Annotated in this window: 66 protein-coding genes, 1 pseudogene and 1 riboswitch (2 of these 68 cut by a window edge); of the genes and pseudogenes, 37 read left to right on the top strand and 30 right to left on the bottom strand. The window is 45.9% G+C overall.

The window, feature by feature from the left end:
* Nucleotides 1-551, bottom strand: partial view of a family 43 glycosylhydrolase gene (locus ACDZ28_RS16635; RefSeq protein WP_042125391.1) — the 5' portion only. The gene continues 415 nt to the left of window position 1, outside the view; 551 of the gene's 966 nt are visible here — the first part of the coding sequence; its start codon is at nucleotides 549-551; its stop codon lies off the left edge, out of view.
* A gap of 12 nt (nucleotides 552-563) precedes the next feature.
* Nucleotides 564-1829, bottom strand: coding sequence for a glycoside hydrolase family 27 protein (locus ACDZ28_RS16630; protein WP_375105368.1), 1266 nt, complete (start codon nucleotides 1827-1829; stop codon nucleotides 564-566).
* A gap of 418 nt (nucleotides 1830-2247) precedes the next feature.
* Here ACDZ28_RS16630 and ACDZ28_RS16625 point away from each other — a divergent pair, with 418 nt between their 5' ends.
* Nucleotides 2248-3204, top strand: coding sequence for an ArsR/SmtB family transcription factor (locus ACDZ28_RS16625; RefSeq protein ID WP_375105367.1), 957 nt, complete (start codon nucleotides 2248-2250; stop codon nucleotides 3202-3204).
* A gap of 130 nt (nucleotides 3205-3334) precedes the next feature.
* Nucleotides 3335-3493: a hypothetical protein gene (locus tag ACDZ28_RS16620; protein WP_036675694.1), complete on the top strand. Its 159-nt coding sequence runs from the start codon at nucleotides 3335-3337 to the stop codon at nucleotides 3491-3493.
* Nucleotides 3494-3668: 175 nt separating this feature from the next.
* On the opposite strand, the gene ACDZ28_RS16615 is transcribed toward ACDZ28_RS16620, so the two are convergent.
* The 15 genes from ACDZ28_RS16615 to spoVAC form a co-directional block, all read right to left on the bottom strand.
* Complete coding sequence (locus ACDZ28_RS16615; protein ID WP_042125386.1) at nucleotides 3669-4439, bottom strand: class I SAM-dependent methyltransferase; 771 nt, start codon at nucleotides 4437-4439, stop codon at nucleotides 3669-3671.
* 40 nt (nucleotides 4440-4479) lie between these two features.
* Nucleotides 4480-5400, bottom strand: coding sequence for a S1 RNA-binding domain-containing protein (locus ACDZ28_RS16610; RefSeq protein WP_076121874.1), 921 nt, complete (start codon nucleotides 5398-5400; stop codon nucleotides 4480-4482).
* The gene (rsfS, locus tag ACDZ28_RS16605; RefSeq protein ID WP_042125383.1) at nucleotides 5397-5744 is read right to left on the bottom strand and encodes a ribosome silencing factor; all 348 of its coding nucleotides are present in this window, start codon (nucleotides 5742-5744) and stop codon (nucleotides 5397-5399) included. Before rsfS ends, ACDZ28_RS16610 begins: the two co-directional genes overlap by 4 nt.
* Nucleotides 5741-6319 carry a bis(5'-nucleosyl)-tetraphosphatase (symmetrical) YqeK gene (gene yqeK, locus ACDZ28_RS16600; protein ID WP_042125381.1) on the bottom strand — a complete coding sequence of 193 codons (579 nt, stop codon included), beginning with the start codon at nucleotides 6317-6319 and terminating at the stop codon, nucleotides 5741-5743. The genes rsfS and yqeK overlap by 4 nt, the downstream gene beginning before the upstream one ends.
* Complete coding sequence (locus ACDZ28_RS16595; protein ID WP_042125379.1) at nucleotides 6291-6893, bottom strand: nicotinate-nucleotide adenylyltransferase; 603 nt, start codon at nucleotides 6891-6893, stop codon at nucleotides 6291-6293. Before ACDZ28_RS16595 ends, yqeK begins: the two co-directional genes overlap by 29 nt.
* 34 nt (nucleotides 6894-6927) lie before the next feature.
* Entirely contained in the window at nucleotides 6928-7221 is a 294-nt protein-coding gene (gene yhbY, locus ACDZ28_RS16590) for a ribosome assembly RNA-binding protein YhbY (RefSeq protein WP_042125377.1), read from the bottom strand.
* Nucleotides 7222-7278: 57 nt separating this feature from the next.
* The gene (gene aroE, locus ACDZ28_RS16585; protein ID WP_283936275.1) at nucleotides 7279-8154 is read right to left on the bottom strand and encodes a shikimate dehydrogenase; all 876 of its coding nucleotides are present in this window, start codon (nucleotides 8152-8154) and stop codon (nucleotides 7279-7281) included.
* A gap of 16 nt (nucleotides 8155-8170) precedes the next feature.
* Nucleotides 8171-9298: a ribosome biogenesis GTPase YqeH gene (gene yqeH, locus ACDZ28_RS16580; protein ID WP_076121872.1), complete on the bottom strand. Its 1128-nt coding sequence runs from the start codon at nucleotides 9296-9298 to the stop codon at nucleotides 8171-8173.
* Nucleotides 9299-9300: 2 nt separating this feature from the next.
* Entirely contained in the window at nucleotides 9301-9822 is a 522-nt protein-coding gene (locus ACDZ28_RS16575; RefSeq protein WP_076121875.1) for a YqeG family HAD IIIA-type phosphatase, read from the bottom strand.
* 88 nt (nucleotides 9823-9910) lie between these two features.
* Complete coding sequence (locus tag ACDZ28_RS16570) at nucleotides 9911-12151, bottom strand: DUF4129 domain-containing transglutaminase family protein (RefSeq protein WP_375105248.1); 2241 nt, start codon at nucleotides 12149-12151, stop codon at nucleotides 9911-9913.
* A 1-nt stretch (nucleotide 12152) separates the two neighbouring features.
* The gene (locus ACDZ28_RS16565) at nucleotides 12153-13397 is read right to left on the bottom strand and encodes a DUF58 domain-containing protein (RefSeq protein WP_375105247.1); all 1245 of its coding nucleotides are present in this window, start codon (nucleotides 13395-13397) and stop codon (nucleotides 12153-12155) included.
* A 1-nt stretch (nucleotide 13398) separates the two neighbouring features.
* Nucleotides 13399-14355, bottom strand: a complete 957-nt coding sequence (locus tag ACDZ28_RS16560) for a MoxR family ATPase (protein ID WP_042125369.1) — start codon at nucleotides 14353-14355, stop codon at nucleotides 13399-13401.
* 191 nt (nucleotides 14356-14546) lie between these two features.
* On the bottom strand, nucleotides 14547-14897 hold the full coding sequence (spoVAE, locus tag ACDZ28_RS16555; protein ID WP_036675923.1) for a stage V sporulation protein AE: 351 nt from the start codon (nucleotides 14895-14897) through the stop codon (nucleotides 14547-14549).
* 2 nt (nucleotides 14898-14899) lie between these two features.
* Nucleotides 14900-15931 carry a stage V sporulation protein AD gene (spoVAD, locus tag ACDZ28_RS16550; RefSeq protein WP_339289825.1) on the bottom strand — a complete coding sequence of 344 codons (1032 nt, stop codon included), beginning with the start codon at nucleotides 15929-15931 and terminating at the stop codon, nucleotides 14900-14902.
* Nucleotides 15928-16431, bottom strand: a complete 504-nt coding sequence (spoVAC, locus tag ACDZ28_RS16545) for a stage V sporulation protein AC (RefSeq protein WP_042125365.1) — start codon at nucleotides 16429-16431, stop codon at nucleotides 15928-15930. The genes spoVAD and spoVAC overlap by 4 nt, the downstream gene beginning before the upstream one ends.
* Nucleotides 16432-16948: 517 nt before the next feature.
* On the opposite strand from spoVAC, the gene ACDZ28_RS16540 reads away from it, so the two are divergent.
* On the top strand, nucleotides 16949-18022 hold the full coding sequence (locus ACDZ28_RS16540) for a M42 family metallopeptidase (RefSeq protein WP_042125363.1): 1074 nt from the start codon (nucleotides 16949-16951) through the stop codon (nucleotides 18020-18022).
* Between the two features lie 77 nt (nucleotides 18023-18099).
* Here ACDZ28_RS16540 and ACDZ28_RS16535 read toward each other — a convergent pair whose 3' ends face one another.
* The 3 genes from ACDZ28_RS16535 to ACDZ28_RS16525 form a co-directional block, all read right to left on the bottom strand.
* The gene (locus ACDZ28_RS16535) at nucleotides 18100-18999 is read right to left on the bottom strand and encodes an aldo/keto reductase (RefSeq protein WP_375105246.1); all 900 of its coding nucleotides are present in this window, start codon (nucleotides 18997-18999) and stop codon (nucleotides 18100-18102) included.
* A 133-nt stretch (nucleotides 19000-19132) separates the two neighbouring features.
* A complete protein-coding gene (locus ACDZ28_RS16530; protein ID WP_042125359.1) occupies nucleotides 19133-19447 on the bottom strand; it encodes a multidrug efflux SMR transporter in 315 nt (104 codons plus the stop codon).
* On the bottom strand, nucleotides 19448-19792 hold the full coding sequence (locus ACDZ28_RS16525; RefSeq protein WP_042125357.1) for a multidrug efflux SMR transporter: 345 nt from the start codon (nucleotides 19790-19792) through the stop codon (nucleotides 19448-19450).
* Nucleotides 19793-19878: 86 nt separating this feature from the next.
* Nucleotides 19879-19987: riboswitch (guanidine-I (ykkC/yxkD leader) on the bottom strand.
* Nucleotides 19988-20135: 148 nt separating this feature from the next.
* Between ACDZ28_RS16525 and ACDZ28_RS16520 the strand changes: the two genes are divergently transcribed.
* A complete protein-coding gene (locus ACDZ28_RS16520) occupies nucleotides 20136-21068 on the top strand; it encodes an MBL fold metallo-hydrolase (RefSeq protein ID WP_375105245.1) in 933 nt (310 codons plus the stop codon).
* An 88-nt stretch (nucleotides 21069-21156) separates the two neighbouring features.
* Nucleotides 21157-21528 carry a hypothetical protein gene (locus ACDZ28_RS16515; RefSeq protein WP_375105244.1) on the top strand — a complete coding sequence of 124 codons (372 nt, stop codon included), beginning with the start codon at nucleotides 21157-21159 and terminating at the stop codon, nucleotides 21526-21528.
* Nucleotides 21529-21586: 58 nt separating this feature from the next.
* Here ACDZ28_RS16515 and ACDZ28_RS16510 read toward each other — a convergent pair whose 3' ends face one another.
* From ACDZ28_RS16510 to ACDZ28_RS16485, 6 genes are all read right to left on the bottom strand, one after another.
* Nucleotides 21587-22003 (bottom strand): HIT family protein, encoded by a 417-nt coding sequence (locus ACDZ28_RS16510; RefSeq protein WP_375105243.1) that lies wholly within the window; start codon nucleotides 22001-22003, stop codon nucleotides 21587-21589.
* 318 nt (nucleotides 22004-22321) lie between these two features.
* Nucleotides 22322-22540, bottom strand: coding sequence for a hypothetical protein (locus ACDZ28_RS16505; protein ID WP_375105242.1), 219 nt, complete (start codon nucleotides 22538-22540; stop codon nucleotides 22322-22324).
* 262 nt (nucleotides 22541-22802) lie between these two features.
* Nucleotides 22803-23480, bottom strand: a complete 678-nt coding sequence (locus ACDZ28_RS16500) for a hypothetical protein (protein ID WP_375105241.1) — start codon at nucleotides 23478-23480, stop codon at nucleotides 22803-22805.
* Between the two features lie 178 nt (nucleotides 23481-23658).
* Nucleotides 23659-24021, bottom strand: a complete 363-nt coding sequence (locus tag ACDZ28_RS16495) for a rhodanese-like domain-containing protein (RefSeq protein WP_076119391.1) — start codon at nucleotides 24019-24021, stop codon at nucleotides 23659-23661.
* Nucleotides 24021-24434: a rhodanese-like domain-containing protein gene (locus ACDZ28_RS16490; RefSeq protein WP_375105240.1), complete on the bottom strand. Its 414-nt coding sequence runs from the start codon at nucleotides 24432-24434 to the stop codon at nucleotides 24021-24023. Before ACDZ28_RS16490 ends, ACDZ28_RS16495 begins: the two co-directional genes overlap by 1 nt.
* A gap of 5 nt (nucleotides 24435-24439) precedes the next feature.
* The gene (locus ACDZ28_RS16485; RefSeq protein WP_042125346.1) at nucleotides 24440-24760 is read right to left on the bottom strand and encodes a rhodanese-like domain-containing protein; all 321 of its coding nucleotides are present in this window, start codon (nucleotides 24758-24760) and stop codon (nucleotides 24440-24442) included.
* Between the two features lie 101 nt (nucleotides 24761-24861).
* On the opposite strand from ACDZ28_RS16485, the gene ACDZ28_RS16480 reads away from it, so the two are divergent.
* Together ACDZ28_RS16480 and ACDZ28_RS16475 are read left to right on the top strand one after the other, a co-directional pair.
* Nucleotides 24862-25146: a helix-turn-helix transcriptional regulator gene (locus tag ACDZ28_RS16480; protein WP_042125344.1), complete on the top strand. Its 285-nt coding sequence runs from the start codon at nucleotides 24862-24864 to the stop codon at nucleotides 25144-25146.
* 6 nt (nucleotides 25147-25152) lie between these two features.
* The gene (locus ACDZ28_RS16475) at nucleotides 25153-27708 is read left to right on the top strand and encodes an FAD-dependent oxidoreductase (protein ID WP_076119385.1); all 2556 of its coding nucleotides are present in this window, start codon (nucleotides 25153-25155) and stop codon (nucleotides 27706-27708) included.
* A gap of 162 nt (nucleotides 27709-27870) precedes the next feature.
* Here the strand turns inward: ACDZ28_RS16475 and ACDZ28_RS16470 are convergent, their stop codons facing one another.
* Nucleotides 27871-29682 carry a fibronectin type III domain-containing protein gene (locus ACDZ28_RS16470; RefSeq protein WP_375105239.1) on the bottom strand — a complete coding sequence of 604 codons (1812 nt, stop codon included), beginning with the start codon at nucleotides 29680-29682 and terminating at the stop codon, nucleotides 27871-27873.
* 71 nt (nucleotides 29683-29753) lie between these two features.
* Entirely contained in the window at nucleotides 29754-30866 is a 1113-nt protein-coding gene (locus tag ACDZ28_RS16465) for an exosporium glycoprotein BclB-related protein (protein WP_375105238.1), read from the bottom strand.
* Between the two features lie 162 nt (nucleotides 30867-31028).
* Between ACDZ28_RS16465 and ACDZ28_RS16460 the strand changes: the two genes are divergently transcribed.
* From ACDZ28_RS16460 to ACDZ28_RS16405, 12 genes are all read left to right on the top strand, one after another.
* The gene (locus ACDZ28_RS16460) at nucleotides 31029-32507 is read left to right on the top strand and encodes a ParB/RepB/Spo0J family partition protein (RefSeq protein WP_375105237.1); all 1479 of its coding nucleotides are present in this window, start codon (nucleotides 31029-31031) and stop codon (nucleotides 32505-32507) included.
* Between the two features lie 301 nt (nucleotides 32508-32808).
* Nucleotides 32809-33162, top strand: a complete 354-nt coding sequence (locus ACDZ28_RS16455; protein ID WP_375105236.1) for a hypothetical protein — start codon at nucleotides 32809-32811, stop codon at nucleotides 33160-33162.
* A complete protein-coding gene (locus tag ACDZ28_RS16450) occupies nucleotides 33155-33862 on the top strand; it encodes an antirestriction protein ArdA (RefSeq protein WP_375105235.1) in 708 nt (235 codons plus the stop codon). Before ACDZ28_RS16455 ends, ACDZ28_RS16450 begins: the two co-directional genes overlap by 8 nt.
* 29 nt (nucleotides 33863-33891) lie before the next feature.
* On the top strand, nucleotides 33892-34683 hold the full coding sequence (locus tag ACDZ28_RS16445; protein ID WP_375105234.1) for a DUF6674 family protein: 792 nt from the start codon (nucleotides 33892-33894) through the stop codon (nucleotides 34681-34683).
* A gap of 80 nt (nucleotides 34684-34763) precedes the next feature.
* Nucleotides 34764-35567 carry an abortive infection family protein gene (locus tag ACDZ28_RS16440; protein WP_375105233.1) on the top strand — a complete coding sequence of 268 codons (804 nt, stop codon included), beginning with the start codon at nucleotides 34764-34766 and terminating at the stop codon, nucleotides 35565-35567.
* A 65-nt stretch (nucleotides 35568-35632) separates the two neighbouring features.
* Nucleotides 35633-36106, top strand: a complete 474-nt coding sequence (locus ACDZ28_RS16435) for a PcfB family protein (protein WP_375105232.1) — start codon at nucleotides 35633-35635, stop codon at nucleotides 36104-36106.
* The gene (locus ACDZ28_RS16430) at nucleotides 36096-37928 is read left to right on the top strand and encodes a VirD4-like conjugal transfer protein, CD1115 family (protein ID WP_375105231.1); all 1833 of its coding nucleotides are present in this window, start codon (nucleotides 36096-36098) and stop codon (nucleotides 37926-37928) included. The genes ACDZ28_RS16435 and ACDZ28_RS16430 overlap by 11 nt, the downstream gene beginning before the upstream one ends.
* Before the next feature lie 88 nt (nucleotides 37929-38016).
* Nucleotides 38017-38229: a Maff2 family mobile element protein gene (locus ACDZ28_RS16425; RefSeq protein ID WP_375105230.1), complete on the top strand. Its 213-nt coding sequence runs from the start codon at nucleotides 38017-38019 to the stop codon at nucleotides 38227-38229.
* Between the two features lie 11 nt (nucleotides 38230-38240).
* Nucleotides 38241-39107 (top strand): VirB6/TrbL-like conjugal transfer protein, CD1112 family, encoded by an 867-nt coding sequence (locus tag ACDZ28_RS16420; protein ID WP_375105229.1) that lies wholly within the window; start codon nucleotides 38241-38243, stop codon nucleotides 39105-39107.
* A 46-nt stretch (nucleotides 39108-39153) separates the two neighbouring features.
* Nucleotides 39154-39621: a septation protein SpoVG family protein gene (locus tag ACDZ28_RS16415; protein WP_375105228.1), complete on the top strand. Its 468-nt coding sequence runs from the start codon at nucleotides 39154-39156 to the stop codon at nucleotides 39619-39621.
* Between the two features lie 50 nt (nucleotides 39622-39671).
* Nucleotides 39672-40067, top strand: coding sequence for a PrgI family protein (locus ACDZ28_RS16410; protein WP_375105227.1), 396 nt, complete (start codon nucleotides 39672-39674; stop codon nucleotides 40065-40067).
* Nucleotides 40015-42381 carry a VirB4-like conjugal transfer ATPase, CD1110 family gene (locus tag ACDZ28_RS16405; RefSeq protein ID WP_375105226.1) on the top strand — a complete coding sequence of 789 codons (2367 nt, stop codon included), beginning with the start codon at nucleotides 40015-40017 and terminating at the stop codon, nucleotides 42379-42381. Before ACDZ28_RS16410 ends, ACDZ28_RS16405 begins: the two co-directional genes overlap by 53 nt.
* Before the next feature lie 130 nt (nucleotides 42382-42511).
* Here ACDZ28_RS16405 and ACDZ28_RS16400 read toward each other — a convergent pair whose 3' ends face one another.
* Complete coding sequence (locus ACDZ28_RS16400; RefSeq protein ID WP_375105225.1) at nucleotides 42512-42847, bottom strand: hypothetical protein; 336 nt, start codon at nucleotides 42845-42847, stop codon at nucleotides 42512-42514.
* Between ACDZ28_RS16400 and ACDZ28_RS16395 the strand changes: the two are divergent.
* The 18 genes and pseudogenes from ACDZ28_RS16395 to ACDZ28_RS16310 form a co-directional block, all read left to right on the top strand.
* Nucleotides 42836-43456: pseudogene (locus tag ACDZ28_RS16395) on the top strand (CD1108 family mobile element protein); the annotation flags it as partial. The gene ACDZ28_RS16400 and the pseudogene ACDZ28_RS16395 overlap by 12 nt on opposite strands.
* 329 nt (nucleotides 43457-43785) lie before the next feature.
* A complete protein-coding gene (locus ACDZ28_RS16390) occupies nucleotides 43786-44172 on the top strand; it encodes a C40 family peptidase (protein ID WP_375105224.1) in 387 nt (128 codons plus the stop codon).
* Nucleotides 44173-44194: 22 nt separating this feature from the next.
* Entirely contained in the window at nucleotides 44195-44464 is a 270-nt protein-coding gene (locus ACDZ28_RS16385; protein ID WP_375105223.1) for a DUF4315 family protein, read from the top strand.
* A gap of 119 nt (nucleotides 44465-44583) precedes the next feature.
* Nucleotides 44584-45117 (top strand): DUF4366 domain-containing protein, encoded by a 534-nt coding sequence (locus ACDZ28_RS16380; protein ID WP_375105222.1) that lies wholly within the window; start codon nucleotides 44584-44586, stop codon nucleotides 45115-45117.
* Nucleotides 45118-45288: 171 nt separating this feature from the next.
* Entirely contained in the window at nucleotides 45289-45465 is a 177-nt protein-coding gene (locus ACDZ28_RS16375; RefSeq protein WP_375105221.1) for a DUF4316 domain-containing protein, read from the top strand.
* Nucleotides 45462-45812 carry a plasmid mobilization relaxosome protein MobC gene (locus tag ACDZ28_RS16370; protein WP_375105220.1) on the top strand — a complete coding sequence of 117 codons (351 nt, stop codon included), beginning with the start codon at nucleotides 45462-45464 and terminating at the stop codon, nucleotides 45810-45812. The genes ACDZ28_RS16375 and ACDZ28_RS16370 overlap by 4 nt, the downstream gene beginning before the upstream one ends.
* Nucleotides 45813-45953: 141 nt before the next feature.
* Complete coding sequence (locus tag ACDZ28_RS16365) at nucleotides 45954-46130, top strand: CopG family transcriptional regulator (protein ID WP_375105219.1); 177 nt, start codon at nucleotides 45954-45956, stop codon at nucleotides 46128-46130.
* 137 nt (nucleotides 46131-46267) lie between these two features.
* Nucleotides 46268-46552, top strand: coding sequence for a DUF6809 family protein (locus ACDZ28_RS16360; RefSeq protein WP_375105218.1), 285 nt, complete (start codon nucleotides 46268-46270; stop codon nucleotides 46550-46552).
* A gap of 203 nt (nucleotides 46553-46755) precedes the next feature.
* Nucleotides 46756-47055 (top strand): CD1845 family protein, encoded by a 300-nt coding sequence (locus ACDZ28_RS16355; RefSeq protein WP_375105217.1) that lies wholly within the window; start codon nucleotides 46756-46758, stop codon nucleotides 47053-47055.
* 71 nt (nucleotides 47056-47126) lie between these two features.
* Nucleotides 47127-48521: a relaxase/mobilization nuclease domain-containing protein gene (locus ACDZ28_RS16350; RefSeq protein WP_375105216.1), complete on the top strand. Its 1395-nt coding sequence runs from the start codon at nucleotides 47127-47129 to the stop codon at nucleotides 48519-48521.
* A gap of 275 nt (nucleotides 48522-48796) precedes the next feature.
* A complete protein-coding gene (locus ACDZ28_RS16345; protein ID WP_375105215.1) occupies nucleotides 48797-49723 on the top strand; it encodes an ABC transporter ATP-binding protein in 927 nt (308 codons plus the stop codon).
* Entirely contained in the window at nucleotides 49720-50655 is a 936-nt protein-coding gene (locus tag ACDZ28_RS16340) for an ABC transporter permease (protein WP_127603669.1), read from the top strand. Before ACDZ28_RS16345 ends, ACDZ28_RS16340 begins: the two co-directional genes overlap by 4 nt.
* Before the next feature lie 72 nt (nucleotides 50656-50727).
* Nucleotides 50728-51444, top strand: a complete 717-nt coding sequence (locus ACDZ28_RS16335) for a response regulator transcription factor (protein WP_127603671.1) — start codon at nucleotides 50728-50730, stop codon at nucleotides 51442-51444.
* On the top strand, nucleotides 51441-52535 hold the full coding sequence (locus tag ACDZ28_RS16330; RefSeq protein ID WP_127603673.1) for a sensor histidine kinase KdpD: 1095 nt from the start codon (nucleotides 51441-51443) through the stop codon (nucleotides 52533-52535). Before ACDZ28_RS16335 ends, ACDZ28_RS16330 begins: the two co-directional genes overlap by 4 nt.
* A gap of 565 nt (nucleotides 52536-53100) precedes the next feature.
* Complete coding sequence (locus tag ACDZ28_RS16325) at nucleotides 53101-53526, top strand: RNA polymerase sigma factor (protein ID WP_375105214.1); 426 nt, start codon at nucleotides 53101-53103, stop codon at nucleotides 53524-53526.
* A gap of 443 nt (nucleotides 53527-53969) precedes the next feature.
* Nucleotides 53970-54170 carry a hypothetical protein gene (locus tag ACDZ28_RS16320; protein ID WP_375105213.1) on the top strand — a complete coding sequence of 67 codons (201 nt, stop codon included), beginning with the start codon at nucleotides 53970-53972 and terminating at the stop codon, nucleotides 54168-54170.
* A gap of 142 nt (nucleotides 54171-54312) precedes the next feature.
* Nucleotides 54313-54576 (top strand): DUF6870 family protein, encoded by a 264-nt coding sequence (locus ACDZ28_RS16315; RefSeq protein WP_375105212.1) that lies wholly within the window; start codon nucleotides 54313-54315, stop codon nucleotides 54574-54576.
* Nucleotides 54577-54659: 83 nt separating this feature from the next.
* A complete protein-coding gene (locus ACDZ28_RS16310) occupies nucleotides 54660-56339 on the top strand; it encodes a recombinase family protein (protein ID WP_375105211.1) in 1680 nt (559 codons plus the stop codon).
* Here ACDZ28_RS16310 and ACDZ28_RS16305 read toward each other — a convergent pair.
* Nucleotides 56336-56759, bottom strand: partial view of an S-layer homology domain-containing protein gene (locus tag ACDZ28_RS16305; protein WP_375105210.1) — the 3' portion only. The gene runs 797 nt beyond the window's last position; the window shows 424 of its 1221 coding nt (coding positions 798-1221); its start codon lies off the right edge, out of view; it ends in the stop codon at nucleotides 56336-56338. The two genes, ACDZ28_RS16310 and ACDZ28_RS16305, sit on opposite strands and share 4 nt — an antisense overlap.

Here is a 56759-nt window from a genome sequence, read left to right as displayed (position 1 = left end):
GGAGTCGCAATCATAGTCTGAGGACCTGTTAGTGTCCACGGATTGCTCATTTCAGAAATATACAGATTAGAATTCCCCTCAATATTCAGGTCCTTCTGAGCCCATACATAGTACAGTTTTCCTTTATGCTGAAACGTAGTTGCGTCCAGCGCGAACGATTCCCAAGCGGTCTTCACTTGGCCTTTTTCTTCCCATGTTCCTTCTAAAGGATTTGCAGATGCATTCTCGAGCGCAAACATCCGGTGATCGAACAAACCATCTGTCGTCTCCGTCGTGCGGGCTGCGGCAAAGTAAATGTACCACTTTCCGTCAATGTAATGAATTTCCGGCGCCCAAATGTTAGCACTAAGCGGACCCGTCTCATACTTGCGCCATACTACAACTGGTTCTGCTGTAGTCAATCCTTCGATCGTTGTCGATCTTCTAACTTCGATCCGGTCATATTCTGGAACAGAAGCGGTGAAGTAGTAATAACCATCCGTATGTTTATATACCCATGGATCAGCACGTTGCTCCACCAATGGGTTGTTGTACTCTCTACTCGTATCCATACTCTCTCTCCTCTAGATAAGCTTTAGCAATACTGATCCATGCGGTGGAAGAACCTGCGTAATCCCTTCATTAATAACCTCCAGGTCGCGGCTTTGCCACAGATCACGGATCGTTCTTGGAATTGAAACATTAAGCTGTTGGAACGGTACCTGAAGCGTTGATTCTTCATCACTGAGATTAAACAATGCTACATAATGGTTTCCTTGTTCATCCTCAGAAGTCCAGATCGCATACTTCTCATTCAGATCCATCTGTCTGCCACCCTTACCAAAACGATGCAGATGAAGTACTTCCTTATTGGTTAACAAAGATAATGTCCACTCATCATTGTCTCTAAGCTCTCCCCCAAACATTAAAGGGGAACGGAAAATCGTCCAGAGCGTCATCATGGTAACCTGTTCCTCAGGAGTAAACCGTGTAAACCGGTCTCCCCCGCCATCAACGGAACGAATCCCAAGATGACCTAGCGGCAGCATATCACAATCCGGCCAATGGCCTGGCTGAACGTAGGGAGCCCACTTCTCACACCGCTCGAACATTCCACGCAGCAAATGCCAATGATCCCAATAATCGTCGGTCATTCTCCACAGGTTAGCATGTTCAGCTAAGTGTTCAGCCTCTTCTACTGGAGCAGGTCCAGGGGAAAGACTAAGCACCATCTCGCGACCGCTGCGGTCGATAGCCTTACGGATCATAGCAACTTCGTCTTTGTGATACCCATAAATACGTGAAGCAGCAATATCATCCACTTTCACATAATCTACACCCCAACTTGCATACAGCTGGAACAGAGAATCATAGTAAGCCTGACTGCCTTCTTTAGAAGCATCTACTCCATACATATCTGTATTCCACGGACAAATAGAATTGGGATGAGCGATATCACGTGCAGTTTGCTTAGATCCTAGTATGGCACTGGCCGAATGAACAGCCTGACGTGGGATTCCGCGCATAATATGTATGCCAAATTTCAACCCTAGACCATGTACAAATTCAGCCAGTGGAGCAAAACCTTTGCCACCCTTTGCAGAAGGAAAACGATTCTCTGCCGGTTGAAGTCTGGAATACTCATCCATGACCAGCGGTACAAAATTGCGATATTGTGAGGAGTTCGCTCCAGGCTCATACCACTGAATATCCACAACTACATATTCCCAGCCAAAATCCTTCAAATGAGTGGCCATATATTCGGCGTTGCCTCTTACCTCTTCTTCATTAACACTAGCTCCGTAACAATCCCAACTATTCCAGCCCATCGGTGGCGTTGCAGCTAACATAATGATTTCCACGTCCTTTTCTAAGTCTCACTCCTAGCTCCTACTCTTATCTCTAATCACAAACCATAAATTCAGCATCGGCCATTTTGCCTTCTTAAGGATTAATAAGCATTCAATTTCAGTTTAAAAATAGCATAGACAAAAAGACTTGTAAATATATTTAATTAAACCTTTTTATATTATTATAAAATTAATAACAAAAGTGACGAAATTTCCGTTAAAAATCAACCTAAATCGTGAATTTAGTTTACAATTATTTAAATTTAACTGCATTAAATGCAAAAACAGGAAATAAAACACCCGTATTTTTTGTTTTTCTACAAAATAAGGAAGGATGCTTTATTTATATGCTATATTAGTTTATAATTTCATAAAACAGTATTCATTTATGATCCATTTGGAAGAAGGTATTGATAAAATGATCTATATTAAAGATTTAATGAGTGGTCTTGAAATTTTCAAAGCGCTAAGCTCTGAAATCAGAATCCTCATCCTCGAACTTTTAGCTACCAATCAAGCACTAAACCTGAATGAAATAGCCAAAAAACTGAACCTTAGCAATGGCGCAATTACGATGCATATTAAAAAGTTAGAAGAAAGCGGTCTCATCGAAATAAACACATCCGTAGGCAAACATGGTATTCAGAAGGTCTGCTATTTGAATAAAGATAAGCTTATTGTTGATCTTCGCAGCAAGGATGTTGATAATCTCTATGAAGTAGAAATCCAAGTAGGACATTACAGCAACTATCAGGCCGTTCCGACCTGCGGACTCGCTACTAAAGACAGTATTATCGGTGACTTCGACGAGCCCCGTTATTTCGCAGATCCTCAGCGGATTAAATCCGAGATCATTTGGATGGCAGAGGGCTTTCTCGAATATAGAATTCCGAACTATCTTAAAGCTAATCAAACGTTCCGCGAAATCCAATTCTCGATGGAGATCGGCTCTGAAGCCCCTGGATCTAACGATAACTATCCCTCCGACCTTTATTTCTACTTAAATGGAATAGAAATCGGATACTGGACTAGTCCGGGAGATTTCGGAGACACCCGAGGAACGTTTAATCCAGACTGGTGGCCGCCACATTTAAATCAATACGGTATGCTCAAGCTGATCCGTATTAATAATGAAGGTAGCTTCATTGACGGCTGCCGAATTTCTGACGTAACTCTGGATGACATTCAGTTGGATTATAAGAGCGAGCTTACTTTCCGGATAGCTGTAACGGACAAGCCTGTAAACAAACGCGGGCTCACCATTTACGGTAAACACTTCGGCAACTACAGCCAGGACTTACTCGCGCGTGTCCTATATGATGTACATGAAGTAGAAATTGGCGCTTCTCGTACTGCCGTTACCTTATCAGAGTAAAATTACTGCTAAACAAAAAGACCTTAGAACCAGTAATAACTGGTCTAAGGTCTTTTTAAGCTTTGTATATTTTTTTGAGTTTGATCCATAATAACCTTGTCTCCCAAACCACCGAGAAGGAGTGTTTCGAATGCGTGAAGGTCTAATTCCCGCTGTTCTTGGAACCGTCGTAACCGCTTCTAGCGCCGCTTTTCTTGGAAGCAAGTATAAGATGGCAGCAACAGGCGTACTTGGATTTGGTCTGGCTCATGTCGTATTGGGTGCCATTGATCTGTTTGAGCATCGGTAAGGATTGGAAGATGCCGGGTGGCATAAACACTGCCCGGTTTTTTTGATGTTCACATATTGGCGAGAACATTCAATGGAGCATACGGACGAACCACACCGAACCCATAAAAAGAAGGGCCCTCCCATCAGCTATTTTCATAGCTTTTGGGACAGCCCTTCTTAGTATTTCTGAATATTCATTTTATAGCAATATAAAATAAACGTTCCGCATCATCATCCGCCTCTATCCACTCGAAATCGGCGTAAGTCTTCACTTCACTAAATCCAGCCTTAAGCAGCTCATCCTTCATCCACTGAGGATCATAGGCACGCTGAATATGTGTTTCTTCGAAACGGCGATATACATCACTCCGTCCCTCTTCCCGCGCGAAAATGGACAGATGATGTTCTATCTCACGGCGTGGAACATCCATTTCACAAGTCCAAATATAAGACACCGACGGTTCGTCCAGAACAAAGGGCTGCTCTTCTTCATAACGGATTAGTGTGTTTGGATGATGAACATCGAACAGAAAGGTACCGCCTTGCTTCAGTCCTGCAAAGGTACTAGCAAAGACAGCTCTGATATCGTCTTCTTCCAGCACATAATTCAGACAGTCACAGAAAGAAATCACAGAATCCACAGGCTCTGGAAGCTCCCATTCCTTCATGTTTTGTCTAATCCATCGAACACTACCTTCGCGCAAAAAGCGCCGTCCATGGGGATGCTCCTCCATTTTGCGCTGTGCCACTGAGAGCATATCTGAAGATAGATCGATTCCGGTCATATGATACCCTGATCCTGCCAAAGGAATGGTGATACTCCCTGTGCCGCAGCCAAGCTCAGCCACGGTTACAGGCTTACCGTATTTGCTCCATGCGGTTTCAGCAAAGGAGATCCAGTCAGGATACGGCATATCTGCCATGAGCTCATCGTATACATAAGCAAATTTCCCATAGGAAGACACTAGTACACCGCTTTCTATTACATCATTTAATATGATTCTGTTATTCAGAGGTTTCTTTATTTCCCTCGGTTGAACCTTCCTCTTCCTTAGGAGCAAGATACGTCCAATTCTCTTTTTGGGTAATATGGCCTTCCTTCATCAGCTTTCCAAGCGCACGCTTAAACGCTGATTTGCTAATTCCGAAACGCTGCTTGATAATGTCGGGTGGTGTTGCATCCGAATAAGGCATCGCTCCACCCGGACGGGCATGTAAGAACTCCAAAATCTTGGCAGAGTCTACATCCATGCCTACCTCTTTACGGAGACCCATAGAAAGGTTAACACGACCATCTTCGCGAATATGGGAGACACGTGCTTCGAACTGTTCTCCAAGACGCAGTAGACGACTCCGTTCAGAGGAATGGACCATTCCGATAATACCAAAGCCTAAAACCCCAGCATCTACAAGAACAAAAGTCCCCATCTGCAGCGGTTTGTACACCCGGGCTGTTACAGTCTGTCCCATCCAGGATTCAGGTGCAGGAAGTGCTAGCGGAGCTAGTTCCTGCTCTCCGGCTAATTTAGCACGAAGACGCCCCTGTTTATCATGTTCCATAATCGCATACACATAGTCACCGATCTGAGGGCGCAGCTCTGGAAGCTCTGGAAGCTCACGAATGGGCAGCAGAAGCTGCCGTCCAAGGCCCATTTCCAAGAAGCAACCTAGACGCGGATGAATATCAGCTACTTCCAATAAAGCCATCTCACCCAACGTTAGAAACGGTTTCTTCATCGTTGCCGCAAGACGATCCTCGGTATCAAAGAAGATAAAGACTTCAACTTTATCGCCTGTCTTAACCTTCTCGGTAAGCTCTGTATAATGCAGCATAACATCCTGATCTCCTGCATTCAGGAAAAATCCGTATGGGGAAACTTCTCTTACTACATTAAGTGTAACTGTAGTTCCTGCAATCAGGCTCATACAGTCTCCACTACCTTCGCATCCGACCACAGACGCTCGATATTGTAATATTCACGTTCATCGCGGTGGAAAATATGAACGATAACATCCCCAAGATCCATCAGCACCCAGCGTGCTGAATCCATTCCTTCAATCCCCTTGATTACGCCGCCTGCTTCATGGACCACTTTGCGGACTTCGGTAGCAATGGACTGTACTTGGATATCCGAATTACCATGACACACGATGAAGTAATCACTAATCGGTGAAACAGTACGCAGATCTAATGCCACTACGTTCATTGCTTTTTTATCTTCCACAGCCTTAAGGGCCAGTTCTAACAGCTTGCTTGGTTGTACACTCATATTTTATCCTCCAATATTCTAACTAAATCATTACGTGCCAGTACCGTTAACGGAAAGATTACTCGGCGTTTTTCCAGTAACAAACTAATCGTAGAATCAAATCCCGCAACTAGTCCTTCTTCCAAACTTACTTTTGCCAGCTTACGTATCTTATCAACCCCTGGAAAATCGCGGCCAGGCTCGATATAGTCGGCGAGACAGACAATTTTCTCAAGTAAACTCATGTCTTCACGACCTGAGGTGTGAAAACGGATCGCATTCAGAATATCTGGATCTGTGATCCCATAATCATGCTCTGCTACAAAGGCACCTACTTCCGAATGCCACAACTGCTTGTCATGATTCAGAAGATTCAAGTTCAGATGATTCTGCTCGATAATCTCCTTCATTCTCTCCACAGGCCAATACTTGGCCACATCATGCAGAATTGCCGCTGTCTCCGCACGCTCAGGATCAGCGCCATATTGCTCCGCTAGTTGAATGGATGACTCCATGACGCCCAGTGTATGCTTCCAGCGTTTAGCAGGCATTTGTGTTGAAACCGCCTCAATTAGAGCTTCGCGACTGTATGCCATACAATCCACTCCTTTGAACAAAATCGAACACTGCCTCAGGTACCATATAACGAATGGATTTGCCCGCTGCAGCCCGTTCTCTTAACATCGTTGACGAAATATCAACCAGAGGCATATCTGCTAACAGCACTTTTTCTGCGATATATGTTGGCAATGCTTCTAGATCAAGAGGTGTTCCCGGACGACCTACGCCGATAAATGTAAGCCGCTGCACAAGCTCTTCAATCTCGTTCCATTTCGGTAAATACTGGACCATATCCGCTCCAATGATGAAATAAAGATCGAAATGCGGATACGCCTCTTGCAGCCGTCTTATGGTCTCGTACGTGTAGGAAACGCCACCTCTGACAACTTCCCAGTCTAATGTGCGAAAAGCTTCATGATTCTTTATCGCTTCCTGCACCATTGCCAGCCGATCAGCTCCAGATACTCCTGCCTCATGTTTATGAGGCGGAATATGAGAAGGCATAAACCATACTTCTTGAAGTCCATAAGTTTCTCTAGCTGCTTCCGCTGCCATCATATGACCGATATGAAGAGGATCAAAGGTACCTCCCATAATTCCAACTTTCAAGAGGACGACCTCCTCGGTAGTATGCTTTCAGGTATTAGCGTGGCAGCTCAATGGTTTTGTTATCACGTGATTCCTTGTACAGTACAATGGTCTTGCCGATCACTTGTACAAGCTCAGAACCCGATTGTTCGGCAAGTAGCGCGCCGATTTCCTTGGGATTCTCAATATTATTGCTCAGTATACTAATCTTCATTAGCTCACGCTTCTCAATAGCTTCTTCAATGTGACGTACGAGGTGATCGTTTACTCCACCCTTACCCACTTGAAAAATAGGATCGAGATGATGAGCCAATGAACGAAGATACCGTGTTTGTTTACCAGTTAACATAAATGAATAACTCCTTAATTAACATATATTATTACCCTAAATTGATGAATCCATTTCTTACTCTTTTCCACCCAGACAATGGAGTATAGTCTGTCGCATGATTTCCGTAGGAGCTGGTTGCCCTGTCCAATACTCCAATGCATAAGCTCCCTGATAGACAAACATCCCGAGGCCTCCATGAATCGTACAGCCCCGTTCAAGTCCTTCTAACAATAGCCGAGTATGCAACGGATTATAAATCAGATCACTTACGACCATGCCTGCACGAAGCAGTCCAGGGTCTATCGGTGTCTCATCCATATGAGGATACATTCCTACGGAGGTAGTATTGATCAGTACATCAACACCATCCAGCATTTCCGCCACTTCGTCCATGCTAATCCCGATGACATTCCCTTTGCCTTGGCAATCTGCAGCCAAGTCCCGTGCCTTATCAGCACTCCGATTAGCGATAAGGATAGAAGAAGGCTTCTCCTGAAGCAGCGCAGCAACAATTCCTCTTGCTGCTCCACCGGCTCCAATCACCATAATCTTCGTATCTGACAAATCAGAAATGGCTTCCGCTTTAAGCGAACGTACATAACCGATTCCATCCGTATTATATCCAGTGAGTATCCCGTTATTATTAACAATCGTATTGACTGCACCAACGGCTACCGCACTTTCATCTAATAGATCCATATGAGCCATCACCGCAACCTTATGCGGAATCGTCACATTTACCCCACGGAACCCAAGCGTGCGAATTGCCTGCACCGCATTCTCCAGATTCTCCGGAAGGATATGAAGCGGCACGTAAGCACCCGGAATTCCCAGTGCTTTCAGTGCTGCTTCATGCATAATAGGAGATTTTGATTGTATAATAGGATCTCCCATTACACCCAGCAGGATATTCCCGGTATTGTAGTCCTCGGTTGCAGTTATCAAAGACACTGTAATAGCCTCCCCGTTAGATCATCGAAGGGCGGGTAAGCACCTTCACGCCACGCGGAACGTGGATAGCCACGACTGCGCCTTCTGTCCCGTTGACCTTAATCCATCCCAAACCTGAAATATAGAGATCGCTCCGACTGCCTTTATTAATTCGGAACTCATGCCGTTGCCATGGTGGCAGCTTGTCCATCCGATCACTTCCTGGAGGGGACAACATTTCACCTCGATGGTCCGCATAAAGAGAATCTGCACGTTCCAGCTTCGTACGATGGATTTTTAAAGTACCGCTAATAAAGCAAGTGAACGATTGATGCTGACCTTGCACGAAATCAAAACGTCCCAGTCCGCCAAAGAATAGCGTCTGTCCTTCATTCAACTGATAGACAGCAGGCTTCAACGGATTGGCAGGCATAACTGCATCCAAATCCTGACGTTCAACTAGTTCACTATAACGCCATGGATACACAATCCCTGGCGTATCTATAATATAGTGGCCATCATCCAGTGGGATTTTGACCGTATCGAGTGTTGTGCCAGGGTAACGCGAGGTGGTTAACTCCTGCTCCAAATCACTATAGTCCGAAATCAAACGGTTGATAAGCGTGGATTTCCCTACATTCGTAGCACCCACTACATAAACATCACGTTGACCACGCAGTTCTGTTACAGCTTCCAGCAAACGGTCGAAGCCTTGGTTACGTTTCGCACTACAAAGTACGATTTCAGCTGTCCGCAATCCTTCTTCTTTACAGCGTTGCTGCATCCAGTTACGCAGTTTATTCCAATTCGTAACCTTAGGTAGCAGATCACATTTATTGACTGCAAGAATAACTGGGTTATTACCGACAAACCGCTGAAGGCCGGAAATCAAGCTGCCTTCAAAATCGAAAATGTCAACAATATGAATAACAAGTGCATTCTTCTCCCCTACCCCACTCAGCAAGCGAAGAAATTCATCCTGGTTCACAGAAACAGATGAAGCCTCGTTATAATTCTTAATCCGGAAACAACGTTGGCAAATCACAGGGTCCCGATCTAGTGCGACTTCCGGAAGGTATCCTGGTTGATCCTTATGCTCCGTCTGAAGCTTAATCCCACAACCGCTGCACTTCTCAGGACGCTGTGTTTCACTTTGTTCGTTCATTACTATTTATCCTCCTCGTGCCACAATCCTTTTTTACGAAGCCGTGTCAGAGCAACTCGCTCTACCCGGCGATTAAATCTTGTGCCGAACCCTTCATCCTTAACGGAGATTGGCAGCACCAATACGGTATACAGACCAAGCCGATTGCCGCCGTATACATCTGTAAGCATTTGGTCTCCCACCACAATCGTTTGCTCCGGTGGCAACTCCATCTGCTTCATCGCTTTGAGAAAAGGAGCATTACTCGGTTTACGAGCCTGATGCACAAATTCAATATTAAGCGGTGTAGCAAAGCGTGACACCCGATCCATGTTGTTATTGGATACGATGATGAGCTTAAAGCCCACTTCCTTCACCTTCTCAAACCATAACAACAGCTCCGGAGTAGCCACAGGCGCTTTGGCACCGACCAGTGTGTTATCCAGATCCGTAATGATTCCACGGTATCCCTGTCGATACAGCTCTTCTAGAGAAATATCGAATACCGTCTTCACCCGGAGTTTGGGAACTAACATTTCAAACAATACGTTCACCTCGATTTCATACAAAAAACTATAACATACTCCATGCGCTACGCAAATAAATCTATATCAATGATTTACTGCAATCGCGCTATTTCTTGGATCTAATCGTTCTCCGCAGCCGCAAAGCTTCAGTATACACGCTCTGCCAGTCTTTGTCTTCAATAACATCAGGGCTATACTTCGCTTGTTCAAACATCGTTAGCAGTGATGAAAGATGATTGGCCACAGCGGGGCGTTCCTGACTCCAGCGGACTACGGCTTCACGCAGTGTTTCATGTTCTTCTTTCATTATTCCCTTACGATGCAAATACCTTACCCAGCGCTCAGTTTCCGCCACAACTTTCTGATCAGGTGTTAATGGACGACCCATCCGCATCTGTTGAATGAAGAAGCGAAGCTTAAAGCGCATATGCCAAGTTTTAATAATTGTCCAGGAAAGCAGTACAACCACTGCCGCCAAAACTACCCATAAACCTACATGTAAGCCTTGATCTCCTTGTGTATTAGTTACAGGTGCTGGTGTAGGTTCTGCTGCATCTTCTTGATCTTCCGGATCTGTTTCAGGTATTTGCTCATTCTGAGTCAGAAGAGGCACATTAAATCCCGGAGTAGCTTCAACCGGAATCCAACCATACTCACCAAAATAGACCTCTGCCCAAGAATGGGCATCTGCATTGGTAATCGTATAGTTATTGTTCGCTGCACCCGCCTGCTGCTGCGCCGGATTCATAGGCATTTCTGGCTGTTCCCCAGGTGCATACCCCTTAACCCATCTTGCAGGAATGTTAAGGGACCGTGCCATAGTAACCAGTGCCGTAGAATAATAATCACAGTAGCCTTCCTTCAGCTCAAACAAAAATCCATCCACAAAATCCTTACTTGAAACGCGTGATATATCCGGCTTGTTGGTATATGGAAAGGTTTGTTGTAAGTATTGTTGCAAAAGCGCTGTTTTTTCATACGGTGTTGTTGCTTGTGCTGTAATTTCCTCGGCCAGTTCCTTAACCCTTTGAGGGAAATCGTCAGGTAGCTGAAGGAAGCTTTCCTCCAGATCATTACCTTTGTATAGCTCCTCATAGGTCTTCGCTGTCAATTCCTGAACAGGAATGACAGGAACTTCAGAAGTCACCTCAAAGCTCGAAGGATAATCGCGGTTCTTCCCATTAATATCCCATAAAAGCTCGCTATCACGATCTCTCCAAAAAAGACCTTTTCCAGCTTCCTCATCATTTAACGAATCCACCGATGTAACTGAATACGCACCGAACAACACAGGAAATTCATTATTGTTAAGCACTCTAACCGTTTGTTTCAATGTTCGGGTAGTGACCTTAGGGGCAGCATTTTGCTCCAAGAGTTTACCTGTCTCCACTTCTTCTAAAGGTCCCCGCTTCAATCGATCCTTATCCGTCCATCCGCTTCCGGAGTAGATCCTGCGTGTCTCTCCACGCATATAAATCCGCAAGTCCGAAACCACTGTCATCACCGGAGTATAATCGAAGTTAAAGCCCCCACCCAGATTATCATCATTCAGACTGTAGCCAGACGAAGTATTATTAATAGAGGAGCTTGAGCCCGTATTGGATTTCGATGTTCCAGTTGTGCTCTTACCAGAAGACTTTCCATTTCCATTCCATTCTTGCCATGCTGTATATGGATCCGTCAAAGTAGGCCTTACATCCGGCATATTCACACCGATTAGGATAACCAAAGAGAAGACGATTGCGATATTCATGACTATTTTCGAGGGATATTCCATCAAATGTACCCATCCACGCGGATAATGTAGCTGAAAACTTCTCAGGTGCTGGCTGACAAGCCATCCCATACCCGCAAATACCGTCCAAGCCACTTCTTGCCACAATACAATAGACGTAAAGGAATCAAGGGCCGCCAGCGCTACAATGTTCATTCCAATAAACCATAAGATACGCTTCTTCGAGGATACCCACCAAGACGAAAGCAACAGCAAAGCAGATGCACCAATTGCAAACCAGATATACGGCACCATATGAACACTAATATCCTGGAGCCTATCTGCAAGGGTTAATGCCCATGGGTCAGGAACATAAATCCCATAATTAGTAATGGTTCGATAAACGATATAGATAATAGCTACTGCTTCCATCAACAGTCTAAACTTAACTTTAACAGGGATAAGAATTTCAATGACTGTAATCGTTATTAAAGCAGCCCATACAGAAGCAGTGGTTTGATTTAACCAGATGGGTTCCGTATAAGAAATCCACTGCTGTGCAATAATCAATAGCCAAAATAGGCCAATGGAACGGTGCCAGGAGAATTTCATCTGATTCCACCAGGTTCTCATATCAGCCCTCCCCTCCTAACACGGAAGGAAGCTCTTGAAGTGAGCTAATACCATAACCGTTTATTCCACGTGATCTAAGGACATCAATCCAATCGTTACCTTTATTCATCTCTGCCGAATTTCGCACATGAATGTGAGAAGCTGTCATCCCTCTGCTGTCAGCCCAACGCAGTGCATCAAGTACAGGCTGTCCACGCTGCGGGCTGATCAACACGAAGTAAGAACCCTTAGGAAACATACGGTATCCTTTTTCCAATCGGGAGATAAGCGGACCCCGCCCTTCAGCGTTAAGATCGATTAAATACTGAATCATCTTCTGTCGTTCAGCAGCACCTTCAACGGGTGCAAATACCTTCGTGGTTTTATCCAAACAACATAGGCCAATTCCAATTCTCTCTCGAATTCCAAATCCGAGTAGTGATGCCGTCACAGAAACTGCTAATTCAAATTGATTCGTATTCATATAAGCTGATGCGCTTCCGTCAAGAACTAGAATGGTTTTGGGAATCGACTCATGCTCAAACTCTTTGGATTTCCAAGAACCGGTCTTAGCAGTGGCATTCCAGTGAATTCGCGTCAAGCGATCACCGTATACATAGTCACGGACGCCATTAATTTGTGTGGTTTCACGCCGAGATTGAACAACGGAGGTCTGCGGCCCTGATAGCCGAGACTTCCTCTCATATAACTGCCAGCGCGGAACGTAGATCGCACGAGGCAACACCTGAAACTGTCCTTCAGATAAAAATGTCCCTTTATGCTCGACTAGCCCAAATATATCTTGGCTGATAATATCCGTATTAGCGAACGTGTAGGTACCACGCTCTAAGGCTGGTGTCTGAAACTTCAGTTCCCCAATGCCTCTGAGGCTTGGGACCACACTCTCTTCAAACACCCACGATTCTCCATTATGCCGTTTAAGCACCTCTCTTACAACTACGTAAGGCAAGGGCAAAATGCCGGGGATTGTAACCTTAAGTTTTACACGAAGATGCCCTCCTGCAGAGAGCAAATCCCCTTTGTCCTGTTCAGAAAAAAGACTGCGAGTGCCCTTAGCTCGCCGAACGCCTCCTAAACCTCCAGCAATCAAATATGCAATAAGTACAGAGACCATGATAAACAACATAAATGCCGTTTTCCCGCCCTGAAAAAGTACATATAAGAGTGTAATGCTCCAAATTACAAGGATGCTTACGAGCTTAGATGGCTGAATGATGGCTGCTACCGACGACAAATAACGTCTCATATCATTGCCTCATCGTAACAGGCACATGAATGCTCTGCAGAAGCTTTTGAAGCAAAGATTCTACGCTAATATTATCAAGGCGCGACTCTGGACGCAGCAATATCCGATGACCCAAGGCAAATGGAGTAAGGATCTTCACATCATCAGGCAGAACATAGTCTCTTCCCTGCAAAAAGGCATAAGCTTTACAAGCCATCATAAAGGATAGTGACGCACGTGGACTTGCACCTAGCATTACTAGTGGATGCTCTCTTGTCTGCCGTACAATATCTAACAAGTAATTCAGTACAGGATCGCTCATAAAGATGTCGCGAATCTCTTCCTGAATCCCTGCGATTTGTTCCATGCTTGTTACTGGCGAAAGCCTGTCCACTGGTTGGCCTTCCTGATGACTCAACAATAGATTTTTCTCAGTCGCTGCATCAGGATATCCAAGGCTAATTCTTAGCATAAATCGATCCAATTGAGCTTCAGGAAGCGTGTAAGTTCCCTCAAAATCTATCGGATTCTGGGTAGCGCACAACATAAAAGGATGCGGAAGTGGATACGTCTCGCCATCCACAGTTACGTTTCGTTCCTCCATCACTTCGAGAAGTGCGGATTGTGTCTTCGTTGTAGCACGGTTAATTTCATCAGCTAGCAGAATATTCGTCATCACCGGACCTGGCCGGAAATGAAACATCTCATCCCTAGGATGATACACAGAAACACCTGTAATATCACTTGGAAGTATATCCGGATTACACTGAATCCGGCGGTATTCACCGGACATTGATCTTGAAAGTGCTCGTATTAGCTGAGTTTTTCCTGTTCCCGGTACATCCTCGATCAATACATGACCACCAGCAAGCAGTGCAGTTAACAGTAATTGTATTTCAAATGATTTTCCAAGTATGCAGGATTCCAGATTAGTGCGTACAGCATTCATGATGTGCATCGATTCTTGACGTACGGGCATATATGATCCTCCTAGCCAGAATTAGCAGTATTATTTATATTTTACATGATTAGGGGACCCAAAGTACATTGTTGAAGATCACGAAGTCAGTATACAAAAAAAACCATAAGATGAAACATCCTACAAGTTTTAAACAAAAAACGGTTGCCGTCTTTTCAGACGACAACCGTTTCAAATAGAATCATACTTGGCTAACCCTTAGGACGTACTACTAAAGCAGCCAAAAAGGAGAACACAATAGCTGACGAAATACCCGCACTAGTAATATCAAAAATCCCCGTAACTACGCCAATCCAGCCATCTCGTTCCAGCTCTGTTAATGCACCGTGGACCAAGGAATTCCCAAAGCTTGTGATTGGAATAGTTGCACCAGCACCTGCGAACTTCACTAGCGGATCGTATATTCCAAAAGCATCCGCAATCGCCCCGGCAACTACTAATGTACTCATGGTATGTGCAGGTGTCAGCTTCAATACATCGAACATCAGCTGCCCTATAACGCAAATGGCTCCTCCAATCAGAAAAGCCCATAAGTAGATCATCATTATGCTTCACCTCCACTTTCTATCGCAACAGCATGAGCCACACACGGAATACTCTCTCCTTGCTGATAAGACAGAGGGGATAAAAGTGCACCCGTTGCGACTATTAGCACCCGTTTAAGTTGACCCTTTTTTAAACGTTTAAGAATATGGCCATAGGTTACAACCGCTGAGCACCCGCAGCCACTTCCTCCAGCGATCACATATTTCTGTTTCTCCAGGTCGTAAATGAGCAGACCGCAATCATCAAAAGTAGTTTGCTCCATAGGAATTCCCTCTTTAGCTAACAGGGTTTTGGCTATAGGTAAGCCTACAGATGCCAGGTCTCCGGTAACAATTAAATCATAGTGCCCGGGCGATAGGCCTGTATCCCGAAAGTGCGCAGTAATTGTATCCGCCGCCGCGGGTGCCATAGCCGTACCCATATTAAAAGGATCTGTCAAACCAAGATCCATAATACGTCCAAGTGTGGCTGAAACCACGACTGGATGGTTACCAGAGCCGTCATTTTGACCTACTACAGCACAGCCCGAACCTGTAACTGTATATTGTGCTGTCGGGGGTTTCTGCGAACCATATTCCGTTGGATAACGAAACTGCTTCTCCACTGTACAGTTATGGCTGGATGTTCCCGCGAGCACATACTTACTGCCTCCAGAATCAACAATCATCGAGGCAATCGCAAGGCTTTCCATAGAGGTAGAGCAAGCGCCAAAGACTCCGAGATAAGGCACGCCCAATTTTCTCGCCGCGAAAGAGCTGCTGATAATCTGATTCATCAAATCTCCGCCGACAAAAAACTCAAGCTGTTCTTTATCGATCTTCGCATTAATCAACGCCAGCAGGGAAGCCTTCTCAAACAGAGCGCGCTCAGCCTTCTCCCATGTCTTCTCGTCCATTTCCAGCGTATCAAATATAAAATCAAAATCTGAAGCTAAAGGACCTTCTCCCTCCTCTGGCCCAACTACTGCGGAAGAACCTAAAATAACGGGACGGTTCGTGAACTCCCAAGTTTGACTACCAAGCTGTTTCATGTATGTGCACCTCCACCTGTGCCCAAGATGAGATAGACGATCCCAATGATGAAAGCAGCGACAGCACCAAATACAATGACTGAACCAGCTAGCTTAAACATATTGCCGCCTACACCAAGTACAAGGCCCTCAGCGCGGTGTTCTAAAGCTGCAGAGCACATACTGTTTGCGAACCCCGTAACTGGAACTGCAGTTCCAGCACCAGCCCACTGAGCCATCTTGTCGTACACACCAAAGCTGGTCAGGATTACAGAGAGTAGGATCATCACCGCTACTGTCGGACTGGCGGCTTCCTTGGAGGTCATATCGAATATGGCCATAAAAGCCTCCTGAATACCTTGTCCAATAACACAGATTATGCCGCCTGCAATAAACGCTCGTATGCAGTTCTTAAATACGGGCCTAGCAGGAACAAAGGGCTTGGACAATTTCTCATAATCTTGTGGAGTCAGGGTGTCAAGCTTCAGCTTGACACCAGATTTCTTAGTTTTCGCCGGCATTGAGGCACCTCCTGAAAGTTAGGCGAAGGGGGCTGACAAGCATCATTGTACTCACTTTAAAGCCCCTCAAGTTGTTCTTCGCTTAGAAGTTTTCCTTATTGTTTGCCATCCTCCGCTTCGTTATGTCCCTCCAGTTCAGGAAAAATACAGTAACACAACAATCAGCAATAAGAAGAGCACAAAAATAAGTACTGCTTCTCTTTCCCTTGGATTGTGGCGCCAGTATCTTCTGCGCATTCCGCTTACTTGAAGGCTTTTACTAGAGAATCCTCCCTGCACCCTTCTTTTGGGTACGCTACCCGCTACCCTCATTCGTCTTCGCATCCTTTCTAAGGCTCCTGCCACCAAAGCCTCTAATGCATAGTATTCGTGGAGCTCGTGCCCGGTGTTCAATGTCTCTAATCATGGACAAGTGAGCTCAGAATGTTCATACTAGGTTGAAGGAAGAAATAACGATGCCATCCATTATGGATAACATCCGTTTCTCGTAGAAATATAAGAATTGGAGTGAATTCATATGAATCAAGAAACATTGGACATGTTTAAAACACTTACCGAATTTCCCTCAGCCCCAGGATTTGAGCGTGAACTCCGCGCTTACGTCAAGGATGCTATGACTCCTTATACTGATGAGTTCGTACAGGATCGTCTCGGAAGTTTGTTCGGCGTACTGCGCGGCGAAGAGAACGGACCAAAGATTATGGTCGCCGGGCACTTTGACGAAGTAGGTTTCATGGTAACTGGAATTACTAACACCGGGATGATTCGTTTTCAACCCCTTGGCGGCTGGCTTGCCTCTGCTGTTGCATCCCAGCGCCTACATATCATTACACCTAAAGGAACGCTGACCGGTGTTGTTGGCAGCACGCCTATCCATTTGCTAAGCAACGAAGAACGCGGCAAGACTGGTGAGATAAGCAAAATGTATATCGATATCGGTGCAGACAGCCGTGAGGAAGCAGAAAGCTTTGGCGTTAGACCAGGCCAACAAGTTCTGCCTATTTGTCCGTTTACCCCTCTTGCTAATCCCAAAAAAATCTTGGCGAAAGCTTGGGACAACCGTTACGGCGTAGGTCTCGCCATTGAACTAGTTAAAGCATTGCACGGTAAAAAGCTGCCGAATACCGTTTTTGCTGGTGCCACTGTACAAGAGGAAGTAGGCTTGCGGGGCGCGCGTACTGCGGCTAATCTCCTGTCACCGGACATCTTCTTCGGTCTGGACGCGAGCGCTGCTGCCGATATGACAGGCGACAGCCAAGCATTTGGCCACCTGGGTAAAGGAGCTCTCCTGCGCATCTTTGATCCTACGATGGTTACACATCGCGGTCTGATTGAATATGTACAAGATACAGCGGATACCCACCGGATCAAATATCAGTACTTTGTTTCTCAAGGTGGAACAGATGCGGGGCAAGTTCATGTTAGTGGAATCGGCGTTCCTTCTGCTGTAATCGGAATATGCTCCCGCTACATACACACCGCTTCATCAGTGATTCACAGCGATGACTACGATGCTGCTAAAGAGCTTCTGATCAAGCTGGTAGAAGGTCTTGACCGGACTACGTTACAGACGATTATTGAAAACAGCTAATCGCATAAGAAATAAAAAAGAAGCCCTCAAACACTTTCGCAGTGAATGAGGGCTTCTTTTATGTGAAAAGCGCTTATTTAAATCATATCCAGCGGCACTTTCCAAGACGGTATTGGGAAAGCTTCATCCAGCTTCCAAATTTCATCCTTACTTAGGGTAATCAAGCCTGCGGCAGCATTCTCAATGACATGTTCACGGGAAGAAGCTTTTGGAATAGAAAAAATATCCTCTTCACGCATTGTCCAAGCTAGCATAATCTGAAGCGGAGTTGCATTATGCGCACTGGCGATTTCCTGAACGACTTCACTCTCGATCACTCCTTTTCGGAGTGAACCTGCTTGAGCAAGCGGTGAGTAAGCCATTACCGGGATCTTGTGGCTTCGTTGCCATGGCAGCAATTCAGTTTCAATTCCTCTGGACCCTAAATGATATAGAATCTGATTGGTAGCACAATGAGTTCCTCCAGCAATACCAAGCAGTTCTTTCATATCGTCGACATCGAAATTGGATACACCCCATCTTGCTATTTTTCCTTGAGAGACTAGTTTCTCCATACCTACAACAGTCTCTTCTAGTGGAATATCTCCCCGCCAATGCAGCAGATAAAGATCCAGATGATCTGTATTCAAACGTTTCAGGCTTTCTTCACAACTGCGGATAAGGCGCTCATTCCCGGCATTATGTGGATAGACTTTTGACACCAAGAAAACTTGATCCCGAATACCTTTGATAGCCTCACCCACTAAAAGCTCCGAGCGCCCGTCCCCATACATCTCAGCCGTATCTATTAAATTCATGCCTAGTTCCACGCCTAATCGCAGGGCAGCGATCTCTTCCTCCCTGCGGGAAGCGTCATCGCCCATATTCCAAGTTCCCTGCCCGATTCTGGAAAGTGACGTTCCATCTGGAAGCAGCATGCGGTTAGATTGGTTCATTCTTGCGATTTCAGCCAAATGTTCGATTGAATCCTTAGTCATATTAAAAATCCCCTTATTGAAGTATTGTATACTTACTTTATACGACCTATAAGAACCTTTCTAAACATCTGAATCGTGTCTAAATTTTAACTAATCTCTCTTTTGTAGAGAAAAATTACGAATGAATCCCAAACTAAGCTATCAGTTTTAGTCCCACAGCGGCCCCCAGAATCATAATAATACAGACGATCCGGCGCCAGTCTTTGGCCTCTCCATACAATATCATCCCCAGAATCGCTCCGCCGGATGCACCGATTCCTGTCCATACCGCATAAGCTGTTCCCATCGGCAGACTCTTCATAGCTAAAGACAGAAACAGAAAGCTTGCTCCGAAACCAAGAAAGAGCAGCGCGAACGACAGGAAATTCCGGTGTTTATTCAACCTATTAATCATAGCTACTCCAAACATTTCAAATAAACCAGCAACAACCAGAAATACCCATGCCATTTAAGACTCCCCCTTTACTTCGGCTTCTTTGGTCACCATTTTCAATCCTATAACGCCTGCCAGCAAAATAACCACTAGAACCAGCTTCATCAACTTGAACGGTTCTCCGAATAAAACCATGTCCGCAACTACTGTACCTGCAGTTCCTAGACCAACAAACACGGAATAAACCGTGCCGACCGGCAATTTAGTACTCGCTGAAATCATCACATAGAAGCTTATTATTATAGCTACCACAGTTATCAGCCACTCCCACATCGTGGAGGCATGCTTCAAGCCGATGACCCACATGACCTCGAAAACAGCTGCACCAACTACCTTTAACCACTCTGAATTGTTCTTCATTCCAAGCCCTCCTTCAATTCACTAACTTTATAATTGCCCACGAAACAAACAAATAAGCCCGGAAGGTCATCGTCATTTATAACGATACCTCCCGGGCTTTTATCCCTCCGTGTAGACACGAACGATGTTGTTCGTGCGTTTTCCCTCGGACCAGACCAGCTGTGCACCAGCTGCGGAACCCTAGAAAACAATAACTATTAAGTTACATCGTATGGTAGCAAATCGGGGTGATAAAATCAACCTTTTCTAAATAAAAAAAGAACAATCTCACAGCGATCCATTCCATAAAATTGTAAAATAGCAAAAGTATTGATGCTTGATTCCCTATGAAAAGAGGTTGATCATGTTTCACTCCAGACATTTTAACTGTGTACCGCTAGCCGAAGGAATTTACGTCCTTGAAGCCAAGGAGCAAGGCGGAGCCATGAGCAATGCAGGATTAATAGATATGGGCGACCACACATTGATTTTCGACACGTTCAATACTCCACAAGCAGGTAAAGATCTTAGAGAGGCTGCTTTATATTTTTTTAATCAACCCATAAAATACATCATCAACAGTCATTGGCATGGAGACCATGTTAGAGGAAACCAACACTTTTCGGAGGAACTAATAGTATCTTCTAGTACTACAAGAAAGCTCATGATGAAGACTCAACCTGAATGGCTCAATCGTATGAGGAACCTTCTCCCTAACCTAGAAGAAGACATTCTTAAACTAAACGCTTCTCTTGATCACGATACTTTGAAACAAAAAGAACTGTCCTCTGAGCTTTCCTATCTACTAGAAATCAAAGAGTCCATACTAACACTTAAAGTGACGCTGCCTCAGCTGACCTATGATCGAAAAATAACCCTACACGGATCAGCGAGAACTGTTGAACTCTTATCGGTGGGTGCAGCACATACTGATTGTGATACAATTCTATATTCACCTTCGGATTCCATCGCTTTTGTTGGAGATATTGTCGCCGTTCATAATCATCCACTCCTAGTAGATGGTGACCCTATATCATGGTTGGAGGCACTTACTTTCATAGAGAATTTAAAAGTAGACCTGTTAGTCCCTGGACATGGACCTGCTGCTTCTAGCCCTTATATCCAACAAATCAGACAATATATAAATGATCTAATTAGCATTAGTAAACAAATGGTTCTGGAGAATGCTCTGATCGACGTGAATGATATAGAAATTCCTGAGCCGTACCTTCACTGGAAGTTTGGCAGTATTTTTTATCGAAATCTTGAGTTTCTGATCAAAACAGCTAATCGCTGATTCCATTCCCTTAAATCCATCTATTCGATATTATGGTACAATTTTAAAAAGCACAGCTTATAATGAACAACTGGGAGGGCGATCAATAGTGGTGTTTGGAATCCTGTTTATTGGAGTTGTTGTATTTATTATCATACAGGCCGTAGTTCGCAATGGTTCAAGCAGCTCGAACAGCAACAGATTTGAGGGGAATAGACGTGATGATGCGGCCAGTATGTCTTTTATGGCAGCCAGCCATCCAGATCTATTAGATCCAAATAACCCGAATCACTCTAATCACTCTAATCACTCTAATCACTCTAATCACTCTAATCACCACCAACATCATCACCATCACGGTGGCGACTCCCATCATCATTCCGGACATGACAGCGGGCATAGCTGGAGTGGGGATAGCGGGCACAGTAGCGGGGGAGATTTCGGTGGAGGAGATTCTGGCGGCGGTGGCGGATGTGATTAGTGCGCTCTGTTTAAAGAAAAGGGCATCCTGATATTGCTTCAGGAATGCCTTTTTATGTTTATTGCTTTTTTAATACGTTAAGAATCTTTGCTTGCGTGTGACTTAATAACTTCTCAGCACCGTGCGGGTGTAGTGGTTCACTCCAAGCGAATCCATCGCCTTCGTATCTAGGAATGAGGTGCATATGGTAATGGGTCAAATCATTAAACTTTCCGCCATTTTGGCATATGCTTATGCCATCCGGTTTGAACAATGTTTTCAGAACGACTGATAACTTCTTCGACCCATCCATAATCGCATACGAAGTCTCTGAATCGATTTCTTCGAGATCCCAGTAATGCTTTTTAGGAAGGATCAGAATATGCCCTTCGTTAAACGGAGCGATATCTAGTACACAAGTAATAAATTCATTTTCATATACTACTTTTACGTTAGGCTCAATTCCATTAGCAATCCGACATCCCAAACATTCCATATTGCACACTCCATCCTATATCTAAGGTCATGTCATTAAAAGCGATCCAAGCTCCCTCTTTTACCGGATGTACGGAAGCTCCGCCTGCTTTGCATTCGTCCAAAAATACACACATTAGTGTTGTTATACAAATTACGGGAAGGAATGATATCCTCTTCGCGTGTTCTCCATTTTCGATGCAATATTGCTCTCGTGTAACATCCCAGAATGATTTTTGTACCTCTTTCACCCACTTCTCGCCCTTCAGGGGCGATATCTAGGGGATTTTTGTACCTCTTTCGCCCATTTCTCGCCTTTCAACCGATATCTAGGGGATTTTTACACCTCTTTCGCACATTTCTCGCCTTTTAGCCGATATCTGGGGGATTTTTGTACCTCTTTCGCCCATTTCACGCCTTTCAGCCGATATCTAGGGGATTTTTGCACCTCTTTCACCCATTTCTCGCCTTTTAGCCGATATCTAGGGGATTTTTGTACCTCTTTCGCCCATTTCTCGCCTTTCAGCCGATATCTAGGGGATTTTTGCACCTCTTTCACCCACTTCTCGCCCTTCAGAGGCGATATCTAGGGGATTTTTGTACCTCTTTCGCCCATTTCTCGCCTTTCAACCGATATCTAGGGGATTTTTACACCTCTTTCGCACATTTCTCGCCTTTCGGCCGATATCTAGGGGATTTTTGCACCTCTTTCACCCATTTCACGCCTTTCAGCTAATATCTAGGGGATTTTTGTACCTCTTTCGCCCATTTCACGCCTTTCGTCCGATATCTAGGGGATTTTTGTACCTCTTTATGAAAGCTTACCATAGCTGATCATCCTTAAAGGAATGCTTATATTCATATCGGCAAACTCTACCACTCTTCTCCAAAATTATAGGACTAAACTTTCCTTTATTACAGAGAAGACTCAAACCTTTTATAGCCGTACGCTTGTCTATCCCAAGCTCCTTCACCAAATCAACCGGCCGAATACAACCATTCGAACGCACAGCAATCCGCAAAATATCACGCTCCAGTCGGCTGAACTCCTCCTTCTCTTCCAGTTTCAATACGAGGTACGGCATCAGCAACGGCCGAAGCAAAGTAATCGTAAGTTCAGGACTTGCTTCCAGGTCATCATAAGGAATCGCCACCACCCGATAACCCGCGATTTGCAGATAAGTCTCTCGATTTAGCTCCTGCCGATAGCGCGTTCTGTCTGTATTTTGCACATGCGGGCCGTAGCCCTTTACTTCAAACGCAAATTTCACCTGCCCAGGTTTCCACACAAAATCAATAAAGTAGGGCCTGCTGCGCCAATCCAACACTTCATATTCAGGATGGAGGTCATTAAGATGACCCATCATAGGCCACCATACCTTCTCCAAAAACATCCGCTCACCATGGCCATGTCCCCGCTTCAATCTCCCCCTCCTTTCTCCCGTCCTTCGACTCATATGCTCCTCTACCCACTTACGATGTTCCTCCGCAAATCCCATACGTCACCCTCCTCCTCGACATAAAAAAATCCCGCACCCAATATGGGTACGGGACGTGCTTCGTCCTATTAATCAAAAGTATAGTATTCGCTTCCTGATACTGTCAATAACACTCTACATTCAACGTTAAAGCAACCTAAGTGAGCCTATCCTCAATATAAAATGAAATCCACTAAGCCTACCTCCGACCCAACTTCCCATCCCAGCTACTTACCCCGCCCTGCAAATGTGCAAGTCGAGTATATCCGTGCTTACTTAGAATCCGCGCTGCACTTTTGCTTCGCATACCACTGCGGCAGTAGAGTAGCACATCCCGATCTTTCGGGATTTCCCCTAGTCGCTGCTCCAGCTGGGATAATGGGATATTTTTCGCCCCCCGAATAAATCCACTCTTGTATTCATCCGGTTCGCGTACATCGATCACAAGCTTTGTTTTAGATTTATCCATTTCACTGCGGAATTCAGCCGGCTTCAATGTTCTAACACTTGCGCTTGTGCTTTTACCAAATCCGAGACGGGACATCCATGAGCTTAAATCCATTATCCTTCACAACAACCTTTCACAGAAATGTCGGAGAGCGTTCTTTTGTTCCCTAAAAAATCACCGTTTACCGCATATAACTTTCGAAAACCCTGCTTATTAAGAATTCTCGCAGCTTTGTTTCTTTTATAATAACTATCTGCAAGAATTAGGACCGAATCGCCTGGGGATAGACAATGCTGCCATACATAAGCTAGCCGCCCAAGCGATATATTTATCGAACCACGGATATTGTTCTTCTCATAATCTACGGCATCCCTCACATCGAGCATTTTCATGTCCAATGATTGATCTGCTAATTCGCGAACGTCGCGTGCTTCCACAAATGAGAGTGAACGGACAGGCCAAGCGTAACGTAGGACCCGCACAAGACTTATTACTAATAGAACAAATAGTATGATCCGAACCGTCATGGCTATTACCCCCGCACCAAAAAATCATCCGTCCAAGCACCTAATCCACCCGTCATGTTCACAACATTGTATCCCTTTTCGCTCAGCAGCTCACACGCCAGTCCACTTCGACCACCACTTAAGCACATCACAATTGTCTCTGCATTAGGATCTAGTTCATCTATACGCATTAACAGCTGTCCAAGCGGAATATGCTTAGCACCGATCACATGTCCCTCCACCCATTCGGCGGGTTCGCGTACATCCAGCAGCGTAGGAGCTTCTCCATTCTTCAGACGTTCCGCCACTTGCTGAGGAGTAATTTCCTTTGGAATTTTAAAAGCCATCGAGCATCTCTCCTTCTCTTTTGTAAAAATAACTTGATTTTCATATCACTATATCATAATATTACGATATAAGGATATTGTAAAGCGAGGAGTTCATAACCATGGACAAAAATTTTAAAGCCTATAACCAAACCGCCGAAACCTTAAAGGCTATCGCTCATCCCGTTCGCTTATGCATCATTAAAGGACTGCTTGAAAAAGGCAGCTGCAACGTTAGCTTCATGCAAGACTGTCTTGACCTTCCACAATCTACGGTATCACAGCATTTACAGAAGCTTAGATCCCTAGGCATTGTCGAAACCGAACGTAATGGACTGGAAATTAACTATTCTGTTAAAGACGAGAAGATCAAACATCTAATTCAGCTATTTTTAGGGGAGGACTAAATCATCATGAGTAAAAAAGTACTGATTGTCGGAGGAGTTGCAGGAGGCGCATCAGCCGCCGCCAGGCTTCGGAGATTAGATGAAGAGGCTCATATTGTAATGTTTGAGCGTGATCCGTACATTTCTTTTGCCAATTGCGGACTACCTTATTATATCGGAGGTTCCATTCAGGACCGTTCCAAGCTGCTGGTGCAGACACCGGAGGCGATGCATAAACGGTTTAACATCGATGTTCGGATTCAAAGCGAAGTGGTGTCTATCGACCCTGTGAACAAGAAAGTGCGAGTAGAAAGTAAAGAAAAAGGCTCCTATGAAGAGAGCTATGATGCGCTTATTTTATCACCCGGTGCTAAGCCAATTCGTCCGAATCTACCTGGTATCGAGAGTTCCAAAATTCACATGCTGCGCAACATTCCCGACACTGACAAAATCAAAACCAAAGTCGCAGCCGAAGGCACTCGTTCAGCCGTTGTGATTGGTGGTGGATTTATCGGTGTTGAGATGGCTGAGAACCTTAGAGAAGCTGGACTGGAAGTATCCTTGATCGAGGCGGGTCCGCAAATCTTAGCTCCGTTCGATCCTGAAATGTCTTCTATTTTGGCAAAAGAGCTTGATGAGCATGGCGTTAATCTTATTTTCTCGGATATGGTTCAAGGGTTTGCAGATGTTGGTGAACAAATAGAAGTTCAATTGGCAAGTGGCACGGTGCTGCAAAGTGATATGGTTCTGCTGGCTATCGGCGTTTCGCCGGATACCTCTTTCCTGAAGGATAGTGGCTTAGAGTTCGGTCCACGCGGGCATATCTTGGTCAACGAGCGTATGGAGACAAATTTGGATCAGGTTTACGCTGTCGGTGACGCGATCGAAGTGGTGGATTTCGTAAACGGAACTAAAACCGCCATTCCATTAGCAGGCCCTGCCAATAAACAAGGTCGGATTGCAGCAGACAACGTTAGCGGTCTAAACACTACTTATAAAGGTTCCCAAGGAACTTCCATTATCAAAGTATTTGGAATCACTGGTGCTTCTACCGGCAATAACGAAAAAACACTACAGCGTTTGGGCTTACCTTATCACGTGATTTACGTACATCCAAGCTCTCATGCAACTTATTACCCTGGGGCAACTCCGATTTCTATGAAGCTGATCTTTGATCCAAATGGTACGGTGCTAGGAGCACAAGCTGTCGGTTACAGTGGAGTAGATAAACGTATCGACGATATCGCCACAGTTATTCGGTTCAGAGGTACGGTCACTGATTTATCGGAATTGGAGCTTTCTTACGCCCCTCCTTATTCTTCCGCTAAAGATCCGGTGAACATGTCTGGCTTTGCCGCTGAAAATATTTTGCAAGGCATGACCACGGTATTCGTTCCAAAGGATTTAGAAGGACGCGACAAGAACAACACCATTTTAGTTGACGTGCGTTCGGAAATCGAACATGCCAACGGCCATATTGAAGGCTCGATTAACATCCCTGTAGATGATTTGCGTGGTCGTCTAAGTGAGCTTGACCCTAGTAAAGAAATTTGGGTGTATTGCCAAGTTGGACTTAGAGGCTATACGGCTTCCCGGATTTTGCAGCAAAAAGGTTTCCGTGTGAAGAATCTGACGGGCGGCTATAAGACGTACCAACTGAGCAAATTTACTCCTACGAAAAAAGATATCTCAGCGCCAACCACTACGATTTCAGCAGCCAGCAAAGAGATTGCAGCAGCGGGATCTGGGTCAGCTACGGCGTCTGGATCAGCAATGGCGACGGCCACGAGAAATGAAAATGGGATTCCCGTATCCGCACCAGCCAAACAAGAATTAGATTTAACACCTGATTCCGTGCTTGATGCTTGCGGACTATGCTGTCCCGGGCCGCTGATTCAAGTCAAGATGAGCATGGACCCGCTCATGGACGGACAAATCTTGAAGGTAACGGCTTCCGATCCGGGATTCTATGAAGATATCAAGGCATGGGCTCGTATGTCTAAGCACACGCTTTTGCAATTAACGAAGCTGCCTACGGGCATGATCGAAGCTTATCTGTGCAAAGGTTTGAGCGAAGAATCCGCACTAGCAGGAACACAACCCGTCCAAACTAGTAACGCAAGTACGATGGTTGTGTTCAGCGGGGATTTGGATAAAGCGATTGCTTCCTTCATCATTGCTAATGGAGCAGCCTCCAGCGGCAAAAAAGTAACGATGTTCTTTACCTTCTGGGGCTTAAACATTATCCGCAAGGATGAGAAAGTACCTGTGAACAAAAATTTCATCGGAAAAATGTTCGGAGCGATGATGCCACGCGGCAGCCGGAAGCTAACCCTTTCCAATATGAACATGATGGGCATGGGCTCCAAAATGATTCGTTCTGTAATGAAGAACAACAATGTCTCTTCTTTGGAAGAGTTGATTCAGATGGCTGTCGACCAAGGTGTCGAGATCGTTGCCTGCCAAATGTCTATGGACCTTATGGGCATCACCCGTGAAGAACTGATCGACGGCGTAAAAATCGGCGGTGTAGGGTATTACCTCGGTCAAGCCGATCAATCTAATCATAATCTATTTATCTAAATTGTTATCATTAAAGAGACTCCTCTATTTATATAGAAGAGTCTCTTTTTTTAGCCACAAAGACATTTGCTTTCAAATAACAAAGCAGAGAGTTTTCTCTTTCGACATACAAAAATAGGGAATTCCCTGCCACTTAGGCATGGAATTCCCTACTCTTCAAATTCAATTAGTTTCTTCTACAAGTGAAATTGTAACCGGATCAATGACATTAGTATAAGTGCCGTCACCAAGCTGGGCTAGTCCATTGTAACCCCAAGTCAGCAAGGCTCCCTCTTCGCTAACCGCTCCGCCGCTCATATAACCTGCACTAATAGTAACGATACGACTGCCAATATTGAGCATTGACGCGATAGAACGCTCTGACTCAGCTCCACCACCGAGTTGACCCTCGTTGTTCGCTCCCCATAGCCATACAGTTCCGTCCCTCTTCAGCGCTATGCTGTGCAAGGCGCCAGCGGATACGCTGATCACTGAGCCAAGATCCACCGCTTGAACGGGAGTATAATGATCTTCGGTTGTCCCATCACCCAAAATCCCCTTGGCGTTCGTTCCCCAGCTCCATACGGTTCCGTCCTTTTTCACTGCCATGCTGTGGTAGAAGCCGGCAGATACGGACGCAACGCCGTTTAATTCAGCAATCTGCACGGGAGTCGAGCGATCAATCTTTGTGTCATCGCCGAGTTGACCATACGCATTGAACCCCCATCCATAAACCTGACCCTCGCGGCTAACCGCTAGATTATGAAAGGCTCCGGCCGAGATTGATGCTATTGGCTCCAAACCTACAACCTGCACCGGTAATGTGCTATCCTCGTTGGTACCATTTCCAAGCTGCCCATAAGCATTAAGTCCCCACGCCCACACCGTTCCATCGGACAATAACGCTAACGAATGCTGCTCACCCGCTTGAACCGCTACGACATGCGCCAATCCAGGCACTTGCTGCGGCATAAGCTGGGACTCCACCGCACCATTACCCAGCTGGCCCACATTATTGCCTCCCCATGTCCAAACCGTTCCGTCCGTCGCAAGTGCGATGGAATGGTCTTGTCCAACGGATGCGGCACTTATCTCCGGCAAACCAACAATTCGCACAGGCTTATTACGAGTAATGGTCGTACTATCACCGAGCTGACCTTTCCTATTATTGCCCCAAGCCCATACGGTACCATCCGGCTGGATAGTCAATGTATGGAAGGAATTCCCGTTGCCCATGCTCATAACCGGACCAACCACACTTACATCATCAAGTGTACTAACCTTCAACTCGTTACTGAATGCTGATTTATTCCCCGCTTCGTCTATAGCTTGTACTAAAAAGGTGTACTCTTGTCCAGCCTTCAAGTTGACGGCCGAGTAGACTGTTGTGCTGACCGTTACTTCTGCCAACAGATTAGAGTCCTGATATAGAACATATTCCGCAACTCCCACATTATCATCGGATGAACTCCATGCCATGCTAATACTATCCGATGTGCGACCGATAAGACTTAACTTAGGGCTACTCGGCGGTTCTTGATCGGCTAGTGGGAGTTCCTCTTCTTTCGTTGTCGGAGATTGTGCTTCTGCTGGAAGCGTATTTGCGATTAAAGGGAGACTTGTTTTTGATACAGGTCCAGATAAATTTACCGCTTGGACCGTGAATGTATAGCTCCGCTCAGAAGCTAATCCCTTCACCGTATACTCCGTTAACCCATCTGAATTAAAGGTGTAGACCACATCGGTCACGCTAGAATTGGTCTGCTCCGCTAGGCTTACCTTATAACTCACATCGGAGTCAGAGCTTCCCACTACGGCATCCCAGGTAAGGCCGATGCTTGTGGAGGTTGTAGCGCTAACTGCCAGATTCGCCGGTGCAGCCAGCAGCTTTACCTGTTCAAAAGCACGTCCTTTTGCATACCCCGTAGACGGAAATTGAATGACGAATGGAAATATAAGAACTAACACCAACATTAAGCTCAATCTTTTTATCAAAACTAGCTTCCTTGCCATATTTTCTCACTTCCAATCAAACAAGATGGATGATTCCAACCCTAAATATTGAATTACTTAATTTCAATTCCGGCGCTGGCATAACCTGTTACTGAATTTATCAAGCTTAGACCGGCAGCTGTAGAAGTGAATACTAGCATTAAGCGATCACCAGCCTGAACAGCAGCATTTAATCCTGTTGCTGATCCGGTACTAATAGATCCGATAGATATTATTCCTGTAAAACTAGGCGCCAAGGATACTGCTGCACCACTAATAGGAGTAAAACTATTGCTGTTACTACCCGCTTTATACATTTGTGCTTGAATGTTTACGGTTGTGCCTACTAAAGACATTGCTGTAGTTGTACTGAAGAAAGCATAAATCGAAGTAATCGTACCATTACGCGGAACGACAAACGCCAGGTTAAGATTCGAACCATAATTTCCAGTCAAATCTATTGTATTACCTATTATGCTAGCTCCTGAGTACGAATTGCCAAATCCGAGCATTGCCCCTGTGCCGGTTAATCCCCCCGGGATTGTCGTTACGGTAATTGGTGCTCCGGAAGAGAATGGAATTATTGTTGATGCGCCTGATGCGCCAGCTGCCCCGGTTGCCCCGGTTGCTCCTTGAATGCCTTGGACTCCCTGTGGTCCAGTTGCTCCGATTGCTCCAGTCGGTCCAGTCGCTCCAACTGCTCCAGTTACACCGTTAGCTCCAGCCGCCCCGGTTGCTCCGGTTACTCCTTGAATGCCTTGCACTCCCTGTGCTCCGGTTGCTCCTTGAATACCTTGGACTCCCTGTGGTCCAGTTGCTCCGATTGCTCCAGTCGCGCCGACTGCTCCAGTTACACCGTTAGCTCCAGTCGCCCCGGTTGCTCCGGTTGCTCCGGTTGCTCCTTGAATACCTTGGACTCCCTGTGGTCCAGTTGCTCCGATTGCTCCAGTCGGTCCAGTCGCTCCAACTGCTCCAGTTACACCGTTAGCTCCAGCCGCCCCGGTTGCTCCGGTTACTCCTTGAATACCTTGGACTCCCTGTGGTCCGATCGCTCCGGTTGCTCCGGTTGCTCCAGTCGCTCCAACTGCTCCAGTTACACCGTTAGCTCCAGTCGCCCCGGTTGCTCCGGTTACTCCTTGAATGCCTTGGACTCCCTGCGGTCCGGTTGCTCCAGTGGGGACTGTCATAATAGGAAAACTGCAAAAAAGCCCGGTATACGGGCAATAAAATAAAATTCGAGCTATCACATTACACAAAATGCCGCCCCATTGGACAAGCTGGGCGGCATTTTTGTATCTGGATAGCGACACTTCGGGTCAAGTTGACCCGTGTTAAAGGAGGTAAAGCAAATGTCAAAAACGGAGCCGGAAAAGGCAGACACAGTAAAAGGTATTCCTGAGAACGAAACTCCTGCCAAGGAACAAGGAGCTACCGTTAAGGTGGCACAAGCAACTGAAAAATCCTCTATTCCTAAGATGAATGTAGAGACATCCGCTCCAACGAAAGATACCGTTTCAAAAGAGCAGCAAGAGGTAAAATCCCAGCCGCTTTCTTTTAACGGTCAAGGACATATCCCCACTTCTGGAGATATCGTTGTACCTTTTGAAAAAATTAAAGAAATGGCCGCTAAGAAGGAACCCGTAAAGGAATTAGAACAAAACGGTTCGCGTGATAAGAAAACAGCGGATAAAGCAGACCCAAAAATCCAAAGTGCCCAACAGGATAAGGAAAAACCGCTTGAAGAAGCCAAGCAGCAAAGTAAGCCCAAGACCAGTCCGAGAAAGGCTGCTAAGAAAGTGGATAAACAGCCCTCCCAGCCTACGAAACCAAAGGCAGCGTCAAAAACGGTAACACCGAAGGGAAAAACTGAACAAGAACAAACCATTGGAATTAACTCTGAATCCAGTAAATCCAATGCTTCTAAGCAAACCGTACCTTCCGCTTCCGTGGAAGCAAAGGAAGCACCACAGCCAGAAAAACAGGAGCAAATTGTATATGTGAAGCTTTCCGAGCTTCATCCGTTTAAGAATCATCCATTCCAAGTCCGCGTTGACGATGAAATGTCAGCCATGGTCGCCAGTGTGAAGGATAAAGGCGTTACCCAGCCCGCTATTGTGCGCCCCCGCGAAGAAGGCGGCTATGAAATCGTTTCAGGACACCGCCGCCAAAAGGCCAGTGAATTAGCTGGCATCGCGGACATTCCTTGTATCATCCGCAACTTGACGGACGAGCAAGCCATTACGCAAATGGTAGAGGACAATACCAACCAGCGCGAAAGTATTCTTCCGAGTGAACGTGCAAAAGCATTGGATATGCAATTGGAAGCTATTAAACGACAAGGTGCGCGAAATGGTAACGGGCAACGCTCCAATGAAGTTGTAGCTGAACGCAACAAAATGACCGTGAAGCAAGTACAGCGCTATATCAAGCTGAATTCGCTGGTGCCTGACCTAATGAAAATGGTAGATGAGAAGAAAATTGCCTTCACTCCTGCTGTAGAACTTGCGTTCATTACACCGAAAAATCAAAGTTATATTGCTATCGCCATTGAGGGGCAGCAATCGTCCCCCTCTCTCTCGCAAGCCCAACGAATGCGTGACCTTGACCAAATGAAGCTCTTAAAACCCGATGTGATTGATGGCATCATGCTAGAAGAAAAAAAGGAGGTTGACAAAGTGATTATTTCCAGTCAAGAACTGAGCCAATATTTCGGTAAAGAGAAAACCCCTCGTGAAATGAAAGATACCATTATTAAGCTGCTGAATGAATGGAAGGAAAAGCAACCAGAGCTTGCCAAACCGGAGAAGAAAACAGAAAAGGAAAAGTAAGGACTTCGGGCCAAAGTGACTCGAAGTTCTTTTTTTGCGGGGCTTTGCCCCACACCCCAAAGCTCTAAGGATAGTTGATTATCCCCGTCGCCAATTTAGAGATAGCATAGCAGGGAAAATCGGTCAAGAGCTTGCCGCCGGAGGCGGTGCTTCGCACTCTTGACCGATTTCTCCCGGCTATGCTTTAAGGGTGTCAAGCGACGGGGATAATCATCCTTTGAGCCGCTCCCTTTCCAAGATTGGAAAGGGCGGGGGGATAGGTTGATGTTGTATGTATTTTAAAACGGAGGTGCTTTTTCACATGAAACGACCTTTAGCATATATTACTGCCGCGTGGAGTGGCGATCACCATACAGATAACCAGCAGGCCGTGCAGTATTGCCGCGCCGTTTACGATGCCGGGTTTTCACCCATTTGTCCGATCTTGTATCTCCCGCTGTTCCTAAATGACGCGATCCCGGAAGAACATAAAAGCGGCATTGACATGGGTCGTGATCTTCTGCGCCGCGCCCATGTGCTTGTCGTGTGCGGTAGCGATATTGACGAGGATGTCAAAAACGATATTGCTGTTGCCGGACGCTTGAAGATTACAGCCACTACATTAGAAGGAATTTTGATTGTGAAGACACAAGGCCGAGTGAAAGACCATGATTGAAGCCTTTGTGACCAATCTTGGACGATACAACGAAGGGCATTTGATTGGGGAATATTTGAAGTTCCCCTCCACTACCCAAGATGTACAAGAACTCTTCAAGCGTATTGGTGTCGATGGAGTACGTTATGAGGAAATCTTCATCACGGATTATAAAACCGCTATTCCGGCTCTGCGTGACTATTTGGGAGAATCAGAGAGCCTTGATGAGCTGAACTATCTCGCTTCCCTACTGGAAGACTTGCCAGAATGGGAAACCGAAAAGTTTGCCGCCGCGCTAGAACTTGGCGAGTTCAACAGCGTCAAGGACCTTATTAATTTGTCAGAAAATCTGGACTGCTATGCCTTCATTGATGGGATTACAAGTGAAGAAGATTTAGGTCGCTATTACATCGAAGAATTGGGCGCGATGGAAATACCCGATCATTTACAAAGCTATATCGACTACGAAGCTTACGGCAGAGATGTGTGCATTAACGAAAATGGCCTCTTTGTCAATAACGGTTATGTACTGCGGACAGAGGATAGTTTCCGTGAATTTTATAGTGGCAGAAACGATCTACCCGAGCAACATCGAATTTTCGCTTATCCGAAATCTGAAAAGGCTTCTATTCGCGACACCCTCAAGCAATATCAAAAAAAGCTAGAGAATGAGCCAAGTCCAGGTAAAGACCGTCCCTCTTCGACCATAGAAGACCGATAGGCTATTCCAAATAGAAAGGAGAACTCACAGTGCCTAGACGTAAAGCACCGACAAGCGCACCTATTTTGAAGGATAACCAAGTAAAGGAACTGCTGACGATACTGCGGGATAATAACCTCCCATCAACCGCAGACTTTCTTACCGTTTTGAATCAGATGAGTGCCATGGAACGGCAGCTTGATGCAGCGGTTAAAGAGCTTGCCGCTGTGCGACAGGAGTTAAAAACCGTGCAAGAGCAGAATCATCCCGTAAAAGCAGTCTTATTGAAAACAAGCAACGCTATGCAGAGTCAGGTCTTTAACTTACGTGAACAGCTTTCCAATCTGAAACAGACGTTCATAGAGGGTTGCAAACAGGCTGTTGCCGATTTTAAAGAAAAGGGCGTATCTACTTTAGACAATACCATGCGCTTCTTTAAAATCAGACCTGCATTGGAAACCATGAAAGATAATCTCGACAAATGGATTCAACTTAGCGACAAAGCCATTGTCAAAATTGAAGCCATCAGCACCGAATATCATCAAGCCGGAAAGCATTTAAAAAACATGGGCCGAGCCGCCATGGGGAAAGAAGCGATTGAGGAAGTAAAACAGCCCGGCAGGCTGGCAAATGCTATTTCTGCTCCTTTTCGTATGGAGCGTTCTCATTTTACCAGTTTGAAAAAGCAGGTGGAGCAAGCGATTGGAGCCGTTACCCGATTGGAGGAACGGACTGCGGAGAAAAAACCTTCGATTCGTCAAGCTATCGAAAATCATCATGAGAAGAAGAATAAAGAAGCACCTGCTATGGAACGGCCCCGCTCTGCTCATGTGGAGCGATAACCAACATCGGGTCAAGTTAGCCTTTATTGAGAAGGGATGTGATATAATGTAGATTATTTGCATAGCACGGAGGGTTAGGGATGGCTCTGTTAAGCTATTTAGAAAAAGACTGCATAAATCAATTATTTAACCAGGGTGGTTATGTGTTGCATTTTTCCACACCAGAGTTTGACAGATTTACTTTTGCTAGTGTTGGAATACCGCTGTGCGAGCATTATCAACTGTCGAAAGGAAAATCATTAAATGCATTTATTGACGGTGGAGATAATATTTCAGTAGCAAAATTACTTGAAGATTTACTCAATTATTATGCTGCAAAGTATGAAGATAAAGTAAAAGATAACCAGCAGGCTGTTGATGTTTGTTGGGAAGCTGTGAGGAAACTTTATGATGGTAAGGCCTTTTCCCAAATAGCAAAGCAATCAGAAAGGTTAATTGATGTTTTTAATTCCGAATATATTGCGAAGCAAATACGACAAATGAATGAAGCTATTGAGAAACATCCAACTGATGCTATTGGCAAAGCAAAAGAGCTTTTAGAATCCTGTTGCCATACCATACTATCTGGAAAAAATGTTTCAATAAACAAAGATTGGACAGTTCAACAACTCGTAAAAAATACATGCAAGGAGTTGAAACTCACTCCCGAGGATATCCCCGAAACGGCTAAAGCTAGTGATATTATTAAACAGATTTTGGGGAATCTATCGGCTGTATCTGCTGGTATGGCTGAATTAAGAAACGCTTACGGCACTGGACATGGGAAAGTCTCAACTTATAAAGGATTATCACCTCGTCATGCCCGACTTGCTGTTGGGGCAGCAACTACTGCCGTGTTTTTTTTATGGGAAACATATGAAGAACAAAAACCACCTATTTTATGAGATGTGAGTAAACCCGCCTCCTACTGGCGGGCTTATTTATGTCTAAACTAAGGCGGTGATTTAAATTGCAGGAAGAAGTGGAACAGCGCACCATTGCCCTGTCCGTTAATACTTCAAAATTAACAGGTCGGACACTGGCAAGAGTTTTACAGAGTGCGCTTCAGCAGATTCAAAAAGAAATTCAAAAGAAGCAAACCCCACAAGGTAGGCAGAGTGTGAAAAAGCTGATGCACCACGGCGTTGCCACAAACAGTCTCGATCTGTCCGGCAATACTCGCTTGTTTGACCGCGTAGCTCGGAGATATCATGTGGATTATGCCTTCCACCAAACCGCGCCAAACAAGTATTTACTATTCTTTAAGTCGGGACAGGCAGATGCGATTACAGCTTGCTTTGCTGAATATACCAAGCGTGTGCTGAACCAGGACAAGAGCAAGCAGCCTTCTATTCTAAAGCAGCTTCAAGCTTTTGCCCAAAAGGAGCTTTCCAAACCGCATCAGAAAGAGCGCAAACGAGAGGCGGTGCGGAATGAACGCTAACACCCGTAAACAGCTTGTTTTGAGCATCCCCTACCTATTTATTCTGTGGATGGGTTTGAAGTTTGGAACAGCCTACCGCCTTGCAACAGGTTCCGTGTTTGGCGAAAAGCTCATGGGCATGATGAAAACGATAGGCCCGGCGTTTGAATCCTTCGCGCCGGACTTTGTGTTGTCCGATTGGCTTGTTGGGCTTGCCGCGGCTATCCTTATCCGTGTAACGGTGTGGCATAAAGAGAAGAAAGCAAAGAAATTCCGAAGAGACTTGGAATATGGCTCTGCCCGCTGGGGAACGCCAAAGGATATCAAGCCTTTTATTGATTCCAGATTCAGCAACAACGTTATTTTGACGGGAACCGAATTTCTGACCATGAACACTCGCCCGGCCAATCCCGCCAACGCGCGAAACCTGAACTGCTGTGTCATTGGTTCTTCCGGTTCCGGTAAAACCCGGTTCTGGCTGACCCCGCAGCTTTTACAGGCTCATTCTTCCTACGTGGTGGTTGACCCCAAAGGCAGTATCTTGGGGCAAGTCGGCGCATTTTTGCAAAAGCAGGGCTACAAAATCAAGGTTTTCAACAGTGTCGATTTTTCAAAGTCCATGCATTATAACCCGCTGGCTTACATTAAGACGGAAAATGACATTTTGAAATTCGTCCATGCCCTGATTGAAAACACCAAGGGCGACGGCAAGGAAGGTGATCCCTTTTGGACAAAAGCGGAAACCCTGCTCTACTGCGCTTTAATTGGCTACATCGTCTTTGAAGGCCCGGAGGAAGAACGGAATCTCAATACCTTGGTAGATATGCTGAACAGCATGGAAACACGCGAAGATGATGAGGAATTTAAGAATGCTGTGGATTATATGTTTTTGGGGCTGGAGAAGCGAAGCCCGCAGCACTTCGCGGTGCGGCAGTACAAGAAATATAAGCTGGCAAGTGGCAAAACCTCCAAAAGCATTCTCATTTCCTGTGGGGCCAGATTGGCCCCTTTTGATATTGAGCAGCTTCGGGAAATGATGAGCTATGACGAAATGGAGCTTGACCGTATGGGCGACAAAAAAACCGCTACTTTTTTTATCATCAGTGACACGAACACGACCTATAACTTTATCGTCGCCCTGGCCTTTTCACAGATGTTCAATCTTTTATGTGAGCGGGCCGACAACAAATACGGCGGCAGACTGCCCCATCATGTAAGGGTACTGTGGGACGAAGCGGCCAATACCGGGCAGGTGCCGCAACTGGAAAAGCTGGTGGCCGTCATTCGCTCCCGCGAAGTTTCCCTGTGCCTGTTTTTACAAGCGCAGAGCCAGCTAAAAGCGCTCTATAAAGATCACGCTGAAACCATTATGGGAAATATGGACAGCGTTATTTTTCTTGGGGGCCGCGAGCATAGCACCATTAAAGAGCTTTCAGAGATTTTGGGGAAAGAAACGATTTCCATGCAAACGGAAAGCCGGACACGGGGCCAGTCGGAGAGCTATGGACAGAACATGCAACGGTTGGGCAAAGAGCTTATGACCATGGATGAACTGACGACGATGCCGGGTGACAAGTGTATTTTACAGCTTCGCGGCTTGCGTCCCTTTCTATCCCCTAAATATGATTTGATGAAGCATCCCAATTACAAGTTTACGGCGGAAGCGAACAAGCGGAATACGTTTGACCCGGCAAGGCTTGTCAACCGCCGTATGAAAAAGCTCCATCCCCATGAGCCATATACCGTTTACGAAGTAGACACTGACGAGGATTTAGCCACTATCGACGAGAACGAGGACATTCTCAACTATGACGATGTGGACGACCCCGAAGCACTTGCTTGACCTCGGGCCAACTTGTCCCGACCTACCCAACGCCAGCAATGGCGCCTTTTTTATGCCAAAAAACTTAAATTGATGGAGGTTATGAAAGATGGGATTTTTTTCGAGTGCTGTTGATACGCTGCAAACCCTTGTTGTTGCGCTGGGCGCGGGTCTTGCCGTTTGGGGCGTAATCAACCTGTTAGAAGGTTACGGGTCTGACAATCCAGGTGCAAAATCGCAAGGCGTGAAGCAGCTTATGGCAGGCGGCGGTGTGATCCTCTTGGGAACCACTCTGGTTCCGATGCTGTCGAGCCTGTTTTAAGGTAAGACGATATGGACTTTCTGTCGGAATGGATTAACGATTGGCTAAAAGACCTGCTGGTAGATGGCATCATGGGCAATTTAAGCGATCTATTCGAGAGTGTGAACGGCCAGATTGGAGAGATTGCCACGCAGGTTGGTACCACGCCGGGGAACTGGAACCCCGGCGTGTTCTCCCTCATCCGGCAGCTTTCCGAAACGGTTGTGTTGCCCATTGCGGGTCTTGTCCTGACCTTTGTCATGTGCTATGAGCTGATTCAAATGCTGATTGACCGGAACAACCTGCACGACATTGACACATGGATTTTTTTCAAATGGATCTTCAAAACCTTTGTGGCGGTACTGCTGCTTTCCAACACCTTCAATATCGTAATGGCCGTTTTCGAGGTATCCCAAAGCGTCATAAACAGCGCTGGAGGACTCATTGCCGGAGAAACAGCCGTAAGCCCCGGTATGCTGGAGAGCTTGGAGGCGGAGCTTATCGAGATGGAAGTCGGTCCCCTGCTTGGTCTTTGGATGCAATCCTTCCTGATAAAAATTGTAGTCGTAGCCATCAACATTGTCGTTTTCGTCATTGTGTACGGACGTATGATTGAAATTTATTTACTGACCAGTTTGGCACCTGTACCCATGGCTACGATGGTCAATCGGGAAATCGGTAGCATGGGTCAGAACTATTTGAAAACCTTATGCGCCATTGCATTCCAAGGATTATTGATACTGGTATGCGTGGCGATTTACGCCAAGCTGATGCAAAGTATCGCCATCGGCGGCGACCCTATAGCGGCCATATGGACCGTCATTGGCTATTCGGTGCTACTGTGCTTCACCATGTTCAAAACAGGCACGCTTGCAAAATCCATCTTTGGCGCGCATTAAGCACTTCGGGCCAACTTGGCTCGAAGGTAGAAAGGAGCCGGTTAGGATGAGTAAACCAAAAACAACGGTTTCACCGGAATCGGAACAAGCACATTTACCGATGAAGCTGGATGTTACCGCCAGGGTGATTCCACCCACGGGAAACCTTGTCGGTTTTGCCAGTCTGAAAATTAATGACAGCTTTGTGATTGATGATTTTAAGATTTTGAAAAGCGATAAAGGGCTGTTTGTTGGGATGCCAAGCAAACCGGATAAGTCCAGCGCGACCGGATACCGGGATACCTCGCGTCCCATCACCAAGGCATTTCGTGAGGTACTGACCAAGGCGGTAATTACCGCCTATCATGCGGAACGGGAAAGATTGCAGAGCCGAGCCGCTTCCGTAGGTTCTGCTGAAAAGGAATCCATTCCCAAACAACTTGCAGAGGGTGCCAAACAGGCGGCAAAGGAAAAATCCATACGGTCCCGGTCTACTCCCGCAAAAGCCAGTAATGTGAAAAATGCAGAACGATAATGGACTTCGGGTCAAGTTGGCCCGCATGAAGTAAAGGAGGATGAACCCAGTTGGCCTATGTAAACGTGCCGAATGATTTATCTAAAATCAAAACGAAAATCGCATTCAACTTAACCAAACGCCAGCTTATCTGTTTCGGGATTGCGGCGATTATCGGGATTCCAAGCTATCTTTTTACCCGCGCTGCCATCGGCAATACCGGGTCTATGCTCTTGATGATTGCCTTGATGCTTCCTTGCTTTTTCTTTGCCATGTACGAACGTGACGGGCTACCCTTTGAAAAGGTCTTACGGAACATCATTCGTTCCAAGTTCCTGTGGCCCCGCACAAGACCCTATCGGACCCAAAACTTCTATGCGTACTTGAACCATGCGGGAAAGGAGGTTCAGCGACATGGAAAAACAAACCAAACACCTTCGCATTCCCGCAACAAGCAAAAAGCGTAAACGGCGCGGACCGCAATCCGCACAGCAAACCATTCCGTATCGGGAAATGTTCCGCGACGGCATTTGCAAGGTGCGCGAGGGGTACTATTCCAAGACACTTTCTTACGAGGACATTAATTATGCCGTGGCCTCTTCGGAAGCGCAAAACGCCATTTTTGATGGATACTGTGCGTTCCTCAATTACTTTGATAGCTCGCTTTCGTTGCAATTATCTTTTGTTAACCATCGCTCCCGCCCGGAAAACCGTTACCGTATAAACATACCGGCTCAGGAGGATCATTTTAACAGTATCCGCGGTGAGTTTACAACGATGCTGGAAGGCCAGATTGCCCGAAGCAATAACGGCATTGTGCGCTCCAAATACTTGACGTTTGGCATCCAAGCGAACGGGATCGGAGCCGCACGCCCTCGCTTGGAACGTATCGAAACCGATATTGTGGGCAATTTCAAAAAGCTAGGCGTGCAATCGGCTGGCTTGGATGGACGGGAACGTTTGGAGGTCATGCACGGTCAACTACATCCGGCAAGCCAAGAACCCTTTGGCTTTGGATGGGAGTTAATCCCGAAAACAGGCCTGGGAACGAAAGACTTTATCGCGCCGACTTCCTTTGATTTTCGGCAAAGCCGCGCTTTTCGAGTGGGCACCACATGGGGCGCGGCGATGTATATGCAGATTATGGCTTCCGAGCTTTCCGACAAGCTTCTTGCGGAGCTTTTGGAAGTGGATGCGGAAATGACCATCACCCTGCATATTCAGACAGTAGACCAAGCCAGAGCGGTAAAGATGGTCAAGGCCAAGATGAGCGACATTGATCGCATGAAAATGGACGAGCAGAAAAAAGCAGCGCGGTCCGGTTATGACATTGACATTCTTCCACCCGACTTGCAAACATACAGCAAGGATGCGGCGGCTCTGCTTGCCGATCTGCAAAGCCGCAATGAAAGGATGTTCCTGTTAACCTTTCTGGTGGTGAATACCGCACCGACCCGCCAGCAACTTGAGAACGACATATTCACCGTTTCGGGCATTACGCAGAAATATAACTGTTTTTTGAAACGGCTGGATTTTCAGCAGGAACAAGGCTTCATGTCTTCGCTTCCGCTTGGCTATAACAGCATTGAGATACAGCGGGGTATGACAACCTCCAGCACCGCTATTTTTGTGCCATTCATGACGCAGGAGCTTCGTATGGACGGGCAAGCCTTGTACTACGGCATGAATGCTCTTTCCCACAATATTATTATGGCAGACCGCAAAAAGCTGAAATCGGCCAACGGTCTTTACTTGGGTTCAACAGGCAGCGGCAAAAGCTTCGCTGCCAAGCGTGAGCTTATCAACGTGTTTCTTGCCACAAAGGACAGAATCATTATTGTAGACCCGATGGGCGAATACGCCCCGCTGGTCAAGCGGCTTGGCGGTGAGGTGATTGATATTTCGCCGGAAAGCCCCCACCACATCAATCCAATGGACTTAAAACTGAATTTAACGGGAGAAGACAGTCCGCTTTCCATGAAGGCGGATTTTTTAATGTCTCTTTGTGAACTCATCATTGGCGGCAAGGAAGGCTTGCAACCTATTGAAAAAACGGTCATTGACCGTTGCGTCCGCTTGGTGTACCGAGAACTTGCGCTGGGCATGGAGGACGGGAAAATGCCCCTCCTGCAAGACCTGTATGAAGCCTTGTGTCAGCAGCCGGAGCCGGAAGCCAAACGGATTGCAACTGCGCTGGAGCTTTACTGTACAGGTTCGCTTAACATGTTCAATCATGCAACCAACGTGCAGACCCACTCCCGAATTACCTGTATCGTACTGAAAAACATGGGCGAAAACCTGCGGAAAATCGCCATGCACATCACCAACGAGCTGGTCACGCAAGCGGTAGACGAAAACTTTTCACAGCGTCTTGCGACTTGGTGCTACTATGACGAGTTTCATATTCTGTTGCAGGATAGCTTAAGTGCGAGTTACTTTGTGCGGGTTTGGAAAATGCTGCGTAAAAAAGGCTGTGTACCCTCGGCTTTGACGCAAAACGTCAAGGACCTTTTGGCAAGTCGGGAAATTGAAAACATTTTGGAAAACAGCGATTTTATGATTCTGCTGTCACAAGCGCAAGGGGATCGGGCCATACTCGCCAAGCAGCTTGGCATTTCCGAGCATCAGCTATCCTATATCGCCCACAGCAATGCCGGGGAGGGTTTATTGTTCTTCGGCCATACAACGATTCCGTTTGTTGACCGTTTCCCGCGCGGCGAGATTTACAATTTGCTCACCACCCGCCCGGAGGATGTTAAAAAGGAGTCGCAACATGGATAATCGTGAGAACGAATCATCGATGGATCGCGAGCAGCTTGAACAGGAGCAACAGGGGACGACTTCGGGCCAGGTTGGCTTGAAGTCGGAGAAGCTTCGCCAAGAAAGCAAAGCGACACGGCCTTCCGAGCGTTTACGGCGTGATAACGCCCCTTCTTCTGACGCGGATGTCGGGAATACGCCGCGGACTCGCAAGGCCGTTAAAAAGGCCGCACAGAGCGGCAAACGCATGGAAAAGAGCAACGACAAGTTGAACAGCGCCCGCGAAAAAGCGAATGCCCAAAAGCCGGAGAAGAAGCCCGGCGCCATCAAGTCGGCCGGGCGGGTTGCTCATGATGAGACATGGCGCTATGTGCATGGCAAGCTTCATCAGGTGGAACGGGAAAATGTCGGGATAGAAGCCGCTCATAAAGCCGAGCTTGCCGGGGAACGTCTTGTTCAAAAAACTACCCGCACGATGAAACGCCATATGCGCACCCGCCCATATCGACAAGTGCGTAAGTGGGAACGGAAAAACTTGAGGTCAAAAGCCGAGCAAAGCTATCGCCAGCTTATTCAGGATCATCCGCATTTGCGGAGCAATCCCGTTTCCCGGCTCTGGCAAAAACAACGGTTGAAAAGGCAGATTCGTAAGCAAACACGTGAAGCAGTTAAACACGGGAAACAGACGGTCAAATTTACCGAAAGACTGACTCGATTGGTTACGGTTTTTGTGAAACGAAATCCGAAGCTACTGCTAATTGGACTCACGCTGTTCTTGCTGATTATGATACTGCAATCCTGTATGGCGGGAATGGCATCCATCGGAAATGGTCTGATTAGCGCGGTTAGCGGCACTTCCTACGGTTCGTCTGATGCGGATATTGAAGCGGTGGAAGCCAGCTACACGACACTGGAAAAGGAATTGCGTGAACGACTGGCGCGGATCGAGATCGACTATCCCCATGTGGAAGAGTATCGCTATGCGGTAGATGAAATTGGGCATGATCCGTTTGAGCTGACCTCCTACTTGACGGCCAAATACGGTAGCTACACATCCTCACAGGTTCAGGCTGAATTACAAGCCTTGTTCGAGCAGCAGTATCGCCTGACTATCACGGAAATCGTGGAGGTACGTTACCGCACGGAAACCCGGACAGATACGTGGACGGAAACGGACCCGGAAACCGGAGAAGTTACGACACATTCCGACAGCTACACGGTGGAGGTTCCCTATGACTATCCCATTCTTCATGTATCCTTACGGAATCACTCATTGGGTGTGGTGGCACTCGCTAATCTGGATGCCCAGCAGCAAGAGCGGTATGCCATTTACCAAAGAACCAAAGGTAACCGCCCTCATCTGTTTGCAGGAAATATCTACGCCCATGACGGCAATACACCGATTACGATGTACCACCCGAAGCATTGGCTGACCCGGAGTTTGCCGCTCTCATTGCGGAAGCGGAGAAATATTTGGGCTACCCTTATGTATGGGGCGGTTCCACCCCGGCAACTTCCTTTGATTGTTCGGGCTTTATCAGCTATGTGTTTAATCAGTCCGGTGTGTACCCGATGGGCCGGACTACCGCGCAGGGCATTTTTAATAAGAGCAAAACGATTGCACTATCGGAAGCCCAGCCCGGCGATCTCATTTTCTTCACCGGAACCTATGACAGTGCCGGACCTGTGTCGCATTTAGGCATCTATGTAGGTGGAAATATGATGCTGCACAGTGCCAGCGGCGGCGTACAATACGCCCGGACGGACAGCAGCTATTGGTCCAACCATTTTTACGCCATGGGCCGACTCTAATCGGATAACAAGGAGGATACCATTGAGTACAAAAATTGAACGTGTGAACCGAGATATTGAAAAAATCAAAAGTAAAATCAGCGAGCTTCAAACCAAGCTGAAGGAGTTGGAACGGCAAAAAACGGAGCTTGAAAATCTGGCAATCGTGGATGCGGTGCGCGGTGTAGACATTTCCCTCAACGATCTTGCTGATTTGTTAAAAGCCATGAAAACAGGTGCTGCTACTTCGGGCCAACTTGGCTCGAAGTCCGTAGTACCCACCGATACCCCAAAGGAGGATTCACAAGAATGAATACACTTCGCAGGTTGGCGGCGCTATGCGCCGTTTTTTTGTTGGCCTTATCTTTTAGTACCCTTGTCCATGCGGGAGGCGGCGACGAAAGCCCGCAGTCGCTTGCAGAGACAGAAACCATGCCAGAAGTAGGTCCCAATCCCTTCACATCTGCCGGAACGGGGACGGTCATAGACAACGCCACCAACGAGGATGAAAAAGAGTTTTATACGATTACGACCCCGAATGAGCATGTCTTTTACTTGGTGATTGACAAACAACGTGAACAGGACAATGTATATTTTTTGAATGCTGTCACGGAGAAAGACTTGCTGGCGCTGGCGGAGAAGTCCGGCGATGCTGCTGACTCGGAAAATCCGCTCTCTACTCCGCAGCCAGAACCGACACCCGATGTAACGCTAGAGCCAATCCCCGAACCGGAGCCGGCACCAAAGAGCAATACCGGGATGCTTCTTCTAGTTCTGGCCGTTATCGTTATTGGCGGTGGAGCTGGCTATTACTTTAAAATTTATCGCCCAAAGCAGGAACAGGCCGATTATGCCGATCAGGACTATGACGAGTATGAAGAAGAGCCATATCCCATTCCGGAAGAGGAAACCCCATCATGGGAAACCGATGATGAGAATCTGGAGCGAGAGGATGAGGACAAGTGAACTTTACAGACAGCCCATTTGAGAGAATGATGAAGCAAAAACCGCGGCGTCCTCCCCGCTTGGCTTCGGCACATAAGCTTCCAAAATCCTGCCAGCCGGAACGGGAACACTCACATAAAGGAGAAACATCGGGCCAACTTGGCCCGGTGTCGTCAAAAGGAGGTAGCTTGGGTGAGAAAGAATAACGATTTTAGAAATGTTGATATCCCGTTAACCACTGATGGGAGGGAAGTTCTTCCCGGCACTGTCTCCCCGCCTGTACCGCAGACACGCGAAAAGGAAAGGCCGAAAGACCAAGTAAAGGAACCTCCAGCCAAACGCAGAAGTCTGGAGCGTGAGGAACGATGAGCCGCCCCAAACGCAGGCGCGGTGTACCTCTGTACGTTTGGGTCAATGACGAAGAATATGCCGCGATTAAGGAGCGTATGGAACAAGCCGGAACAGAAAACTTAAGTGGTTACATTCGCAAAATGGCACTTAATGGCTATGTATTAAATGTTGACCTTGCCCCCGTTCGGGAACTGGTTTCCTTGCAACGCAGATGTGCCAATAATCTGAATCAGGTTGCGATTCTAGTAAATACCTACGGGGCTTTGTACCAATCTGATATCACGGCTTTACAAAAAGATTACGTCAAACTTTGGGGCCGTGTTTCCGATATTCTTCAACAGCTTACAGCCGTCGTGGAGCATTAAAGCAATGGGGAGGAGCGTTGGCATAATGCCTTCGCTCCTCACTTTTTTGTATACACAAGCACTTTTATACGAATCGACACAATTGACTTCCCTGTAGCCACATTTCTATACTCAAGATGGACACAACAAGGAGGTGTAGCCATGTCGTCCAAAAAGAAAGAGCATCCGTCTGCTCTTCCTAAAAGCAAAGTCATTCGCGCACGGGTGGATCACGTTACGATAGGCAAACTGAATGCCTGCACAAGTAAACTGGATACCACTCGCTCGAATATCATTCGCCAAGGAATTGAACAGATTTATGATGCTTTGCACAATTGAAGAAGGAAGTAGCTTATCCCCGAACGAGACGGCTACTTCCTATCCCGCAATCGCTTGAAAAAGCAGACTGCATAAATATCCTACCATGTGCGGAATCCGCATTCAAGCGCTGTGATGATATGATGGGAGGAAAAAACATGAAATCCATTATTGAAGCACTCTATCACGGACAGCTTCGACCTGATGAGAGAATTGTACCAAGCCACCCCGAATATCGCGCTCTAAGTCGTAAGGTAGCTGAGCAATCTCAAGAATGGCAGGCAAGATTAGGACAAGAGACCTTTCGTGAACTGGATGCGTTTTTTGATCTTACTGAAAAAGTAGACAGCATTTATATTGAAGCGGTTTTCATTCATGGATTCAAGCTTGGAGCGAACATGATGATTGAGATCATGGGTTCTCGTGAAGATTTAACCAAATAGTCTCCCATGCAAAAAACATACTCACATATAATAAATTACCATACAGCACTGCTAAGTAGCAGCATAAGAATAGCCTATCCCCCAGAACTCCGGGCCAATTTGTCCTGAAGTTCTGGGAGATTTAGCCGTAAACGACAACATTGTTGACTGCTATAACAGATGGTAAAATATTGGTAAAGGCTCAGATTGAAAGGAGAATGTACATGAGGTGGGTTAGGTTCTTATTCAAAATTATCGCTGCGCCGCTTGTTGTCCTGCTAACGATTGTAACCCCTATTTTTTCCTTTATCTTCTGCTATGCTGTAGTTCTATTAAAATTTGCTTCCATGATAGGCGTTCTTATTAGCATCGTTCTCCTGATAATCGGTGAGACACTCGGGTTCGCCGTATTCCTTTTCGTTTCCTATCTTATTTCCCCATTCGGCATTCCAATCATAGCAGAATGGTTAATTGACAAGATGGACAGATTAAACAGCTCGCTTCGCTTTTTTATCACCAATTAAAAATCGCTTTTAAGTCTGCTTAACAACCTCGTCCCTATTGGGTCGAGGTTGTTTTTGAAAGGAGATTTTCCATGGCAACCACTCGTATCATGAGTCGTCATATTGGAAGCGGTAAGACCATTATGAAAACCTTAAAGGACAGCTTTGATTACGGAAAAAATCCAAACAAGACCATGAACGGTGATTTGATTATGGCCTATGAATGCGACCCAGCTACTGCTGACGCCGAATTCTTGCTCTCTAAAGCCAAGTATAAGGCGATCACAGGCCGACAGCAGAAGCAGGATGTGCTGTATTACCAGATACGTCAATCGTTCCCTCCCGGTGAAATAGATGCGGAAACTGCGCTTAAAATTGGCAATGAACTGGCTATGCGCTGGACAAAAGGACAGCACGCTTTCTTCGTTGTTTCTCATGTTGACCGTCCCCATCCTCATTGCCATATTTACTACAACTCAACCTCCCTGGACTGTACGCGAAAGTTCCGAGACTTTATAGGTTCCGCTCGTGCCGTTCGTCGGCTTTCTGACCGTATTTGCTTAGAGCATGGATTATCTATTATTACGAATCCAAAGCTCCCCAGCAAAGGGGAATTCAAGCATTATGGCGAGTGGCTTGGGCATCGTAAACCGATAACTTTCAAAGACAAACTAAAGGCGCAGATTGATGTTTGTCTTGCAGAGAAACCACCCGATATGGATGCTTTTTTACAAGCCATGTCGTCCGCTGGCTATGAGGTCAAGCATGGCCGCGGAGATACGATTAGCTTTCGTGCAGAGGGACAGCAGCGTTTTACACGGCTTAGGGCTTCTACGCTTGGCAAAGGCTACGGTCAAGAGGATATACGGGAAATTATAGAGAGTAAATCTACTCAAATGAAAGGAAGAAAAGTTAATTTAATTGTGGATATTGAATCTCGCATGAGAGCCGGGAAAGGCCCGGCCTTTGAACGCTGGGCCAAAATATTTAATCTCAAGCAGATGGCAGCAGCCCTACAATACTTGCAGGAAAACGAATTGACGGAATATGAGCATCTTGCGCAAAAGAGTGGTGAGCTAACGGAGCGTTTCCATGCCTTGTCTGACCAAATAAAAAATACGGAAGCAGCCGTGCGGGTTAATATCGAACTACAAGCAGCCATGGTTCATTATGCTAAAACAAGACCTATTTTTGAAGGATATAAGTCCGTCAAATACAGCCGGAAATATCTTGCAGAGCATGGGGCCGAACTTGCCACTTATCGGGCGGCGCAAGATACTTTTCGACGCTTATTGTCAGGGAAGAAGTTGCCTAAAATGAATGCGCTCAAAGCAGAATGTCGGGAGCTTATTGCAACGAAAAAGGACGCTTATAAGGAATATCGAATGGTCCGAAAGAATATGCAAGAAGTTGTGACTGCTAAGGCTAATATTGACCAACTCTTAGGGTTGACCGACGCGCAGAAAAATAAGGAAATGGAGCGTTAGCGACATGACGCAACTTGAGGTGCGAAGCACTTGGCTTCGGGCCAAAGTGGCCCGAAGTTGCAGGGTTTGGGGAAGGCACTCCCCAACAAGCAAAGAGGCAAGTGTCAATACACTTGCCCTGCTTGCCGATTAACGCTTACCCCCACTACTACTCGCTCTTTTGCAAAGTTTGTGGCATGTTTGTTTCCCGTTTACCTTCCGTTTACTTTCACTTTTTATAATTTATTTGAAATCGCTGGAAATGTATTTTAAGCCCATGGAAAGGAAATGAATTTATGAATCAGACACCGGTAGTACAGATTCAACACGCAATGAAAAGAATCGGAAAAAGAACGATTGTTAACGACCTGTCATTCGATATTCAAGCCGGAGAGGTATTTGGTTTCTTAGGCCCCAATGGAGCAGGAAAAACAACGACCATTCGCATGATGGTAGGACTTATCAAGATCAGTCAGGGCGATATTCTCATTAAAGGACACAGTATCAGCAAAGATTTCAACAAGGCGATTCGGAATGTAGGAGCTATTGTTGAGAATCCGGATTTGTACAAATATTTGACAGGGTATCAAAATTTAAAACATTATGCTCGAATGGTTCCCGGCGTCACCAAGGCCCGTATTGAAGAAATTGTAGGAATCGTTGGGCTAAGGGACAGGATTCACGACAAAGTGAAAACCTATTCCCTTGGCATGAGGCAACGACTAGGGATTGCTCAAGCCCTTCTACACCGCCCATCCCTTCTTATTCTGGATGAGCCGACCAACGGTCTTGATCCCGCAGGGATTCACGAATTGCGCAACTACTTGAAAAGACTTGCTCATGAAGAAAGCGTTGCTGTTTTCGTTTCAAGCCACTTGCTTTCCGAAATGGAATTGATGTGTGACCGAGTGGGTGTTCTGCAAAATGGAAAGCTGGTCCGTATTCAAAGCATACAAGACTTCGTCCATGACGGTGGAAGTTCTCTCGTATGTGTCACTGTTGAATCTTCTCAAGTGGAACAAGCAAAAAGGCTGATAGCAACTTTAAACAAGGAAATCCTGCCGATAAGACAGCCGGGGCAGTTATTGATTCCGTTGAACAAAGATGAAATACCAACCGTCAATAAGCTCCTCATGCAAGCGGGCATTCAAATATACAGCATTCAAGTGCAAGAGCAGACCTTAGAAGATAAATTTTTGGAGTTAACGGAGGAGAGAAAATGATCGGATTGGTTGCCAATGAAAGCATGAAAATATACAGCCGAAAATTGACATGGATTCTTCTATTATTGCTGTTTGCCATCACGATAGGTTCCTCTATCTTAGGTACAATCAACAACACGAACGCAACAGATTGGCGGGCTGAAACCACACAACTTGTCCATCAGTATGAAGATCGCTTGAAAATCACGGAGCTATCTCCAACGTTGCGTACCGATGCTGAAAACAAGTTGAAGATCGCGAAATATCGCTTAGAAAACGACTTCCCTGCACCCTCTAATAATCCGTGGTCGGCTTTGCTCACTTTTTCCGGCTTAATCGAAATGGTTATCGTGTTTGCAATCGTCATCGCTGCGGATATAGTAGCCGGGGAATATACAGCCGGAACGATGAAACTTTTACTGATCCGCCCGCATAACCGCGCTAAAATTTTGTTTTCTAAATATATCGCTGTGTCTCTGTTTGCAATCGTTATGCTGGCGCTTTTGGCTGTATGCGGTTATGCCACGAACGCTTTGTTTTATGGATTGGGCGACATACACACGACAGATTTATTTTTGAACCAGCAGGGACAAGTTGTACAGCTAAATGTTTTGATGCAGGGCATAAAAATGTACGGTTTAAGCCTTTTCCCGATCATGAGTTACGTCACCCTCGCTTTTGCAATATCGACGGTTTTGCGGAACAGTGCTTTGGCGATCGGAATCTCGCTGTTTATTATGATCGTAGGTAATTCCATGATTGAGGCGACTGCAAAAATGGAATGGTTGAAATACCTTCCTTTTGCTAACAGCGACATGAGCCTGTACATTTTCCATCTTCCGGCCAGACCCGAAATGACGCTGAACTTTTCCATCACAGTATTACTTGTATATATCGTTGCCCTGATACTTCTAAGCTGGAACGTATTCAAAAAACGCGACGTATCGATATAGTGGTCATGTTATAAAATTCGTTGGATAATAGAAAAATAGAGATGACCCTGCCAAAGAAAGGAGGAAGGAAGGTTGCGCTCACAAAAAATACTCATCATTGATGACGAACCTGGCATTGTCAAGATGCTGGAGACTATCCTACGTAAAGAAGGTTATGCTGCCATCAGTTGCGCCTTTACGGGGCAGGAAGCCATGGAAAAAATAAGCCATCATTCATACGACCTGATTGTATTGGATGTCATGTTACCCGATACGGATGGATTCCAACTGTGTCAAAAAATCCGGCGGCATACCGCCGTCCCTATCCTGTTTCTTACTGCCCGTTCAAGTGATTTGGATAAATTGACCGGACTCGGGATTGGAGGGGATGACTATATTACGAAACCCTTTAATCCCTTGGAAGTTGCCGCGCGTATTCATGTACAGTTCCGAAGGTTGGAACAATATCAAGCTACAGAGCAGACAACTGAGCTTTATCGTTTCGGTTCTATCGTCATCGATAAAAAGGCCGCTCAATTATGGGTGGATGGAAAAGAAGTTTCTTGTCCGGCTAAAGAATTTGAGCTTCTTCTGTTCTTGGCTGACCACCCTAATCAGATATTTACCGCAGGGCAATTGTACGAGCGAGTATGGGGCTATGACAGCATCGGAGACGAAAAGACGGTTGCCATTCATATTATGCGTCTGCGCAAAAAAATCGAGCAAGACGTAAAACAACCCACTCTAATCGTTACGCTAAGAGGGATTGGCTACAAGTTTGTCCCTTCCAATCAGGGTGATTTGATATGAAGGTAAATTTTTCAAATGGTAAGTTGGTCGTTCGTTTTACATTGAATTTTATAGTACATCAGATCCTGCTGTTCTTGACCGTCTCGTTGCCGGCGGCTTTCTATATTGTCGTGCTAAAGCAACCGGAAAAACTCTTTTTCGTTAACCTGACTACCTGGATCATTATAACGGCTTACTTTCTGTATTGTTTGTTTTATGGTTATTATGTTGCGCGGCCGATGGCTGATATTTTAATAAAAATAAAAAAGTTATCATGTGGGGAGTATTTAATTCTTGACAGGAAAAGGCGCTTTTTCTCCCTCTCAAGTCGTCTTTACAGGGAGGTCTACGCCAATCTTGAGTCTCTCTCCTTGACCTTACAGCAAAATGAACGTAAACGGCAAGAGTTCGAACAGTTGAGACAGGATTGGGCCTCGGGCGTCACCCATGATTTGAAGACTCCTTTGTCTTATATTTCTGGTTATACGGACATGCTTTTATCGGATGAACATGAATGGAGCAATGACGAGAAAAAAGAGTTTTTGCAATTGATTCGGGATAAGTCCACCTATATGGAAGAACTTATCAATGACCTTGGAATTGCTTTTCAGATGGACCAGTCTACTGGTTTTAAGTTTTCCTCACAAAGAATCGAGTTGGTGGAGTTAATTCGTAGAACGGTTGCAGAAGCAGCGAATATGCCTCTGGATAAGGCAAATCACTTTGAAATATTGGGTGGGGAAGAACCCCTTTATGTAATGGGGGATGCGAGGTTGCTAAAAAGAGCCTTTTCAAACTTATTAGTAAATGCAGTTGTTCATAATCCAGCGGGTACATCCATTATTGTGCATATACAAGATAACTCACATGTCCAATTACAGGTCACAGACAATGGAAAAGGAATGGATGAACAAAGCATCGCCGGTCTGTTTGACAGGTACTATCGGGGGACTTCAACGGATACTCCTACAGCCAGCACCGGATTAGGGATGGCGATTGTGAAGCAGATCATCACCGCACATCAAGGAACCATCGATGTCAAAAGTAAAGTAGGTCATGGCACTTCGGTTACTGTTCAATTGCCTCACAGTCAAAATTCAGGAAAAAACTAAACGTTGTGACCAACCTATTTTAAGGGGGTTCTAATATCTTTGAGAGCTTTTATCCAAAAACAAAAGCCGTTATTTCGGTAAAAACCTAACATGTTGAATCGTGGAATGGCGGCTTGCAAGAGTCAAGTCGTCACTTTCTCAAATAAGGAATAGAGAGGGTATATTTTTTATGCCCTTTTTGGACCTTCCAGTGGCGGCATGCGATTGGAGGGTTCTTTATGTTCCACAATCTACTTCATTCCATTAAATGTGAAAGGCCGTCACCCGATCGTGACGATCCGATATAGTAGAAGTTTTCCTACTACATGATTTCAAAAAAGAACCGGAATTTACGGTCGCTAAGTGCGGCCATTTTTTATTCGACACCTTTCGAGGATTTTTCCTAGAAGGTGTTTTTTTATACCCTTTTACGACTATTTGTGAGCTTTATCAACAAGTTTTATCGGACATGCCTTGTTGCTACATCGGGCCTACTTGGCCCGATGTGTTACTTCGTCCCCGTTGTCGCTCCCCTCCACTTCCGTTCGATTTTTTCTCCCAAAAAAATCGAACGGAGGAACCTCATATGGCAAAGATCAATCTGCGAGATTACTACCCGTTTTGCAATCATGACATTTTTCTTGATATTCCTGATGAAGTTGCAACAGTCCTGCTGGAAGCTGAACGTCAGGAAGAAGCCTATCGGCGGCGCATGTACCGTCACAAGGCGCACTATTCTCTTGACCGTAACGATGGAATCGAGCATGATATTTGCTTCGCCTCCCTGTCCCCTTTCGAGGTTTATGAACACAAAATAACAGCCCAACAGTTGAATGTTGCTATCAGCGCTTTGCCGGACAAGCAAAGCAAACGAATTTACGCCCATTACGTACTTGGCATTAGCAAATCCGAGATCGCGCGGGCTGAGAGAGTTTCGGAAAAAAACATCCGCAAGTCGATCAGCCAAGGACTTCGGAACTTGGAAATTCTTTTGAAAAACTTTTATGAATGAGGGTCGGTTTTGCCCTGAAAATGTCACGGTTATTGGAAGGAAATTTTTCTTCCACTAATGATCTTTGACAACTGCATACCGATGACCCGGATACGTTTTATGTATGGAGAAGCCAAGCCGCAAGGGAGCGCCATAACTTTTCAGCGATTTATCGCTTGAAAACGAGCGAGAATACCATCTACGGCAAGTAGACTGTGGTAGGTCTGCCGGGCGACGATCCCATACATGAGATAATGATACTTACGGTTTGAACGCTTCACAGCATTGACCGTCGCGCCATCAGCATGGGGCGGGGTGAAATTCCCATGAGGGCGGTTGCCGCCGCCTGTCCGGGTTATCTTTTTATCTGAACTACAGGAGGACGTGCCGGGCTTTTCTGTCCAATAACAGCCCAATACTTCCCGGCACGGTACCTCCCCTATTTTGACATGAGGAGAATCGAAATGGCGAAAAATACGATTTTCGCAGGAATGCTTCCTGATCAATGGAGCAATAATGCCTGCCGCGGGTATGTTATTTGGGCGATGGAAAACTGCGGTTTCGACTCTGATGATATTCAGCGCGTGGTGATGGAATTACATGACATTTTTGATTTCAAATCCACGCAGGAAGCAGACGAGCATTACCGAAACAGTCCTTATTAACTTCGGGCCAATTTGTCCCGAAGTATGCGGACAGTTGAACAGCCATCCCTTCTACTGACAATGGGGTGGCTGCTTCTGTTTCCTCACAGGACAAACGGGGAAATGCATATATTGCATCATGCACATCAAGGAGGGCATGATCATGATTACTACCGCATTGATTGATTATTTTATGAGCGTAGATATGGAAACCGTAGATACGGAAAAACTGGCCGATATCAGTACGCTTGAATTTGATAATTCTCTCCCGATAGAAAAACGGCCTGCTTATGTTTTGGAAAAACTGAAAAATCCGTTGTGTTTCCGTTGTGGCGAAGTGGGTGTAAAGCTTGAATTTGACGATGCTGCACCGCCGATTCAAGAGGTACTCACGAACTTTATGATACGCAAGAAAAGTGGCTTATAATGCGGCTTTGTGCCCTCGACAACATGGTTCGCATTACGCCCAAATGGTATAATAGAGGTGTAATGTGATAGGAAGGAGGACACATGGCCAGAGTAGCCAATAGGCAGAATATTGTAAAAGCAGCTTCAAAAAAGCGGATATGGTATGTAGGCTTTTATATCCGTCTTTCACGCGAAGACAAGCGTGGTAAAGATGAATCCGAAAGCATTACCAACCAAAGACTGATTTTGACAGACTTCCTTGAACAGCAAGATGATGAAGACGAATATACTTTTGTTGGCGAGTATGTCGATGACGGCGTGAGTGGCACGACAGACGAGGAACGCGAAGACTTTCAACGGCTGTTAACCGATATACGAAAGGGAAAAATCAACTGCGTGATCGTGAAGAACCTTGCCCGGAGCTTCCGCAACAATGGCGATCAGAGTTACTATCTTGGCGATTGGTTCCCCCGAAACAACGTCCGATTTATTTCTCTTTACCAACAGCCTGTTGATACGTATAAAGATCCGCAGAACGCGCAAAACATCGCGGTACCGGTTCAGGGCGTTCTGAATGAGGAACACGCAAGAGGAACTTCGGAAAGCGTCAGGAGAACCTTTGACAAGAAGCGTGAAAAGGGCCTGCATATTGGTTCGTTTGCCGCCTATGGCTATCAGAAAGACCCGGAGGACAAAAACGCTCTCGTACTCGATGAGGAAGCCGCCGAAAACGTTAAAAGTATTTATGCTTGGTTCTTAGAGGGCATGAGCAAAAATGCGATTGTTCGCAAGTTGAACGAAAGCGGCATTTTATGCCCGTCAGCGTATAAGAAAAGCAAGGGCATGAAATACAAAAATCCCAATAGCGAGGGTAGCAATCCTTTATGGTGTGCCATGACAGTCACTAACATGCTGAAAAACCGCATTTATGTTGGTGACATGGTGCAAGGGCGTTATCGCATTAAGAGTTATAAAATCCATGTACAGGAAACGGTCCCCGAAGAGGAATGGTTCATTGTTGAAAATACGCATGAGCCAATCATTAGTCGTGAAGATTTTGCAAAAGTGCAGGAGCTTTTGAAAAAGGATACCCGCACTGCACCAAAGCAAAAAACGTTGTATTTGTTCAGTGGCTTCCTATGCTGTGCGGATTGCAGCAAGGCCATGACACGAAGCCAAGTGAAAGGAAACGTGTATTACTACTGCCGCACTTACAAAGACCAGTCCAAAGCAGCTTGTACGAAGCATACGATGAAGCACAACCATTTGGAACAAGCGGTTTTGTATGCCATCAAGCAACAGGTCTACATTGCGGTTTCTCTTTCCGAAATGGTTTCACGGATTAACAAGGCTCCGCTCCAAAAAAGCCAGTCGATTCGTCTGAATGAATTGATGGCCGCAAAGGAAAAAGAACTGTCCAAGATTTCACGCTATAAGCAAAATATTTATCAGGACTGGAAAGACGGCGAAATTTCTCATAAGGACTATCGCCAGATGAAAGAGGACTATGAGCGGCAAATCGAAGCCATTAACGAGGTTATAGACAATTTAAAAAAAGAAAAAGCAGAGCTTGAAAATGGCATAGATGTAGAAAACCCATTCTTAGCAATATTCCGCAAACACGAAAACATCAACAAACTGACAAGAGATATATTAATTGAACTCGTTGATTCCATCAAGGTATACGAAAATGGCAATATCAGCGTGAAGCTGAAATTTGCCAATGAGTACCGTAGAGTTGCGGAATACATTGAAGTCAATACCTCAGAAGACGCGGTTTAGAGAACCGCATTTTTAACAGCAGTTTGTTTTCCTAATATAAATGTTCCCGTCGCACCGACTGCCCCAGCTACACCGTTAGCTCCAGTCGCCCCGGTTACTCCTTGAATGCCTTGCACTCCCTGTGGTCCGGTCGCTCCGGTTGCTCCTACAGCTCCAGTTGCGCCTGTTGCTCCAACTGCTCCAGTTGCTCCCGTAGCGCCTTGCGGTCCACTGGAGCCAGAGGACCCGTTTTGACCTGCTGCGCCAGTTGCGCCCGTGTCTCCCTTATCACCTTTTGAACCTGTCTGGCCTACTGCCACCATTCCTAATACTTCAACGAAGGAAGCCACTCCTCCATTATGGATGAGCGTCACCAATGACCCTGTAGGCAACACACCCTTGCCATTGTCTCCGAACAGAACTGAATGGGTATTGATTTCG

It is taken from the genome of Paenibacillus sp. RS8 (assembly GCF_041956825.1).
Lineage (GTDB): Bacteria > Bacillota > Bacilli > Paenibacillales > Paenibacillaceae > Paenibacillus_AQ.
Note: the sequence above shows the minus strand (reverse complement) of the source record. Positions and strands in the feature narration are given on the sequence as shown.

Coding starts and splice junctions, on each gene's coding strand:
- ACDZ28_RS16485 (WP_042125346.1), bottom strand. CDS start 24,760: ATGGCTTTTAAAATTCCAAAGGAAATTACTCCTCAGCAAGTGGCGGAA.
- ACDZ28_RS16310 (WP_375105211.1), top strand. CDS start 54,660: ATGGCCAGAGTAGCCAATAGGCAGAATATTGTAAAAGCAGCTTCAAAA.
- ACDZ28_RS16500 (WP_375105241.1), bottom strand. CDS start 23,480: ATGGGATTTGCGGAGGAACATCGTAAGTGGGTAGAGGAGCATATGAGT.
- yhbY (WP_042125377.1), bottom strand. CDS start 7,221: ATGTTAACTGGTAAACAAACACGGTATCTTCGTTCATTGGCTCATCAT.
- ACDZ28_RS16425 (WP_375105230.1), top strand. CDS start 38,017: ATGGGATTTTTTTCGAGTGCTGTTGATACGCTGCAAACCCTTGTTGTT.
- ACDZ28_RS16490 (WP_375105240.1), bottom strand. CDS start 24,434: ATGACGGTTCGGATCATACTATTTGTTCTATTAGTAATAAGTCTTGTG.
- ACDZ28_RS16540 (WP_042125363.1), top strand. CDS start 16,949: ATGAATCAAGAAACATTGGACATGTTTAAAACACTTACCGAATTTCCC.
- ACDZ28_RS16345 (WP_375105215.1), top strand. CDS start 48,797: ATGAATCAGACACCGGTAGTACAGATTCAACACGCAATGAAAAGAATC.
- spoVAD (WP_339289825.1), bottom strand. CDS start 15,931: ATGAAACAGCTTGGTAGTCAAACTTGGGAGTTCACGAACCGTCCCGTT.
- ACDZ28_RS16400 (WP_375105225.1), bottom strand. CDS start 42,847: ATGGCGTTTCATCGTGCGGGTAGTTTTTTGAACAAGACGTTCCCCGGC.
- ACDZ28_RS16570 (WP_375105248.1), bottom strand. CDS start 12,151: ATGAGAACCTGGTGGAATCAGATGAAATTCTCCTGGCACCGTTCCATT.
- ACDZ28_RS16460 (WP_375105237.1), top strand. CDS start 31,029: ATGTCAAAAACGGAGCCGGAAAAGGCAGACACAGTAAAAGGTATTCCT.
- ACDZ28_RS16360 (WP_375105218.1), top strand. CDS start 46,268: ATGAAATCCATTATTGAAGCACTCTATCACGGACAGCTTCGACCTGAT.
- ACDZ28_RS16315 (WP_375105212.1), top strand. CDS start 54,313: ATGATTACTACCGCATTGATTGATTATTTTATGAGCGTAGATATGGAA.
- ACDZ28_RS16440 (WP_375105233.1), top strand. CDS start 34,764: ATGGCTCTGTTAAGCTATTTAGAAAAAGACTGCATAAATCAATTATTT.
- ACDZ28_RS16560 (WP_042125369.1), bottom strand. CDS start 14,355: ATGCCCGTACGTCAAGAATCGATGCACATCATGAATGCTGTACGCACT.
- ACDZ28_RS16535 (WP_375105246.1), bottom strand. CDS start 18,999: ATGACTAAGGATTCAATCGAACATTTGGCTGAAATCGCAAGAATGAAC.
- ACDZ28_RS16355 (WP_375105217.1), top strand. CDS start 46,756: ATGAGGTGGGTTAGGTTCTTATTCAAAATTATCGCTGCGCCGCTTGTT.
- ACDZ28_RS16380 (WP_375105222.1), top strand. CDS start 44,584: ATGCCAGAAGTAGGTCCCAATCCCTTCACATCTGCCGGAACGGGGACG.
- ACDZ28_RS16350 (WP_375105216.1), top strand. CDS start 47,127: ATGGCAACCACTCGTATCATGAGTCGTCATATTGGAAGCGGTAAGACC.
- ACDZ28_RS16370 (WP_375105220.1), top strand. CDS start 45,462: ATGAGCCGCCCCAAACGCAGGCGCGGTGTACCTCTGTACGTTTGGGTC.
- ACDZ28_RS16495 (WP_076119391.1), bottom strand. CDS start 24,021: ATGGATTTAAGCTCATGGATGTCCCGTCTCGGATTTGGTAAAAGCACA.
- ACDZ28_RS16525 (WP_042125357.1), bottom strand. CDS start 19,792: ATGAAGAACAATTCAGAGTGGTTAAAGGTAGTTGGTGCAGCTGTTTTC.
- ACDZ28_RS16325 (WP_375105214.1), top strand. CDS start 53,101: ATGGCAAAGATCAATCTGCGAGATTACTACCCGTTTTGCAATCATGAC.
- ACDZ28_RS16480 (WP_042125344.1), top strand. CDS start 24,862: ATGGACAAAAATTTTAAAGCCTATAACCAAACCGCCGAAACCTTAAAG.
- ACDZ28_RS16620 (WP_036675694.1), top strand. CDS start 3,335: ATGCGTGAAGGTCTAATTCCCGCTGTTCTTGGAACCGTCGTAACCGCT.
- ACDZ28_RS16450 (WP_375105235.1), top strand. CDS start 33,155: ATGATTGAAGCCTTTGTGACCAATCTTGGACGATACAACGAAGGGCAT.
- ACDZ28_RS16510 (WP_375105243.1), bottom strand. CDS start 22,003: ATGGAATGTTTGGGATGTCGGATTGCTAATGGAATTGAGCCTAACGTA.
- yqeK (WP_042125381.1), bottom strand. CDS start 6,319: ATGGCATACAGTCGCGAAGCTCTAATTGAGGCGGTTTCAACACAAATG.
- ACDZ28_RS16420 (WP_375105229.1), top strand. CDS start 38,241: ATGGACTTTCTGTCGGAATGGATTAACGATTGGCTAAAAGACCTGCTG.
- ACDZ28_RS16465 (WP_375105238.1), bottom strand. CDS start 30,866: ATGACAGTCCCCACTGGAGCAACCGGACCGCAGGGAGTCCAAGGCATT.
- ACDZ28_RS16530 (WP_042125359.1), bottom strand. CDS start 19,447: ATGGCATGGGTATTTCTGGTTGTTGCTGGTTTATTTGAAATGTTTGGA.
- ACDZ28_RS16630 (WP_375105368.1), bottom strand. CDS start 1,829: ATGTTAGCTGCAACGCCACCGATGGGCTGGAATAGTTGGGATTGTTAC.
- rsfS (WP_042125383.1), bottom strand. CDS start 5,744: ATGAGTGTACAACCAAGCAAGCTGTTAGAACTGGCCCTTAAGGCTGTG.
- ACDZ28_RS16625 (WP_375105367.1), top strand. CDS start 2,248: ATGATCTATATTAAAGATTTAATGAGTGGTCTTGAAATTTTCAAAGCG.
- ACDZ28_RS16475 (WP_076119385.1), top strand. CDS start 25,153: ATGAGTAAAAAAGTACTGATTGTCGGAGGAGTTGCAGGAGGCGCATCA.
- ACDZ28_RS16405 (WP_375105226.1), top strand. CDS start 40,015: ATGGAAAAACAAACCAAACACCTTCGCATTCCCGCAACAAGCAAAAAG.
- ACDZ28_RS16430 (WP_375105231.1), top strand. CDS start 36,096: ATGAACGCTAACACCCGTAAACAGCTTGTTTTGAGCATCCCCTACCTA.
- spoVAC (WP_042125365.1), bottom strand. CDS start 16,431: ATGCCGGCGAAAACTAAGAAATCTGGTGTCAAGCTGAAGCTTGACACC.
- ACDZ28_RS16330 (WP_127603673.1), top strand. CDS start 51,441: ATGAAGGTAAATTTTTCAAATGGTAAGTTGGTCGTTCGTTTTACATTG.
- ACDZ28_RS16610 (WP_076121874.1), bottom strand. CDS start 5,400: ATGAGCCTGATTGCAGGAACTACAGTTACACTTAATGTAGTAAGAGAA.
- ACDZ28_RS16520 (WP_375105245.1), top strand. CDS start 20,136: ATGTTTCACTCCAGACATTTTAACTGTGTACCGCTAGCCGAAGGAATT.
- ACDZ28_RS16455 (WP_375105236.1), top strand. CDS start 32,809: ATGAAACGACCTTTAGCATATATTACTGCCGCGTGGAGTGGCGATCAC.
- ACDZ28_RS16340 (WP_127603669.1), top strand. CDS start 49,720: ATGATCGGATTGGTTGCCAATGAAAGCATGAAAATATACAGCCGAAAA.
- spoVAE (WP_036675923.1), bottom strand. CDS start 14,897: ATGATCTACTTATGGGCTTTTCTGATTGGAGGAGCCATTTGCGTTATA.
- ACDZ28_RS16565 (WP_375105247.1), bottom strand. CDS start 13,397: ATGAGACGTTATTTGTCGTCGGTAGCAGCCATCATTCAGCCATCTAAG.
- ACDZ28_RS16415 (WP_375105228.1), top strand. CDS start 39,154: ATGAGTAAACCAAAAACAACGGTTTCACCGGAATCGGAACAAGCACAT.
- ACDZ28_RS16320 (WP_375105213.1), top strand. CDS start 53,970: ATGGCGAAAAATACGATTTTCGCAGGAATGCTTCCTGATCAATGGAGC.
- ACDZ28_RS16365 (WP_375105219.1), top strand. CDS start 45,954: ATGTCGTCCAAAAAGAAAGAGCATCCGTCTGCTCTTCCTAAAAGCAAA.
- yqeH (WP_076121872.1), bottom strand. CDS start 9,298: ATGAACGAACAAAGTGAAACACAGCGTCCTGAGAAGTGCAGCGGTTGT.